This window comes from Mesorhizobium sp. M7A.F.Ca.US.005.03.1.1 (assembly GCF_003997975.1).
GTDB classification, from domain to species: Bacteria; Pseudomonadota; Alphaproteobacteria; order Rhizobiales; family Rhizobiaceae; genus Mesorhizobium; species Mesorhizobium ciceri.
This window is the reverse complement of the sequence record NZ_RZRO01000030.1, coordinates 1-54338: the sequence shown is the minus strand read 5'-3', so window position 1 is coordinate 54338 and position 54338 is coordinate 1. Positions and strand designations below refer to the sequence as shown.

Genomic DNA, 54338 nt, shown 5'->3' with positions numbered 1-54338 from the left:
ATCATCGTCCTGCCGTTGGCATGGACAAATTCGCGCGGCGCGACGGATCCGGCGCGAATCTCGTCGAGGCGAGTAGCGAGGTAGCGCTGCCATTGCTGTTCGTCGATGTCGCCATAGATGCCGCTGCGGCGGTTGAGCTCCATCAACAGGCTGAACGGAGCGCCGACGGCAACAGCGCCGTCCGGAATCCTCGAGAGGTCGCGATAGGCCTTGTTGACGATCAGCGTGTCGAGCCTGGCATCGAGAAGCACGACGCCCATATGCATGGCGTCCATCGTCCGCTCGAGGTCGGCCAGATGCTGGTCGGGCTCGCCGTCACCCGATGGTTCCCGCCCCAGATTTTTGAAGGCGCCGGCCAGAGCCGTGACGTTGCGGCCGATGCCGCGATAGCCGGCAAATCTTCCTTCGTCGTCGAACTTTGGAAAGCCTGACGTCAAAACCCAGCGACAGTCGGCGCTGCCAGCCTTGAGCTCGTAGACGAAGTCGCGAAAAGGCCGGTGCGCCTGCAGATCCTCCAGATGCGCCGCGCCACTGCGATCGCCGTTCAGGACCTGGTTGAGGAAGTCGAAGCGGAACCGGCCAAGCACGTTTGCCGGATCGATGCCGGTGGCGGCCTGGTAATTTTGCGAAAGCCAGGAGAAGCGCAGTTCGGCGTCCGTTTCCCAGACCCAGTCCGAACCGGCTTCGACGAGTCGGCGAAGCGCATCGTTCGAATCCATGCAAGAGGCGGACGATGAGGCATCGTCGCCATGCACCGTGGATCTGCGAGGCCCGCGCTTGCCGCGCGCGCCGATTGTTTCGTCCGCTTCCGCCATGCCGTCCCCACCCCGAAAACCAAGGCCGAACCCTCCTCCGCGGTTCGTCGGCGGAATCTGCCCGAGAAGCATTAAGGATCCGCTAACCTTAACGGTCGGTTGGACAGGATTGCGCGGCGCGGTCTGCTTCATTCCGCCCGGTTGTCGGCGGGGTCGAACCCGCTATATAAGCAACGGCAGGGGTATTGCTGATGCTTGGACGGATTGTGCCTTTTTTCATGGGGCTGGCGCTGCTTTTCGGCGGCGGTTGCTCGCGCAGTTATGACGGCACGGTCGTCATCCCGAGACCGCTTGATGTCCGGCGATTCTGGGATCGGCCGCCACCGAATGTCGACTATGGGCAATCCGAGGTCGAGAACGGCGCTTTTCCTGTGGCGCCGCAGCCGGACCGGCGTTTTTCCGAGCGCAAGGTCAGCCATGCCGCACCGAGACGGCACCAGACGAGGTTGCCTGCGTCCGCTTCCCTATCGGCGCCAGCGAAACCGCTGACCTGCAGGAACGTCAGCGAGCCTGGCAAGAGAGCTCGCATGGTCTGCGATTAGATCGGAGCGGGTCCCTAAAAGCGGGACCCGGTTTTCGGATGGGATGCGATCAAGACGCGATCCGCGGATAGCTTCGGTGACCTGGCCTCACAGTGAAGCAGCGCCCTTTTTCGGCTCCTTCGCACCGAGCTTGTCGAGTGCAAGACGAACCTGACGCAGATCTTCCTGCCAGCCGTCATCGTCGTCCATCGGACCCTCCGAGGCAGCCCGCTGCAGCCCACGCGCCTCGGATTCGATCTCGCGCAGTTCGGCGATTTTCTGTTCGGTGGTCAGCGAGTCATCTTCGACGATCTCCAGCACCCGCATTTCCCGGAACGTAGCCACGGCGTTTCTCCCGGCTGATGTCGATCACAACGCCGTGAGCGCCTCTCTGTTCCAGCCGGATCAGGCAACCGCATCGCAGCAGGCACGCCGCAGCCGGTGATCGCCAATTGGGGAAGCCGGCGATCATTCGGCCGGGAAAAACGCCGGGCCGACCACGCGCACCGACCGCTTGCCGGCCTCGATCGAAAGGTGCTGGGCGGCACCTGGCGCTTCGGCATCGATTCCAGGGACGGCCGCAACCGTGCCGAGATCCGGCTTCGCCGTCGGCAGCGGAATAATGGCATTGCGCATGTTGGCGGGCGTCACAGTCCTGGCTCGCAGTTCGGTGACCCGCTGGTAGTATCGCTTGACGTCGCATGCCTTGAAATTCGCATCATCGCGATATCTGAAGGCCGCCGGCAGTTCGGTATAAGGCTTGCGCGTGTCGAGCGCGACCATCTGGTCGGTTTCGAGGCTGGCATCGCTCAACGTGTAGAGGTCGACGCTGGGGTCATCGCAGATGTAACGGCATTGATCGGCCGTCTCCTTCAGATCACCGCTGGCGGCGAATTGCGACTTTGGCGCCGGGAAGAAATACCCGTCCGACAGACGCACGCAAAACAGCATCGCATTGCCGCCGAACGTGGTGCTCGCCGATTGGGTGCCGGGCGCGGCGCGCGCAGACCGTTGCTTTGCCGAAGGCGCGCAGCCAAGCGCCACGAGGCGCGCTTGCAGACCCGCCGTGTCGCGGCCTGAATTCCCGGCGGCAGCGATCCGGCGCTGCACATCCGAGCGGCTCCTGGCGAGATCGGCGCAAGCGTTGAAGAGACCACCAAGCGAACTTTTCGCCGTGCACTGGCGCTGTCTCTCGATAGTCTGGATGGCTGCAAGTTGCCGGCGCAGTTGAGCAAGCTCCGGGTTCGCCCCGTTGCTGCGGCCACCCGAAAGCAACTGGCTTCTGATCGCGCCGCAGCTGTCCGCGTAGGACGAAAGCGTCCCGAACAAAACCGCCGCCAGCGAAATCAATGCGACCATCATGGAAGGCCAGAAACGGATCATCGGACAACTCGGTCCTTTTTGCGGAGAACCCGGAATTACAGTCCATAACTTACACAAGCTTCAGCTATATGAGTAAACTCTAATTATCTCAAGAACTTCAGCTCGAATAAGCTTTTGTCTATTGTATTATGTCATCTCGTGTAAATTCGATATTACATTTTTATTTCAAGATTGAGACGAACCTCGAAGGAAAGCGCAAGCCCGACCCTCGCCGCGGACCTGCAACGAAACGGACCGCCATTATCGCCAGGCGTTCGAAACCTTTGCCCGGTCTTCCGCGTTGAAGGACCAAAGGGAGAACGCAGATGTCGATCCACTTCACCGTCTCGGACCTGACAAGAAACCTGTTTCACTCGCTGGGGCTGGATCAGCGCGCGCCAAGGCCTCTCAATCCCGAACAAAGCCTGTTGCTGGAATGCTATCTGGCCGGTCAGGTTCCAGAATCGGCCTGGAACGACTACGTCTTCGAAACGCCCGATCTTGCCCGGCATGCCGCGGCAAGGCGCAGTCACCATTGAGCCGGCGGCGGGTGCCTACTTGGGAGAGGCGAATTGCAACGTGAACACGTTGCCGGCGATGCCTTGCGCCAGTTTCGCTGAGAAGGTCAGGGGCAGACAATTCTGCAAGGCGGTCGTTGCGGCGTCGACAAAGGACTTCTTCGCCTTGGCATCGCCTTCCACCTTGATGGCTGTCGGCCTCGGTGGGCCGATCAGCGTGCCGTCCCGCTTGAAGCTGAAGCTCAAGGTGACGCTGGCGGTTCCCGCTCCCGCCGGCGGTGTCCAGCAAGCCTGGATCGCGGCCCCGACATCGTCCATCGTGTTGAGTTCAGCTGCACTTGACGCATGAACAGCGCCCGCCAGCATCACGCCCGCAACCGCAATCCGTCTCGCAACGCTTTTCATCGCCAGCCCTCACGCCTGACCACGGTCCATCTGGGACGCTCAATGGATGGTAGGGCCAACGTCGGCAATGGCAATATCTCTCGGCAAACTTGACGCCGAAAAAGCGACACCTGACTGGGCTTGCGCGGTCTGATCGCTGCTCGATCGCGCCCGGCGATAAAGCAATGCCGGGTTAAGTGTGAAACGGTTTTCCCGGAAAAGCGCATAACGCTTTTCCCTTGGGAATTGCGTCGAACAAAGCGTGCGAAAAGCAAAAGGCCGGCATTGCGCCGACCTTTCCTATCGCTGCGACGTTCTGCGCCAGTACATCCGTGGTCGCGGGCCGAAAGCGAATTGCCTGCAGTAGACAGGGCTTTGGTTAACGAACCCTTAAGCTCAGGCCTTGGCCTGGGACTTCACATGGGCGATATAACCGCGCACGTCGCCGGCCGGCTCGCTATAGGCCTTGCCGAGCTTCTTCTCGATCGCCGCCACATAGTCCTTCGCCCATGTGGGCAAGGCATAGTCGATGACGGCCAGAAATTCGAGCGTCGCCGCCAGCCGGATATCGGCGATCGACGGATGCTTGCCGCCGATGAACGGCTTGCCGTCCCTGAAGAACGAGTGGAAGACCTCCAGCGGCTCGGCGATCGCCGCCATCGCCGCCTTCTGGGCTTCGGACTTCTTGTCGGGATGGGCGTCGCTGTGGCCGACCTCGCCGGCATAGTGCGGGAAGCCGAGCGCCGGATAGGTGGCGCGCGCCACATAGGGGTAGAGCGTGCCGATCAGGTAGAACATCGCACTGTCGACCATCGCCCGCTTGGCCGGTGCCTTCGGATAGAATTTCTCCAGCCCGTGCTTGTTGGCGAGATATTGCATGATGGCGCAGCTTTCCCACAGCACGCCTCTGGGCAGGCCCTTGTCCTCGATCATCGGCGTCAAATGGGCGGGATTTCGCGCCATGAACTCCGGCGAACGGGTGTGGCCCCAGGCATCGGTCTCGGCGTGGTCGAAACCCGCCGCGCGCGCAAACACCCGCACGGTCATGTTGTTGACGCTGGGCTTCAGCATGCTGAGCTTCAGCGTCGGCTTCTTGGCCGGCTTGGCCTTGGCCCTTGGCGCGGCATTTGCCGTCGCCTTCACGGCAGGCTTGGCGGCCGCCTTGGCTTTTGGCTTTGCCGCAGCTTTCGCCGCCGGCTTGGCGGCAGCTTTGGCCGCGGATTTCCCGGCAGTCTTCGTCGCTGTCTTGGCCATCTTGTTCCTCCCTCTGGTCTGCTCAGTATGGGTTCTTCGGCGCCCGATCGTCCGACAGGGTGGCACGGGAACGCTCTACGAGCGTCTGGATCGCATCGGCGAGATGCACTTCGGCGATGTTGTAGTCGCCGCGCCCGACCCGCAGCCTGTGCGCTTCCATCAGCACATCCGCATGGGTGAAGCCCGCCGGCGGTTCGAAGCGGTAGGACGCCAACTCGATCAGCAAGCCGAGCGGATCCTCGAAATAGATCGAATCCATGAAACCGCGATCCTTGACGCCGCTGTGCTTGATGCCGCGCTCGTCAAGCCGGGAGACCGCCTGCAGGAAGGTGACGCGCGACACCGAAAAGGCGATGTGGTGAACACAGCCCGGATCGGTCGGCGTGCGCCGCTTCTCCGGCGTCCGGCTCTCGTCGGTGAAGATAGTGATCAGCCGGCCGTCGCCGGGATCGAAATAGAGGTGGCTTTCCCTCGGCTTGTCGAGATTGGGCTGTTCGAAGATGAACGGCATGCCGAGCACGCCTTCCCAGAAATCGATAGAGGTCTGGCGCCCGGCGCCGACCAGCGTGATGTGATGGACGCCCTGCGATTGCAGCTTCTGCATTGGCCTTCCTCCCCCATGGATCAACTGGCCTTACGGACAGCGCGGCGTTCTGCGCGCCGCTGGAGCCGTACCCCAGGATCCATGATGTGATGCTAATGCAAACAGCTCCGCGGCGCCAGAAGCGACGAACGCGGTGACGCAACGGATAAAGCCGACTGATGGAAAGTGCGCCGTCCGCACTTCCGATGCCCGGCATCGGAAGCACGTACGCGCTGCGCTTTGGAGGCTGAGATCGGCGAATCCGGCCGATAGCCGACCGAATTGATGTACCGACTTACGAGCCGCTGCTGTTGACCGTAGTGCCGACGGTCGTGAAGATCCCGTTGAGCGAATTGCCAACCGCCCCGGCGCCGGTGATGATCGCGAGCGCGATGAGAGCTGCGATCAAGCCATACTCGATCGCGGTCGCGCCAGACTCGTCCCAAGCGAAACGATAAGCTATTTTCTGCATTTCAACCTCCTACAGCTACTAAAGCGAAAACTAATATTCGCCGTGAGTTGCGGGGACGTTAAGGTTCTCGGTTTCGCGTCCGTTAACATTTGCCAGACGAATGAAATAAAGGCCGGGCTGGTTGGCGCCACTGGCATTTTTTAAGGCTGCGGCTACCTGTGCAGAGCGGGTTTCCCGGACGCCACAGTATCGAGGCTCCGCGACTTCAGAAACGAAATCGACGGCATCCTGCAAAGTTGTCGAAAAACTTGGTACGCCCAAGGGGAATCGAACCCCTGTTCCCGCCGTGAGAGGGCGGTGTCCTGACCGCTAGACGATGGGCGCGTTCAAGAACCGGCGATATAGGCTGAGCGCTGGGAAAAAGCAACTGGGGTTAGGCCGCTTTCCCCGGTCGAGGAAAAGCCGGCCGTCAGCCTATCGTTTCGGTTCGATCAGATCCCAGAGATTGCCATGCAGATCGGCGAAAACCGCCACCGTGCCGTAGGGCTCGAAGCGCGGTGCTTCGCGGAATTCGACGCCTTTCTCCAGCATCGCCGCGTGGTCGCGGGCAAAGTCGTCGGTTTCCAGGAACAGGAAGACACGCCCGCCGGTCTGATCGCCGATACTTTTGCTTTGCGCCTCGTCGGAAGCCTCGGCCAGCAGCAGCCTGGCGCCCTGCCCGTTGGCCGGCGCCACTGTGACCCAGCGCTTGCCGCCGCCGAGATCGACATTTTCGACGAGCAGGAAACCCAGCCTCTCGACATACCAGGCAATCGCCTCGTCATAATTGGCGACGACCAGGGCGACCGTGGCGACGCGACGATGTTCGGCGAACCCGCTCATCCCCGAGGCTTGCTCATGGGCCTGCTGCCGTTCATCGTTGCGGCTCGGTCACTTGTTGCGGATCGCAAAGCGGCCGATCAGGCGTCGCTCGGTGATGTCGTAGACGAAGATCGTCCGGCTGCCGTCGGCAAGCTCGGCGTCGATCGAGACACGGTTGCCGGACAGCGACTGGCTGACCACCTTGGCCCCGACCGGCAGCACGATGTCGCCGCTGACCGGTTCGCCGGCGGGTGTCTGGATATCCCCGGCCAGCGGCGGGTTCGCCGGCGGTGCATTGCGCGCTTTGTAGACAAGGGCGCCGATCACCACCATAAGGGCGAGGAACAGCAGGCCGAGATTGATCCCGACGAAGCGGACGAGTTTCCTGCGCACCTTTTCGACCTCGGGGTCGAGCGGCTTATCCTGGTCTTCTTCGGCGATCGGGCTGGCCATGGCAAACAGTTCCGGAACGGTTTTTCAATGAGCGCTCATAACGAAGAGGCCCCTGAATTGATAGAGGCGGTACCGACCGTGCTGGTGGCGGATGCGGACGCGGCCGGTCAGCGCCTCGACCAGTGGCTGGCGGCAAGGCTTGGTCCGGACATGTCACGCAGCCGCGTGCAGATGCTGATCAGGCAGGGCGCGGTCTGGGTCGACGGCAAGCTGATCGATGAGACCAAGCGCAAGATGGCGCCGGGCGAAAGCGTGTCGGTTACCATGCCGGAGCCGGAGCCGGCGGAGCCGCAGGGCGAGAACATCGCACTCGATGTGCTTTATGAGGACGACGAGCTGATTGTCATCAACAAGCCGGCCGGGCTTGTCGTGCATCCCGGAGCGGGCAACTGGACCGGTACGCTGGTCAACGCGCTGATCCATCATTGCGGCGACAGCCTTTCCGGCATTGGCGGCGTGCGGCGGCCAGGCATCGTTCACCGCCTCGACAAGGAGACCAGCGGCGTCATGGTGGTCGCCAAGACTGACCGCGCCCACAAGTCACTCTCCGAGGCTTTCGCCGATCACGGCCTCACCGGCGATCTCGAACGTGCCTATCTGGCGCTGGTCTGGGGCATACCGCAGAGGCCGACCGGAAGGGTCGACGCGCCTCTCGGCCGCGCCGCCGACCGCGTGCGCCGTGCCGTGGTGCCGGAAGGACGCGACGACGCCCGCCATGCGGTCACCCACTTTGCCGTGCAGGAGCGCTTCGGCGAGAGCCAACAGGAGTTCGCCACCGCCAGCATGGTCGAATGTCGGCTTGAGACCGGCCGCACCCACCAGATCCGTGTCCACATGGCGCATATCGGTCATCCGGTGATCGGCGACCCCGATTATGGCCAGGCCTTCCGCACCAAGGCCAACCGGCTGCCGGAACCGCTGAAAAGCCAGGTCAAGGTATTTCCCCGGCAAGCTTTGCATGCCTGGCTCCTTGCATTTCGCCACCCCACTACCCATTTAACGATGAGGTTCGAGGCGCCGTTACCGAGGGACATGGAGGAACTCGTCGGCGGCTTCCGCAAACTCTGAACCCGTCACCGACAAGCCATCAAAAAACCTGACTGGCATTGTTCACTTCACCGTGACACACTGTTTCGTGTTGAACAAATGCCTGTCTTTTCTGGTTTTGTTCCTGTATAAGATCCGATGTCGCGGGCGAGCCTTTTGGTGCTCGCGTCACATGCCCGCCGCGTTTCGGGGGCATCACTCCAATAGAGAGGGGGCGCTATCATGGCCCAGTCATTACCCAGTATCGTTTCCGGCGAAGGCGGCCTCAGCCGCTACCTGGAAGAAATCCGCCGCTTTCCCATGCTGCAGCCGCAGGAAGAGTACATGCTCGCCAAGCGTTATGCCGAGCATGAAGACACCTCCGCTGCGCACAAGCTCGTCACCAGCCACCTCAGGCTCGTCGCCAAGATCGCCATGGGCTATCGCGGCTATGGCCTGCCGATCGGCGAAGTGATCTCGGAAGGCAATGTCGGCCTGATGCAGGCCGTCAAGAAATTCGAACCCGAGCGCGGCTTCCGCCTCGCGACCTATGCCATGTGGTGGATCAAGGCCTCGATCCAGGAGTACATCCTGCGCTCGTGGAGCCTGGTCAAGATGGGCACGACCGCCAACCAGAAGCGCCTGTTCTTCAACCTGCGCAAGGTGAAGGGCAAGATCCAGGCGCTCGACGACGGCGACTTGAAGCCCGATCAGATCGCCGAGATCGCCACCAGGCTGAACGTTTCCGAAGCCGAAGTGGTGTCGATGAACCGCCGCCTGTCGGGCGATGCCTCGCTCAATGCCCCGATCCGGGCGAGCGAAGGTGAGTCCGGCGAGTGGCAGGACTGGCTGGTCGACGACCACGAAAGCCAGGAAGAGATGCTGATCGAGCAGGACGAGCTGGAAAACCGGCGCGGCATGCTGTCGGGCGCTCTTGCCGTGCTCAACGAGCGCGAGCGGCGCATCTTCGAGGCCCGTCGCCTCGCCGAGGAGCCGCTGACGCTGGAAGAGCTTTCGTCCGAATTCGACATCAGCCGCGAGCGCGTGCGCCAGATCGAGGTGCGCGCCTTCGAGAAGGTGCAGGATGCGGTCAAGGCCGCCGCCAAGCGCCAGACCCAGGCGCTGCGCACCATTGAGGCGCAGCCCGCAGCCTAAAGCCGGCTAAAGGCAACAAGATCTAAAGGCGGCGCCAGGAAACTGGCGCCGCTTTTTTTCTTGTGTGGTTGGCGAAAGCGGAGGCGACATCCGATCTCCCCCGCAAGGGGGAGATTGCAGCTTCGCCGGCAGCGATCTCTCAAAGCCCATCCAGCGGAAACTTCAGGTACCGCCGGCCATTCGCTTCGGGTTCGGGCAGCCTCCCGCCATTCATGTTGACCTGCAGCGCATGCAGGATCAGCCGCGGCATCGGCAGCGTCCTGTCGCGCGCCTCGCGCAGGGCGACGAACTCGGCCTCGCTGCGGGCGGCGGCAAGATGGGTGTTGGTCGCCTTCTGTATGGCGACCGTGCTTTCCCACAAGGGTTCGCGGCCGCCGGCCTGATAGTCATGACCGACGAACAGCCGCATCTCGTCCGGCAACGCCAGTATGTCCTGGATCGAGCGCCAGAGCCGCGCGGCACTGCCGCCGGGAAAGTCCGTCCTCGCTGTGCCGCTGTCGGGCATGAACAGCGTGTCGTGGACGAAGGCGGCATCGCCGATCACATAGGTGATCGACGCCAGCGTATGGCCGGGCGAGAACAGCACCTTGACCGGAAGCGTGCCGACCGTGAAGGTTTCGCCTTCACCAAACAGCCTGTCCCACTGCGAACCGTCGGCGGGAAAATCCGGCCAGTTGTAGATCGCCTTCCACAAATTCTGGACGTCGACGACCCTGTCGCCGATCGCTGTCGGCGCTCCGGTCTTCTCCCTCAGATAGTGCGCCGCCGAGAAATGATCGGCGTGCGGATGGGTGTCGAGGATCCATTCGACGCTCAGCCCCTGCTCGCTGACGAAGTCGAGCAGGATATCGGCATTCGTCGTTGCCGTAGCACCGGATTTCTCGTCGAAATCGAGGATCGGATCGATGATGGCGCAGCGTTTCGTCGCCTGGTCGGCGACGACATACTGGATGGCCCCGGTCGGCTTGTCGTAGAAGCCGCTGACCTGCGGCCTGGCCAAAGCTACGTCCAATTCTGGCTTCCCCAACTCTCGGTCGTCAGGAATGATTTTCTCTGACGACACCCGAGAGGAGCATGGTTGTCCGCTCGGGTGAGCCAGTCAAGTATCATTTCGCTCGCGGCGACAGGAAAGCCAAAAACTGTTCCGAGGAGCGGTCAGGCAGAGGGCTGCTTGGTCTTCCGCAGATACGGCAGGATGGTCTCATAAGCGCCGAAGCGGTTGATCGCGTCCTCGTTGGAGACGGCAGCGGTGATGATGACGTCCTCGCCCTGCTTCCAGTTTGCCGGCGTCGCCACCTGATGCTTGGCGGTCAGCTGCATGGAATCGACCGCACGCAGGATCTCATCGAAGTTGCGGCCCGTGGTCATCGGGTAGGTCAGCACCAGCTTGATCTTCTTGTCCGGTCCGATGACATAGACCGAGCGCACCGTGGCATTGTCGGCCGGTGTGCGGCCTTCCGACGTCTCGCCGGCACCGCCCGGCAGCATGTCGTAGAGCTTGGCGACCTTGAGGTCCTTGTCGCCGATCAGCGGGTAGTTCACCGAATGGCCGGTCGCCGTCTTGATGTCGTCCTGCCACTTGCCGTGGCTTTCGACCGGATCGACCGAAATGCCGATGATCTTGACGTTGCGCTTCTTGAATTCGCCTTCGAGCCCCGCCATCGTGCCAAGCTCGGTCGTGCAGACCGGCGTGAAATTCTTGGGATGACTGAACAGGATCGCCCATCCGTCCCCGATCCAGTCATGGAATTTGATCGTCCCTTGCGTGGTCTCGGCGGTAAAATCCGGCGCAATGTCGTTGATACGAAGGCTCATGATACATCTCCCCTGTAAACGGAACCCGTCGGCAGCGAGGAACGACAAGCGGCAACCCATGCCGCCATCGAGCTGCCCCGCCCGGGCATCGTTGCATCTTAGCGCAAAAATTGTGACTGCAAGACAATATGAAACTCTTGTCGGCGGCAGGCGAGCATTTTTATGCTGCCGAATGCTCGGCACGCGGATGAGAGCCTGTTGGGCTGGACAGGAGAGATCCTGCCTCAGCTCTTGTTGACCGCCATTGTCACAGTCAGGTCTTCCATGCGCTGTGCCAGCGCGCTGAGCGCGTTGGTCAGCACGCTATCGCTCTTGTCGGCCTTGGTCAGAGCCTCGTCGCGGGTCTTGCGCAAGGTCAGCACTTCGCTTTCCATGCCCTTGACGCGTTTCTGCAACTCCGAGAGTTCATCCATCACCATAATGCCGGCCATCACGGTCAGCCGCTGATCGCCAATCTCGCCGAACGAGTCCTTCAGGTGTGAAACATAGCGGTCGAAACGTTCGGCAAGATCGATCAGATGCTCTTCCTGGCCCTCGTCGCAGGCCATGCGATACTGCTTGCCGTCGATTGAAACCGTGACCTGTGCCATCGGGCCAGCTCCTATCTGTCCAACACGGCGCGGATGGTTTCCATGGCGGTCACCAAACGTCGCGAGACTTCCTTGTTGGCATCTTCCAGCCGTTCGGCGCGCGCTTCGGAATTGTCGAGTTCCTGCGCCAGCCGCGAGCGATCGGCGTTCATCCGCTGCACCTCGGCCTCGGCTTCGGAGTAGTCCCGTTCATGCTCGAGCTTGGCCGCGACGGCGTTTTCCAGCCCCTCGATGGCCTTGCCCAGCCTCGCGATGACTTCCTTGAGTGTGGCTTCCCCGGTCATGGCCTTCGTCCTGTGCCCTGCCCATCACCGAATCGTTCACGTTCAGAACGCGTTATCCCTGAAACATTAGGCACCGGGTGAAGGCAACGTCAACAAAGCTCTCGCGACTGTCCCCCGCTAACGCTAATGTAGGTCCGCCGCCGGCATCACAAGACCGGCAAATGTGCACCCGATTTGTTGACTAAAAGCCCGCGCCTGCTATGTGTCGCGCACCCTTTTCAAGGGCTCTCCCAAGCCCCCAAACCCCCACTTCTGGAGGAACCATGACGTCGCGTGAACAACATGACCGGATGGCCAATGCGATCCGCTTTCTCTCCATGGACGCCGTCGAGAAGGCAAATTCCGGCCATCCAGGCCTGCCAATGGGCTGCGCCGATATCGCCACGGTGCTGTTCACGAAGTTCCTGAAATATGATCCGAAGGCCCCCCATTGGCCCGACCGGGATCGCTTCATCCTGTCGGCCGGCCACGGTTCGATGCTGCTCTATTCGCTGCTGCACCTGACCGGCTACGAGGACATGACGATCGACCAGATCAAGCATTTCCGCCAGTTGGGCTCGAAGACCGCCGGCCATCCCGAATACGGCCATGCCACCGGCATAGAGACGACCACCGGCCCGCTCGGCCAGGGTCTGGCCAATTCGGTCGGCTTCGCGCTCGGCGAGCGCATCATGAACGCAGCCTTCGGCAACGACCTCGTCGACCATTACACCTACGTACTGGCCGGTGACGGCTGCCTGATGGAAGGTGTTTCCCAGGAAGCCATCGCGCTTGCCGGCCATCTCAAGCTCAACAAGCTGATCGTCTTCTGGGACAACAACAACATCTCGATCGACGGCCCGGTCTCGCTTGCCGACAACACCGACCAGGTCGCCCGCTTCCAGGCCTCGGGCTGGAACGCCAGCCACATCGACGGCACCGATCCGGAAGCCATCGCCTATGCCATCGAAGCCGCTCGTCACTCCGACAAGCCGACGATGATCGCCTGCAAGACGACCATCGGCTTCGGCGCTCCAACCAAGGCCGGCACCAACAAGGCGCACGGTTCGCCGCTCGGCGCCGACGAGATCGCCGGTGCGCGCAAATTCTTCAACTGGGACTCGCCGCCCTTCGAGATTCCGGCCGACATCCTTGACGCATGGCGCGCCGCCGGTAAAACCGGCGCCAAGCCGCGCACCGACTGGGAGGGACGTCTGGCCAAGGCCGAGCCCAAGTTGAAGGCCGAGTTCGAACGCCGCCTCGCCGGCAAGCTGCCGTCGAATTTCGACGCCGTCATCGCCGACTACAAGAAGAAGCTGTCGGCCGACAAGCCGAAGGTCGCCACCCGCAAATCCTCGGAAATGGCGCTGGAGGTCATCAACGGCGCCGTGCCGGAAACCATAAGCGGCTCCGCCGACCTGACCGGCTCCAACAACACCAAGACCAGCCAGACCAAGAACATCACGCCCGACGATTACGGCCAGCGTTATGTCCACTACGGCATTCGCGAACATGGCATGGCGGCCGCCATCAATGGCTTGACGCTGCATGGCGGCCTCATCGCCTATGGCGGTACCTTCCTGTGCTTCTCCGACTATGCCCGCCCGTCAATGCGTCTTGCTTCGCTGATGGGCATCCGCTCGATCTTCGTCATGACCCATGATTCCATCGGTCTGGGCGAAGACGGCCCGACCCACCAGCCGGTCGAGCATCTGGCGGCATTGCGCGCGATCCCCAACCACAATGTCTTCCGCCCGGCCGACGCGGTCGAAACCGCGGAATGCTGGCAGATCGCCCTGGAGTCGGAAAAGACGCCGTCGACCTTGGCGCTGACCCGCCAGAACCTGCCGACGGTGCGCACCGAATTCACGGCCAAGAACCTCAGCAGCCAGGGCGCCTATGAGCTGGCCGCCGCCAGCGGCGAGGCGGCGATAACGATCTTCGCCACCGGCTCCGAGGTCGAGATCGCACTTGGCGCGCGCGAGCTGTTGGAAAAGCACGGCCATCCGACCCGCGTCGTCTCGGTTCCCTGCTTCGAACTGTTCGACCAGCAGAGCGACGACTACCGCAAGAAGACGATCGGCAATGCGCCGATCAAGATGGCGATCGAAGCCGGCATCCGCCAGGGATGGGATCATCTGATCGGCTCAGACGGCATCTTCGTCGGCATGACCGGCTTCGGCGCGTCGGGCACGATCGAGCAACTCTATCCGCATTTCGGCATTACCGCCGAGGCCGCGGCCAAGGCGGCGGAAGCCCGCCTGCACGCCAAGTAAGATTCTGGGCCAGTTCGGCGAAACCGCGAAAACGGCTTCGCCGGGCTGGCTCAACTTAATCGATTTAAATCCACGCCAGTGCGGCTGGATTCTTTCTGCTTCCGCCGCTATGAAACTGCAGACCCCTCGTCCGCCCTCCAACTCCCAGGGAGAGAATTATGACCGTCAGAGTTGCCATCAACGGATTTGGCCGCATCGGCCGCAACATCCTGCGCGCTATCCATGAATCCGGCCGCAAGGACATCGACGTCGTCGCCGTCAACGACCTCGGCCCAGTCGAGACCAATGCGCACCTCTTGCGCTATGACAGCGTGCACGGCCGCTTCCCGCATGAAGTCTCGGTATCCGGCGACCAGATCACCGTCGGCAAGGAGACGTTCAAGGTCACCGCGATCAAGGATCCAACGCAGTTGCCGTGGAAGGAACTCGGCATCGACATCGCGCTCGAATGCACCGGCATCTTCACCGCCCGCGACAAGGCAGCGGCACACCTGACCGCCGGCGCCAAGCGCGTCATCGTTTCGGCCCCTGCCGAAGGCGCCGACCTCACCGTGGTCTACGGCATCAACCACGACCAGTTGACCAAGGATCATATCGTCATCTCGAACGCCTCGTGCACCACCAACTGCCTGGCGCCGCTGGCAGCCGTGCTGCACGAAACGGTCGGCATCGAAAAAGGCATGATGACGACGATCCACTCCTACACCGGCGACCAGCCGACCCTGGACACCATGCACAAGGATCTCTACCGCGCCCGCGCCGCTGCGCTGTCGCAGATCCCGACCTCGACCGGTGCCGCCAAGGCGATCGGCTTGGTGCTGCCCGACCTCAAGGGCAAGCTCGACGGCATCTCGATCCGCGTGCCGACCCCGAACGTCTCGGTCGTCGATTTCAAGTTCATCGCCAAGCGGTCGACCACGGCGCAGGAGATCAACGAAGCGGTGATCGCCGCCTCCAACGGCAAGCTCAAGGGCATTCTCGGCGTCACTCATCACCCGAACGTGTCGATCGACTTCAACCACGATCCGCGCTCCTCGATCATGGCGCTCGACCAGACCAAGGTGATGGACGGCAATTTCGTATCGGTGCTCTCCTGGTACGACAATGAATGGGGTTTCTCCAACCGCATGGGCGACACATCGGTCGCCTTCGGCAAGACCATCGCCTGATCACAAAGCACTCTTTTCGAGACTTGGAACGCCCGGCTTTGCCCGGGCGTTTTTCATGAGCGCAGCTTGCGCCTTCCCAAATTGTGTCCCGGGCGCCAAAACATCCGAAAATCAGCGGCATAGGCCAAAAAGCCACCCTGCCGCCTTGCACTGGTCACGTCTTCGCCCCACTCTCTCGCAAAGCAGGAGACAGACGAATTTGAGGGGCTGATTTCAGGATGGAGCATGCGATCTATCTCGTCACGCTGGTCGGCACAGCGCTTGTCGTCGCCGCCGCGTTTTCGAGCCTGATCGCCTTCCGCTTCGGCGCCCCTCTTCTGCTCCTGTTCCTCTGCATTGGCCTCGCCACCGGCACCGACGGTCTCGGCATCCAGTTCGACAATGCCCGCATCGCCTATTTTGCCGGCTCACTGGCGCTGGCCGTCATCCTGTTCGATTCCGGCTTCGGCACGCCGCTCAACGCCTTGCGGCAGGCAGCCGGCCCGGCGTTGTCGCTGGCGACCTTCGGCGTAATTCTGACCACCGGCCTGTTCGGCGCCGCCGCCCACTATCTGCTCGACCTCACCTGGCTGGAATCCTTCCTGCTCGGCGCCGCAGTCGCCTCCACCGATGCGGCCGCCGTGTTCTTCCTGCTGCGTGCCGGCGAGATCAATCTGCGCGAACGCGTGCGCTCGACGCTCGAGGTGGAATCCGGCACCAATGACCCCATCGCCATCTTCCTGACCATCACGCTGGTCGAGATCATCGCCGCTCATGCCAATCCCGAGACCAACGTCCTGGTCACCAGCCTTTTCCTCGGCTTCCTCCTCAACATGGGCCTTGGCGCTGTCGTCGGCGTGCTCGGCGGCCTCGCCATCGTGCGTCTCGTCGACCGGCTCAATCTCGACCATGGCCTGCTGCCGATCTTCGTGCTGACCTTGTCGTTGATGGTCTTTGCCGCCGCCGGCGCCATTGGCGGCTCGGGCTTCCTGGCGGTCTATATCGCCGGCCTCATCTCGGGCAATTCCGATATCCGCGCCGTCACCATCCTCAAGCGCTTCCAGGACGGCATGTCATGGCTGGCACAGATCATCATGTTCCTCATCCTCGGCCTGTTCGCGACGCCCTCGCAATTCCCGGCGATCATGGTGCCGGCGGTGCTGCTCGGCCTGTTCCTGATGTTCGTGGCGCGGCCGGTCGCCGTCTGGCTCTGCCTGATCCCGTTCCGCATGCCGCGCCCCGAAGTCGCCTTTGTCTCGTGGGTCGGCCTGCGCGGCGCGGTGTCGATCCTGCTTGCCATCACCCCGCTGCTCGGCGGGCTGGAAAATGGCCGTGTCATCTTCAACACCGCCTTCATCATCGTTCTGGTTTCGCTGGTCATCCAGGGCTGGACGGTCGGACCGCTGGCGCGCCGCCTCGGTTTGATCGTGCCGGCGCGGCTCGGACCGCTGGACAAGGTCGAGCTGGAATTGCCGGGTTCGGCCCATCACGAGCTTCTCGCCTATCGCGTCGCACCCGGCAGCCCGGTGGCGCGCGGCGAGCGCATCCCACGCTGGGCGCGACCCTCGCTGGTGCTGCGTGACGGCCGTTCGATGCGCTTCCAGGACATGGGCCGGCTCGCCGCCGGCGACCAGGTCTACATTTTCGTCCCGGATCGCTATCCGCGCCTGCTCGACAAGCTGTTCGCCAGCCGTGCCGTGGTCGATCCCGAAGATGCCGATTTCTTCGGCGCCTTCGCCGTCGATCCAGCGCGCCCCGCCGCCGAACTGGAAGCAGCCTATACGCCAGGTCTAACCGAAGTGGAGCAAAAGCTCACCGTTGGCGCGCTGGTCACGGCGCGGCTCGGCGGCCATGCCGAATATGCCGACCGCGTGCTGCTCGGCCCGATAGAACTGATCGTCCGCGACGTCGACGACAAGGGGAAGATCATAGGCCTCGGCCTGTCGTTCGAGCCGACCGCTCCGGTGGCGCGGGTGCCGGTCTTCCTCAGCGCCGGAGAAATCGGCGACCGTCTTTCCGCCTTCATCCGCAATTGGCGCAAGCCGACCGAGGCGCAGGCGGACGAGGCGCGGGCGGACGACAAACCGGCCCCGGAGCCAGCGCCGGAAAAGGCAGCAACCGAAAGCTGACAAACCCGCTATTGAGCGCTGCCATTCATCCACCCGCCAGTGCAAGATCGTGCCCACTTCAAAATTTCGGTTCGAGCGCGCCCTAAGCCTTGCATCGTCGCCGATGCGGGGTATGGTCCCCCGGTTTTTCGCGAAAGGAACCCGCATGGCCGCCTTCAAGACACTCGACGATATCGGCAACATCAGCGGCAAGCGCGTGCTGGTGCGCGTCGACCTCAACGTGCCTGTCACTGAGGGCAAAGTCACCGACGCCACCCGCATCGAACGCATCGCACCGACCATCGCCGAGCTATCGGCCAAGGGCGCCAAGGTCATCCTGCTCGCCCATTTCGGCCGACCCAAGGATGGGCCTTCGCCCGAATTCTCGCTGGAGCCGATCGCCAAAGCCACGGCAGAAGTGCTCGGCCGCCCCGTCGGTTTCGCCTCGGATTGCGTCGGCGACACGGCCGGAAGTGCTGTCGCCGCCATGAACAAGGGCGACGTGCTGCTGCTCGAAAACACTCGCTTCTACAAGGCCGAAGAAAAGAATGACCCGGCCTTCACCGAAAAACTCGCCGCCAATGGCGACATCTTCGTTAACGACGCCTTCTCGGCCGCGCACCGCGCGCATTCTTCGACCGAGGGGCTGGCGCATCTGTTGCCGGCTTTTGCCGGCCGCACCATGCAAGCCGAGCTTGAGGCGCTGGAGAAGGGCTTGGGAAAACCGGTTCGTCCGGTCGTCGCCATTGTCGGCGGCGCCAAGGTCTCGACCAAGATCGATCTGTTGATGAACCTGGTGAAGAAGGTCGACGCGCTGGTCATCGGCGGCGGCATGGCCAACACCTTCCTCGCCGCGCGCGGCACCGATGTCGGGAAATCGCTGTGCGAGCATGATCTCGCCTCAACCGCCAAGCAGATCATGATCGAGGCGGCCGAGGCCGGCTGCGCCATCATCCTGCCGGTCGACGGCGTCGTCGCCAGGGAGTTCAAGGCGGGCGCGGCCTGCGAGACCGTCGCCATCTCCGATGTGCCGGCCGACGGGATGATCCTCGATGTCGGCGCCAAAACCGTGACGACCATCGGCGAATGGATCGACCGCGCCGCGACACTGGTCTGGAACGGCCCGCTCGGCGCCTTCGAGATCGCGCCCTTCGATCATGCGACGGTGGCGGCTGCCAAGCACGCGGCGTCGCGCACCAAGGAAGGCAAGCTGGTCTCGGTTGCAGGCGGTGGCGATACGGTCGCGGCGCTCAACCACGCCGGCGTCGCCGACGACTTCACCTATGTCTCGACCGCCGGCGGCGCCTTCCTGGAGTGGATGGAAGGCAAGCCGCTGCCCGGCGTCGATGTGTTGAAGCGCTGAGGCTCCGAGGCGATCAACACTCGGAGAGCGAACAAGGCCGCCCGAGGCTTCAATCGATTCGAGCTTTCCGATGCCATTCCTTTGGCGGTAGACTTCCGTTAAGCGCGGAACAACCGTTTCAGGAGAAGCAACAATGAGCGAACGTCTCGAAGACATTGCCGCTGCGATCGTCGCCGATGGCAAGGGCCTGCTGGCCGCCGACGAAAGTTCCGGCACCATCAAGAAGCGCTTCGACGTCATCGGCGTCGAATCGACCGCCGACAGCCGCCGCGACTACCGCGAGATGATGTTCCGCACCAGAGAGGCGATGACCCGCTACATTTCCGGTGTCATCCTCTATGACGAGACGATCCGCCAGAAGGCCGCCGACGGCACGCCGCTGGTCGACATCATCAGGGCCGCCGGCGCCATCCCCGGCATCAAGGTCGATGCCGGCGCCAAGCCGCTGGCCAGGTTTCCCGGCGACACCGTCACCGAAGGCCTCGATGGCCTGCGCGAACGGCTTGCCGACTACTACAAGCTCGGCGCCCGCTTCGCCAAATGGCGCGCGGTGATCGACATCGATATGGCCAAGGGCGTCCCTTCGGCGACCTCGATCGGCTCCAACGCTCATGCGCTCGCCCGCTATGCCGCCCTCTGCCAGGAAGCCGGCATCGTGCCGATCGTCGAACCGGAGGTGCTGATGGACGGCGCCCACGACATCGACACTTGTTACGACATTTCGAAGGCAACGCTGATCAAGCTCTATGACGAGCTCCATGCGGCGCGCGTCGTGCTGGAAGGCACCATCCTGAAGCCCAACATGGTGCTGGCCGGCAGGAAATCGGGCAAGGTGAGCAGCCCCGAAGAAGTCGCCGAAAAGACCATAAAACTGTTCCGCGAGACAGTGCCGGCAGCGGTGCCGGGCATCGCCTTCCTTTCCGGCGGCCAGGAAGACGAAGAGGCGACCGCCAATCTCAACGCCATCAACGCCATCGGGCCGCACCCGTGGAAGCTGACCTTCTCCTATGGTCGCGCGCTGCAGGCCGCGCCACAGAAAGCCTGGAGCGGCAAAGCCTCGAACGTTGCCGCCGGCCAGGCCGCCTTCACCCATCGCGCCCACATGAACCATCTGGCAGCGCTCGGAAAATGGAAAGCGAGCCTGGAACAGGCTGCCTGATCACAGTCCTTTCTTCCTCCTTCGAACCCGGGCCGATGCGCCCGGGTTTTTTGTTTGTGACTTGCAGGGCTTGGGGCGGAGCCTCTCCGTCCTTATTTCCTCTCCGGCGATGTCGGATTGCGCCCATCCCCAACGTCCTTGGGATGACATTCAGGGAGAGGTTCATGCATCGCAACAAGATCGTTTCGCGCGAAGACTGGTTCCAGGCGCACAAGGCACATCTGGCGCGCGAGAAGGAACTGACGCGGTTTCGCGAGCGGATCGCCGCGGAACGGCGTGAACTGCCCTGGCTGAAGATCAGGAAAGACTATGTCTTCGAGACCGAACAAGGGCCAAACAGACTGACCGACCTGTTTGGCACTAACAGCCAGCTGATCGTCTATCACTTCATGTTCGGGCCGGGCTGCACCCATCATTGCGAGGGCTGCTCATTCCTTGCCGACCATATCGACGGCGCCAATCAGCATCTGCGGCATCACGACGTGTCGCTGGTCGTGGTTTCGCGCGCTCCACTGGCGGAACTTCTGCCTTACAAGCAGCGCATGGGCTGGAAGTTCGACTGGGTGTCGTCCTATGCCTCGGATTTCAACTTCGACATGCAGGTCTCCTTCACCGACAAGCAGATCGCCAACGGCTGCACCACCTACAATTTCGAGACCCGTCCACGGACATCGAAGGAGCTTCCCGGCACCAGCGTCTTCTACAGGGACGAGGCCGGCGACATCTTCCTGACCTTCATGTCGCGCGCCCGCGGCGGCGAGGCGCAGATCGGCGCCTACGACTATCTCGACATGACGCCGAAGGGCCGCAACGAGAACGGCCCCTATCACGGCCTGATGGATTGGGTGCGGCTGCACGATGAATATCAGGGCAAGCAGGCGGGGCAGGCGAGTTGCTGCGATTGAAGATCGTTCCCGTCGGCCAAAACATGCGCTAAGGCTGCCGCTGATCGTATAACGGTACTGCCATGCGCTTCCCGGCCCTACTCACCTGGCTCGCCTTCCCGGTCTATATCTGGCAAGGCCTCGGCGTGCGACGCCGCACCACGCGCATGCTGCCGGCGCAAGGGCCGGTCATGCACGAAATATCAGGCGCAGCACCGGCAATCTCGCTTCTGGTGCTGGGCGATTCCTCCGCCGCTTCGGTCGGCATCGACAATTCGGAAGACGGACTTGCCGCGCAACTCGCCGTACTGATTTCACAAAGCACCGGCCGCGCCGTGCGCTGGCGGGCGGCCGGCTTCAATTCGGCAACGTCCGGCCAGATCCGCGACCATGTGCTGCCCAATCTGTCGGCCGATCCGTGGACGCATATCGTGCTGGCCATCGGCACCAACGACACCAAGAATTTTCACTCCGTGCCGCGCTTCAAGAAGGAGTTCGGTGGCCTGCTCTACGGCCTGCGCGCCAAATGGCCGGAAGCGCGCGTGGTGTGGTCGCCGGTGCTGGAGTTCACGCGGGCGCCAGCCATGCCGCCGCTGCTCGGAAAGATCCTTGAGATCCGCGCCACCGACATGAACCGGATGGGCGAACGCCTTTGCCTGGAGCGCGGCGCGGTGCCGGCGTCGCGCCTGCCAATCACCAATCCGGAAGCCGGCTTTGCCTCGGACGGCTTTCACGCCTCGGAAGCAGGCTACCGGGCCTGGGCCGAGCATCTGGTCGGCCCGGTGCTTGGCAATTGAGCAGCGACGACAAGTGCCGTCCTACGTCAAATGCCCGAGCACGGCCGCCAGTGAAATCGCGGCCATGGCGAGCAGTGCCAGCTTCCAGAAATCACCGCGTCGCTTGAGGCCTGGCCAGCCAAGCGGCTTGATCAGTTGAATGACCATGAAACCGACGATGACAAGGGCGAGGAATTTCGTCATGCCGCCTTTGACCAGCAACGCGCCCGGCTGTCAAAGCACGTCGTTCATTGCCTGAGAAAGAACGGACGCCGAGATCCCGAACCGGAACGCGGCGCCCTTTGACCGGCAAACGATCTACTTCAGCGGCTTGAGGCCAGCCTCGATCGAAGCGCGCTTCGGTTCGAGGAATGGCGGCAGGGCGAGGCTTTCCCCCAGCGTTTCCAGCGGCTCGTCGGCGGTGAACCCCGGACCGTCGGTTGCGATCTCGAACAGGATGCCGTTCGGCTCGCGGAAGTAGAGCGAACGGAAATAATAGCGCTCGACCTCGCCGCTCGACGGCAGCCGGAACTCGGCCAGCCGCGCCGTCCATTGATGCAGCGTTTCCTGGTCCGGCGCCCTGAAGGCAACATGGTGAACCGCACCGGCACCTTGCCGTGCCGGCGCCAGTCCCGGCTGCACCAGGACATGCAGCTCCGCCGCCGGCCCGCCCTCGCCCATTTCGAAGACGTGAACCTGGCCCTCCGGCGAGGCATAGTCGCGCGCCTTGCGCATGTTCATCACCGTGGTCACCACCGCCTCGGTGTTGGTGATGTCGGGAACGCTGATGACGATCGGCCCGAGCCCGCGGATCTGGTGCTCGGCCGGTACCGGGCTTTGCGCCCAGGGATGGCTGCCGCCCTTGCCGCCATCGCTGACCAGGCGCAGACGCTGGCCCTCGGGATCTTCGAAGTCCAGTGACGCATAACCGCCGATGTCGCCGATCTCTCCTGTTGCCAGGCCTTCGTCGGTCAAGTGTTGCTTCCACCAGGCAAGGCTCTCCTGGCTGCCGACCCTGAGGCTGGTCCGCACGATGCTGTGCGTGCCGCGCCGCTCGCGGCCGACCGGCCAGTCGAAGAAGGTAAGGTCGGTGCCCGGTGTCGCTTCGCCGTCGGCATAGAAGAGGTGGTAGGCCGAGGTGTCGTCCTGGTTTACGGTCTTCTTGACCAGCCGCAGACCCAGCACCTTCGTATAAAAATGAAGATTGCCAGGCGCATTGGCGGTGATGGCGGTCAGATGGTGGATACCTGTCAGTTGCAAGCTCATCGTCGTCTCCCTGCTGTTGGGGAAGAATTTTCTCCCTCCATATCAGAACTGCGGTCACCCCGCTGAAGGCCTCGTATTCCGACAGTCCGTCGCCGGAAACTGAACAGCGGCGCCCAGTGCACGTCGTCGCTATGAACAATCGGAAGTCGCGAACCTGCCTTCGGCACCGTTCGATGCGGCGAAAAGCGATGCCTTGCCTGCGGTGCGCGCACCGGTCGCAACTATCGTCTCGCGCCTGACATCCTCCTGACAGACTGCTGTCAGGAGGGGTATGCGATAGTACCTCCATACAGAGAGAGGAGACTGGCCATGAACGGTTACACCATTCTGCGCGGCATGCAGCACTATGTCGGCAAGATCCGCACGATGCGCAACGAGATCCGCACCCAGCGGTTCATGAACTCGCTGCCGGCGGATATTCGCAAGGATATCGGCTGGCCGGACATGTATGCGGACCGTGGCCCTCGCGGCAATTGAAGCCAATTTTTCGACCCAGCGATTGGATGTGGGCGCGTCAACGCCCAGATAACAGGTCCGGTGCGTGAGGAATGGGAGCGAGCTTATGCCCGAACAGAAGACGATCGGTTTCCTTTTCATCGAAGGTTTTGCCGACTGGGAGTATGGGCTGCTGGCGGCCTCGGCGGTCGAATGGTTCGGCGCCCGTGCCGTGTCGCTGACGCCTGATGGCAACCCAGTGGCCGGGATCAGCGGCTTTCGGCTGACGCCTGATCGATCGGCCGGGGCGGATGAGAATGACGATCTCGACGCCATCGCCGTCATCGGCTCCGATGAGTGGGCCGGCAAGGCACCGCCCGATGTTGCCGATCTGCTCAATGCTGTTGCATCGCGCGGCGGCGTGGTCGGCGGCATCTGCGCCGGCACGCTGGCGCTAGCCCGCGCCGGCCTGTTCGAGAAGGCCAGGCATACGAGCAATGGCCGCGACTGGATCAATGGTCATGAGGCCGGCTATGCCGGCGACAGCCTCTATCAGGATGTGCCGCATGCCATGGCCGACGGCAAAATTGTTTCCGCGCCAGGCTCGGCGCCGGGCACCTTCGCGCTCGCCTTTCTGAAGACGCTCTACCCCGAAAGAGGCAGCGATCTCGCTCGGATGCGAACGCTGTTTGCCAAGGAGTATGCTGAAGCCTCCTGACAGTATGCTGTCAGGAGGGCCGTGCAATGGTGCCAGCTTAGGGCACCCGTGCATCGGCGGTCGAAAGGACGATCGATGAAGAGTTGGAACGACAGACTGAGCACACCAGGCATCAACGGCGTCAAGCCGACGCCGCGCACGATGGCCGATGTCGTCGAAGGCCAGCCTATGCTGGTGCCGACAGCGCGCCAGGTCGATGATTTCATCCGCTCGATTCCCGAAGGCGTCGAGATGGATGTGCGTGCGCTGCGTACAGCACTTGCCGTCGAGCATGGCGCCGAAGTGACATGCCCGGTCACCATAGGCTATCATCTGCGCACTGTTGCCGAAGCCGCCAACGAGGACCTCCAGCGCGGCATGACGCCGAGTGATGTGGCACCGTTCTGGCGCGTGCTCGATGCGAAAACACCGACGACGAAGAAATTGTCCTTCGGCGCGGAGTTCGTCGCCGCGCAGCGCAAGCGCGAAGGACTGAAACCATGAGGCATGCCGCCCAAAAGTGTTCTGCGGTTTTGGGATAACGGCATGCGCGAAAACACGATGCATGCCACCCAGAGGTGGACCGGTTTCGGGCGGCATGCATAGAGACAACGCCGAGGGACCATACGATGCGCCGCGCCGACAGGCTCTTCCAGATCGTGCAGCATCTGCGCGGTGGCCGATTGGTCACCGCCCAGAAGCTCGGCACATGGCTCGAAGTTTCCGAGCGAACCATCTATCGCGACATTGCCGATTTGCAGTCGACCGGAGTGCCGATCGACGGCGAGGCCGGCGTTGGCTACATGATGAGGGAGGGTTTCGACCTTCCGCCGCTGATGTTCACGCGTGACGAGATCGTCGCGCTGGTCGCCGGCGCCCGCATGGTGCGTGCCTTTGGCGGTGCCGCCATGGCGCGCGCCGCCGACGAAGCGCTGGTCAAGATCGGCGCCGTCCTGCCCGATGCCGAAAAGGACCGCATTGCCCGCACCGAGATCCACACGCCGATGTGGGTGGTCAGCGACGCTGCCCGCGAGGCGATCGACCTGATCGAGCGCGCGGTCGAAAAGCGCCAGGTGCTGACCATCGACTATTCCGACGAGGCCGGCCGCGGCACCGCCCGCGATATCCGCCCGCTCGGCCTGTGGTTCTGGGGCAAGGTGTGGACGCTGGTCGCCTGGTGCGAGATGCGCGACGATTTCCGCGCCTTTCGTATCGATCGCATCGCCTCGGTGGTCATCGCCGGCCGCATCTTCAAGCCGGAGCGCGGCAAGCAGCTTGCCGACTTCTACCGCGCTGTGGAGCGCAGCGAGGACTATGGCATGGCGCCGGACCGCGCCGCGCGCAGCTGAGACCTGGCGCAGCTACAAAAAAAGCCCGCTCGAAGCGGGCTTTTTCTTGGAATATCAGACAACCTCACTCGTCGTCGTCATTGTCCGTGTTCTTCGACTTCAAGGCAGAGAGCTTGGCGAACACGGCGTTGGCGTCGAGTTCGGCGTCCTCGTCCTTCGGCTTCTCGGGAGCCGGCACCAACCGCTCGGTCAGGGCCGCCGGCAGCAGCGTGTCGCCGACCGGCTGCGCCTGTTCGCGGCCGCGCGAGGCGCGGTTGACTTCCATGTCGAGGTCGATCTGCGAGGCGAGACCCAGCGTCACCGGGTCCATCGGCTGCAGATTGGCTGAGTTCCAGTGCTTGCGCTCGCGGATCTGTTCGATCGTCGACTTGGTGGTGCCGACGAGGCGCGAGATCTGCGCGTCCTTGAGCTCGGGATGGTTGCGCACCAGCCACAGAATTGCGTTCGGCCGGTCCTGGCGCTTCGACAGCGGCGTGTAGCGCGGACCCTTGCGCTTGGATTCGGGCACCCGCACCTTGGGGTCTGAAAGCTTCAGGCGCTGGTTCGGATCCTTCTCGGCACGGGCGATCTCGTCACGGGTCAGCTGTCCGGTCATGATCGGGTCCATGCCCTTGATGCCTTGCGCCGCTTCGCCGTCGGCGATTGCCTTGACCTCGAGCGGATGCAGCCCGCAGAACTGCGCGATCTGCTCGAAGGAAAGTGCGGTATTGTCGACCAGCCAGACGGCGGTCGCCTTGGGCATCAGCAGCGTATTGGCCATTTTTACAAATCCTTCTCGTTCGCCCGCGTTCCCGCGCGGGCGGTGGTTTAGAGCCACCAAAATGGGAAATTCGCGGTCTGTATAACCGCTCTCGGGGCGTTTCGCAACGTTTTTGGAGCAAAGACCGGAAGCCGTGGGTACTTACCGAAAACGTTCCGCGCTCTTGAACAGAACGACAAGCTGGCTTCGCTGGCGAGTTCCGGTCTTGGCAAAGATCGGTTGAGGTAGGGCACCCCGGTCAATCAGGGTTCGCCCTTGTGAAAGCGCCGAGCCAAGATGCCATGCAGGAAACTGAGGTCAACCCTGCTCGATGGCCGGTATCGGTTGGGACGGTCGTTGATCTCCCGCCCAAAACGACAAAACCCGCCGGACTGGGTCCAGCGGGCTCGGAACCGCGACAAAGTTCGTCTGGTGCGGCTCTGGCTTCCACGGCTTGGGTCCGCCGGAGCGGACCAGGACGTGGCTTTAGATAGCCCTGCGGGCGATCTTTTCGATGTCGGCGCGGTTGATGCCGAGATCGCTGAGCTGACGTGCGTTGAGACGGCTCAGTTCGCGGACGGTCTCGGTGTACATACGCCAGTTACGGAAAGCGCGGATCGGGTTCATGGTAGTCCCTCCAGAATGATGTTCGTTTCGATGGTGCTCAAATAGGCGTCATCGATGAGGACTTGAATGGCTGATTTTGCATAGCAATGATGCAAATGCTGCATTGCAGCATTAAGCTTCTGTTCATCTTGTGGGCAGCGAGGCGCTGACCTCGCGCGCTGTCAGCCTACGTCGAGCACGATCTTGCCGATATGCTCACCCTCTTCCATGCGCTCATGCGCCCGCCAGGCTTCGCTGAGCGGGAAGATCATGTCCATCACAGGGGCAACCTTGCGCGTGCCGAGCAGCGGCCACACCTGCGCTTCCAGCGCCGCCGCGATCGCCGCCTTGAACTCGACGGTTCGCGGCCTCAGCGTCGAACCTGTGTGGGTAAGCCGCTTGACCATGATCTTCGAAAAGTCCGCGCTTGCGACAGCGCCGGCCTGAACGGCGATCTGGACGATGCGGCCTTCGACCGCCGCGGCTTCGTAGTTGCGCGCCACATAGTCGCCGCCGACCATGTCGAGGATGACATTGGCGCCTTTGCCACCCGTTGCCTCCTTCACCGCGGCGACGAAATCCGCCTCGCGATAATTGATCGCCCGGTCGGCGCCGAGCTTCAGGCAGGCGTCGCATTTCTCCTTGCTGCCGGCAGTGGTGATGACATAGGCGCCGAAGGCGGAGGCAAGCTGGATTGCTGTCGTGCCGATGCCGGACGAGCCGCCATGGACGAGCAGCGTCTCGCCTTTCTTGAGGCCGCCACGCTCGAACACATTGTGCCAGACGGTGAAGTAATTCTCCGGCACCGCCGCGGCTTCGGTGTGGGTGAAGCCGGCGGGCAACGGCAGCACGCTCCCTGCATGGACCTTGACATATTCGGCATAGCCGCCGCCGGGCGTCAGCGCACAGACGCGGTCGCCAATGCGCCAGCGTGATATGTCGTCGCCAAGGGCCGCCACTTCACCCGATGCTTCGAGGCCCGGCAGGTCGGATGCGCCGGGCGGTGGCGGATAGGCGCCTTTGCGCTGCTGGACGTCGGGCCGGTTGACGCCGGCGGCATGCACCTTGATCAGGATCTCGCCGGGGCCGGGCTGCGGCACGTCGCGTGTTTCCGGCTTCAGCACCCGAGGGCCACCTGGCTCCGAGATCGCGATGGCCGTCATTCTTGCCGGAATTTTCTGTCCGCTCGCCATGAGATTTCCCGTCTTTCCTCGCCGTTATCCGACCGGCTGTTTGCATCGACGCCCCTGCCCTATGTATGCTGATTGCCAAATCAGGCAAATGGCCAATCTGGTCTTGGCGGAGGAGGAGCGACAATGGCGATCTTCGACGACGAACCCAAGAAGAAGGCGCGCCCGCACGAGATCGGGCAGGACCTGTCATTGCTTTCCGTCAGCGACTTGACTGAGCGGATCGGCATCCTGCGCGACGAAATCGCCCGCCTGGAAGCCGAACTCAAGGCCAAGGACACCACCAAATCCGCGGCCGAAGCACTGTTCCGCCGCGGATAGGCGCTCGGGCGTAAAGCCCGCCGCCGAAAAGCCCGAATGCGACTGTCTTCAGACGCAGCGTCCCCGCCAAACCTGAGCCGGATCAACCAATGTTCGCAACCTACCGACCGATCCTCTCGCTGCTTCGCGGCACCGCTTTCCTGCTCGCGGCATCTGGTTTGCATGGGCTGCTTCTGCCCCTGCGCGGTCAGTTGGAAGGCTTCTCGACCGCATCGCTCGGCCTGATGGGCACGGCCTGGGCCGGCGGCTTCGTCACCGGCTGCTTCTTCGCACCGCGCATCGTGCGCCGCGCCGGCCACGTGCGCGCCTTTGGCGCCTTTGCCGCATCCGGCGCCATCGTGGCGCTGCTCACCGGGCTGATCATCGACGAGTATGTCTGGATCCTGCTGCGCGCCTTCACCGGCTTCACCATGGCCGGCGCCTTCATGGTCATCGAAAGCTGGTTGAACGAGAAGGCCACCAACGAGAACCGTGGCACCGTCTTCGGCCTCTACATGATGGTGACTTATGCCTCGATCATGGGTGGGCAGATGATCGTCGCCGGCGGCGACGTGAAGTCCGCGTCGCTGTTCATGATCACCGGCATCCTGTTTTGCCTGTCGCTCATTCCGACGGCGGTCTCGACCGCCTCCCACCCCAAGCCGCTGCAGGATGTCTCACTTGATGTCAGGGGCCTTTATGCCAATTCGCCGGTGTCGGCGGTCGCTTGCGTGCTGATCGGCATCGCCAACGGCGCCTGGGGCACGCTTGGCGCGGTCTATGGTGCACGCATCGGCATTTCCACGGCCGAGATCGCCCTGATGATGAGTCTTGTGGTCGTTGCCGGTGCCGCCATGCAGCTTCCGGCCGGGCGCCTGTCCGACAAGACCGACCGGCGCTTCGTGCTGGCGGGGGCGGCTTTCGGCGGGGCCTTCTTCGCGCTCATGATCTTCCTGTTCGAGCCACGCTCCGGCGTCTTCGTCATCGTCTTCACCGCCGCTTATGGCGCCTTCGCCTATACGCTCTATTCCATCGCCGTGGCGCATGCCAACGACCACGCGCGCTCGGAGGATTTCGTCAAGGTATCTGGCGGGCTGTTGCTGCTCTATGGCTTCGGCACGATGATCGGACCTTTGCTTGCGGCTGCCCTGATGGGCTGGATGCGCCCGGAAGGTCTGTTCCTGGCGACCGCCTTCGCGCATCTCTGCCTGGCGGGCTACACGCTGCTGCGCATCAGCCGCCGCGCGCCGGTGCCGATCGGGGATCGTGACGCCTTCAAGACGCAGCCGGCCGACCGTTCGGTCACCCCGGAAGCATTGCGGCTTGATCCCAGAAGAAAAGCAGAAGCAGACGGTTGAGATTCGAAAGGCTTTGCCTCACTAATACAGGCATGATGTTTTCCGACGCCTTCATGGCGATTGCCGATCCCAACCGGCGCCATCTTCTGGAAGAACTTCGCCGCGGCCCGAAAACCGTCACCGAACTGGCCGCCGGCTTGCCGGTCTCGCGCCCAGCCGTGTCGCAACATCTGAAAGTGCTGCTCGATGCCGGCCTGGTCCACGCCAAGCCGGAAGGAACAAGGCGCGTCTATACGGTGAGCGGCACTGGCTTCCTCAAACTCAACATCTGGCTCGATCAGTTCTGGGAAGCCTGACCCGATCAACCGTTGTTGTAGGGGAAGAACTTGAAGTAGGGCTGCGCCTCCCCGATCACCCGAGCGAAGGCGGGGCGCTGCAGCAGGCGGTCGTGATAGCGCTTCACAGCCGGGTACCTGTCGCCCAACGGCTCGACCTTGTTGGCATAGAACAGCGCGGGGGAGGCTGCGCAATCGGCCATGGTGAAGCTGTCGCCCATCGCCCAGATCTTCGACTGCATGTCGTGTTCGATGATGGCGTAGGAATTGCGCAACCGGTCGCGAGCCTGCTCGACGCCGAACGGGTCGGTCTTGTCGCCGGGACGCAACCGGTCGCCGACAATCTTCTGCATCGGCTCCTGCACATAGAAATCATAGAAACGGTCAGCTTGGCGGACGGCCAACGCCATGTCGATCTCGGCGGGAACGAGGTCGACCGGCCCCGGATAGTGCGCGGCCAGATATTCGACGAGGATGCTCGATTCCAGCACCGTACGGCCACGCGCATCGTCGCGCAGCGCCGGCATCTTGCCGGCCGGCGAGATCTTCAGGCAGGCCGCGCGCGATTCAGCATCGCCAAGGTCGACGATGACAGGCGTGAACGGCGTGGCGTTCTCGTACAGCGCGATCAACGGCTTCCAGCAGAAGGAGGCCAGCGGATGGAAATGAAGTGTCAGGGACATTTTTTGCTCGTCTGTTTCCTGGATTGTCGGTGGCCGCTACCATGCGGCACGCCTGTTGCGGTTAGCCTTGTCCGTCAAACCAGCCTATGCTGCTTCAACCGGCTTGGACATGCGCGATGATCGCTGCGGACATCTCGGCCCAGTCGTCCGGATGCAGCTCGTGGCCGCCACCTTCGATGCGAATGAGTCTTGCGCCGGTGACCGTCTCGGCCAGCGCCTCGCCGTGTTCGACCGGAAAGATCGGATCCGCCGTGCCGTGAATGACCAGCAGCGGCGCCGCGATCTCGTGCAGGCGGCCCTTCCAGGCGGCGCCGCCCTTGAGCATGAAATGGTTGGTCGCGCTCAGGAAGCCGCCGGAGCGGTCGTAATCCTGCTCGACAAAGGCCCGTATCCCCGCCGCATCGAATGAATGCGTGGTGCTGGCGATCGCCCGCGCATCCCTGACGATGAAATCGACCACTTGACCACGGTCCGACCAATCGACTTTGGCGCCCTCGGCCGAGTGTTCCATGTAGGCTTCGGTCGTCCCGGGAAGGCCGGATGTGTCGATTCCCACCGGCGAACTGCTGATCACAGTCAGAGATACGACACGCGAGGGATGTTTCAACGCCACAAGCTGCGCGATCATGCCGCCCATCGACATCCCGACGACATGCGCCTTGCCGATGCCGTGGTCGTCCAGAACATGCATTGCATCGTCGGCCATATCATCGAACGTGTAGGGCGGCTCTCCCGGTTTGGATTTCGTCGAACGGCCGGTATCGCGATTGTCGTAGCGGATCACGAACAGGCCGGCACCGGCCAGTTTCCGGCAGAACGCCTCCGGCCACCACAGCATCGAGGCCATCGCTCCCATGATCAGCAACAGCGGCGGGTTCGCCGGATCGCCAAAGACTTCGGATATAATCTCAGGGCGTTCGGTGGTCCTCATCACGCAGTCTCCTCTCTGCAAAACTGATTGCATTTTGCAATCGGTTGCACGATAATAAAACTGATACGATAATGCAACCGGTTTTGGAGAAAAATCTCATGAGCATGGATCGCCGGTCCGGGTGCCCGATCAATCTGTCGCTGGAAGTCTTCGGCGACCGCTGGAGCCTGATCATCCTTCGCGACATGATCTTCGGCGGCAGGCGCCATTTTCGCGAGCTGCTCAACGGATCGATGGAAGGCATCGCCTCAAACATCCTCGCCGACCGGCTGAAGCGCCTGATGGAGCTGGGCATGCTGACCAAGGCCAACGATCCCTCGCACAAGCAGAAGGCGATTTACAGCCTGACCGAGATGGCGATCACGCTGGTTCCGATCCTGGCCCATCTCGGCGCCTGGGGCCGCGTCTGGCTGCCGGTCAGCGACGAATTGTCGATCCGCGCCGAACTGCTGGAAAAGGGCGGACAGCCTATGTGGGACAAATTCATGGACGAGTTGCGGCACGAGCATCTCGGCATGCCGCTCGATACAATGTCTGGCCTTTCTGTCCGCGCGACCTTGCAGGCCGCCTACGAGGCGGTGGTTGCCAGCAAGGCCCTCGCCGCCAGCCCGGCCGCGTAACCAACTTATTTTCCCGTTTTGGGGCCGGCTCTGCTAGAAGAAGCGGAAAATCACAATTCACGGGATTGGATAAGGTCTTGGTTGAGAACTCTCGGGATGCTGCCCGCGCACGCGCCGACCTGCGCTTCAAGAAGCAGGAAGAGGCGGCAACCGTCCGCCAGAAGGCGATGGCCGAATACGCCGCCGAGAGCGATGCTCGCCAGGCCAAGACCAACAAGCTGCGGGCACTGCGTCTCGCCAAGGAAGCGGAAGACCTCGCCAACGCGCCGGCGGAACCCGCCAAGAAACCGGCCCGCGCCAAGAAGAAGTAGCCCAGCCACGTCTGGAGCCATACAAGCGGCAACGCTTATCCGGAAGAGCGGGCGAAGGCTGCTTTCCATCCTGCCTTTTCACGCGAAGCAATTTCAACCGGAACGGGGATGTTATCTCGCCCGCCGACGATCGATGATCGACGCGTTTCAAACAGGAGACCGCCATGACCGCACTGCCGCTCGAAAAAGCCAGGCAAATCATCGAAACCGCCTTTGCCAAGGGCTCCGATCTCAAGCTCAAGCCGCTCGGCGTCTCGGTGCTCGACGCCGGCGGGCATCTGGTCGCCTTCCAGCGCCAGGACGGCGCCTCGTTCCTGCGTCCGCAAATGTCGGCCGGCAAGGCCTATGGTGCGCTCGCCATCGGCATGGGCTCGCGCAAAGTCGAGGCCTTCGCCAAGGAGCGCCCGCATCTCGTCGCCGGCATCTCGGACGTCTCGGGCGGGCGCGTGCTGCCGGTCGTCGGCGGCGTGCTGATCCGCGACAAGGCCGGTGCCATCATCGGCGCCGTCGGCATTTCAGGCGACACGTCGGACAATGACGAAGCCGCGGCAATCGCCGGCATCGAGGCCGCCGGTTTCACCGCCGATCCGGGGTGAGGTCGGGAACTTCGTCATCCACGGGCGGAGCAGGAGCGAGGCTCCGTCGCGCAGACCCGAGGATCCATTCCGTAACATCAGCCGTAGAGTGCAGCGGAGCAGAAACTTCCGCCTTCCGCGCCGGGGACCTAATTCAAATTGATGTCCCGGCTGGCCGACCGCATCGACACCGCGAATCCGGCCAGCACGTCGAACAGCGCGATGACCATCAGGGTGAAGAAAACGGAATGGGCCGCACCCTTCACCAGCAGGAACTCGACCAGGAAGGCCACGAAGACCAGCGTCGACAGAAGATGGTCCATGATCGAGGCGTTGGTGGTGCGCACCGACTTCGCCATTTCGAGGAACAGGAAGATCAGCCCGATCAGCACCATCAGGTCGCCAAGCGTCATCGAGAACACGCCACCCGACATCATGCTGAATGAGAAGACCTCGCTTGCCCACGGATCGTCACCGCTGCCGAATATTCCCAGCAGTCCGAGATTGTAGAGCACGAAAGGCACGATCAGCAGCGGAATGGCACCGAACATCTGGCGTCTCCATGTGGGGGCAATCCTTTGTAGAATGCGCCACAGGCACGCCGTCAAGATGTTTCGATGGCAGCGTTGAACACGGTCGAAGACCGCACGCAACAACAATGTCAGCCGGTTGCCTGCAACGATTGCCGCCCACGCGTCGAGATGCGCGCTACCCGCCCCCCAAACGCAAAAGAACCGGCCACTGGCCGGTCCTTTTGGAATTCAAACCTTTGGAAGGTTGGTCTCAGCTTTCCTTGGGCGTCAACACCTGGCGACCGCGATACATGCCGGTCTTCAGGTCGATATGGTGCGGACGGCGCATTTCGCCGGAATTCTTGTCCTCGACATAGGTCGGGGCCTTGAGGGCGTCGGCCGAGCGGCGCATGCCGCGCTTGGACGGAGAGGTTTTACGTTTCGGAACGGCCATGGATATGCTCCACTACATGGTCAAAAGCCCCGCCCGCCCTCGTGAAAGGGCCATGTCGGGGCCTAAATCTGAGAAAGTCGGGTGCCTATACACGCCCTGTACCGTTTTGGCCAGCACTGGCGCGAATTTTTTTGGATCGGCTAGCGGAGACAACCGACATAGGCGCCCGAGCGGCCGGCTCGCCGCTCGATCAGATTGGCAAGCCGCCTCAGGCCAGGCCCGGGCTTGGCCGGATTGCGGGCGATCGGATTTGGCAAAGAGACCGCAAGCAGGGCGGCCTGCCGTCGCGACAGCTGTTTTGCCGAGACGCCGAAATGGTGCTGTGCCGCGGCCTCGATGCCGTAGATGCCCGGCCCCCACTCGGCGATGTTGAGATAGATTTCCATGATGCGCCGTTTCGACATCACCGCATCGAAATAGACGGCCAGCGGCAATTCGACCACCTTGCGCACCGAGCCCAGCGGCCGCGACCAGAGATACAGGTTCTTGACCGTCTGCATGGTGATGGTCGAGGCGCCGCGCGTCGCTTCGCCGGCCAGCGCATCGTCGACGACGCCTCTCAGCTCGCCGAGATCGACGCCACGATGAAAGCAGAACTGCCCGTCCTCCGACATGATGACGGAATTGGCCAGCACCGGCGACACGTCATCGATCGACACCCAGCGGCGGTCGTAACCGGAGAAGGTCGCCAGGTCCTTCAGCATCAGCGTCGAGACAGGATGCACGAAGAACGGCAGGTACAGAAACGTCAGCACGACCGGAATCAAAGCCAGCACCGCGGCCACGACGATGCCGCGCCGGACCCAGCGCTTGAGACCACGGCGGTTTACGCCCCGCGATCTCGTCGCCATGTCCAGCTTTTCGGTTTCATGATCGACGATCGGTTCCGCCAAGCCGCCCAACCCGTGCCAGAGAGCTCGTTTTGAAACGCGCTCCTGTGAGTCATGTGACGGTGTTTTCGAGAACCGGAGCGGAGCGTACATTAGAGTACGCAAGCACCGGAAGCGCAGAAAACGCCCTCAGATGACCGCAGGAGTAGAGTTTCCGAACGGGCTCATACTGCTCCGGCATAATGGCGCTTGCCTTCTTGCGCAACGTCTGAGTGTCGGCTACCGGTCCCGGCCATGACGAATGACGACCAAATGGCGTTCGAAATGGCGCTGATCAGGCGGGCAGCCGCCGTCGAGGTGCTGCTGCGGCGACTGCTCGACGACCGCGCGCTTTCGGGCGAGATCGCCCGGCCGGACCGGCTGATGGCGGCGATGCGCCATGGCGTGCTGAACGGCGGCAAGCGCCTGCGGCCCTTCCTGGTCATGGAAAGTGCCGCCCTTTTTTCCGCCGACGGCGAGGCGGCACTGCGTGTCGCCGCCGCACTTGAATGCGTGCATTGCTATTCGCTGATCCACGACGATCTGCCCGCCATGGACGACGACGACCTGCGTCGCGGCCAGCCGACCGTGCACAAGGCCTTCGACGAGGCAACCGCGATCCTGGCCGGCGACGCCCTGCTGACGCTGGCCTTCGACATCATTGCCGGCGAGTCGACTGCGCTGCCGGCGGAGCGGCGGGCAGCCCTGGTGCTGGCGCTTGCCCGCGCCGCCGGAGCAGGCGGCATGGTCGGCGGCCAGAAGCTCGATCTCGAAGCCGAACAGACGCCGCCGGACGAGGCCGGCATCATCCGGCTGCAGGCGATGAAGACCGGCGCGCTGATCCGTTTCGCCTGCGAGGCAGGCGCCCTCATCGCCGGCGCCCCGGCCGATGACCGCGAGCGGCTGGCCGAATTCGGCTCGGCGATCGGTCTTGCCTTCCAGCTTGCCGACGACCTGCTCGATTTGACCGCCGACGCCAGCCAGATGGGCAAGGCGACCGGCAAGGACGCCGCCGCCGGCAAGGCGACGCTGGTGGCCTTGCATGGTGCGAATTGGGCACGTGGCCAGCTTCACGGCCTCGTCCAACAGGCGCATGCGCTGCTTGAGCCCTATGGTGACGATGCCCAGTTGCTGAAAGAAGCGGCGACATTCGTGGCGGCGCGTAACAGCTAAGGTTGGTGCCAGCCGGAACATCGAGCTGATTGCACGCACGTCCCCGCCGGCCGGTTCTGAAATAGAACTTGAGCGGAAGCCTGCCGAGGCAGAGGATTGACATCCGCACGGCAAGCACGCGGTGCGGATAAGAGTTGGAGGATGCCATGTCGACCACCGACAAGCTGTTCAGCGGTTCCATTCCCGAGATCTACGACCGGGCGATGGTGCCGCTGATCTTCGAGCCATATGCGCGGGATCTGGCGGAGCGGGTGTCGAAGCTCGGGCCGCAATCGGTGCTCGAAGTGGCGGCGGGCACCGGTGTGGTGACACGTGCGCTCGCAGCAAAGCTGCCGGCGCAAGCGCGCATCGTGGTCACCGACCTCAACCAGCCCATGCTCGACCACGCACGCACGCGGATGGTGGACGATCCTCGCATCACCTGGCAGCAGGCCGATGCTCAGGCGCTGCCCTTCGAGGACGCACAGTTCGACGCCGTGGCCTGCCAGTTTGGCGCGATGTTCTTCCCCGATCGGGTGGGCGCCTACGGGCAAGTTCGGCGCGTGATGCGGCTGGGCGGACACTTCCTGTTCAACGTCTGGGGTGCCATCGAAGAGAACGAGTTTGCCGATGAGGTGACGCGTGCGCTCGGCCATTTTTTCCCGGCCGATCCGCCTCGCTTCATGGCAAGGACACCGCATGGCTATCACGATGCGGACGTCATCCGCGCCGACCTGCATGCCGCCGGCTTCCGTAACATCACCATAGAGCCGCTGGATGCCGTCAGCGCCGCTTCCTCGCCATATGAGGCGGCCACGGCCTATTGCCAGGGCACGCCCCTGCGGGCCGAGATCGAGGCGCGCGGTGGCTCGCTGGAGGAGGTGACGCGATACGTGGCGAATGCCCTTGGGAAACGGTTCGGGGAAGGCCCGGTAAGTGGCCGCATCCGCGCCCTCGTCGTGGAAGCGGCCTAGGCGCGCTGTCCATCCGGCGGCTCGCACGGCTCGCCTGCCCGCACGAACGAAATTTTAATGTAAATGAAGCGTAATCCCGGCCATTAAAATGGTGCGTATGTGTTGGGGTTGCGCATGCCTGAATATTCGTCCTTCATCCGGTCGGTCCGGATCCGCTATATTTCAGGGTTGCTGATCTTCGCGCTGGCTTCCGCCGGCATCGTGATTGCACTTGATCGCGTCAATTCCTTTCGCCGCGACATCGATGCGCTGAGCAGCAATCTCGTCATCTTCACCCGAGACCTGCGCAACGCGACCAACTTTGCCGAGACGACCGGCACCGCCTGGCGGGCGGAGACACGCGATGCCCTGACCACATCGGCGCGCGGCCATTCGGAGCGCCTGACCGGCGAGATCGAGACGCTGACCGCCCAGCTTGCGGCGATCAAGCCGCGGCTGTCGATCAAGACCGTCGACGAACTCCAATCCGCTTCAGTTAACGGCGATCTGTTCTGGTCGCCGCGCGACATGGTGCGCAATTTCAACCTGATGTCGGTGGCGCAGAAGGTCGATGAGTGGAGCTATCGCGAAATCCGCAACCAGAATGACCTGTTCGCCCAACCCATGCTGGTTCGCGTCCGCACCGCCATGGATGATGAGCGCCATCTGGCCGATGCCTCCAGCGACAGGCTGTTGTTGTGGGCCAGCGGCATCCTGTTCGCGGCCCTTGCCATCGTCGCCTTCTGGATCTTCCGCCCGATGGAAGTGGCGATCCGCCGCGCCTTTGCCGAATCCGCCGAATCCCTGTTCAAGGCCGAGGCCGCCGACCGCGCCAAATCGGAATTCCTGGCCAATATGAGCCACGAAATCCGCACGCCGATGAACGGTGTGCTCGGTATGGCCGAACTGCTGGCCAAGACCGATCTGACCCCACGCCAAAAGACCTTCACCGACGTTATCGTGAAGTCCGGCAACGCGCTGCTCACCATCATCAACGACATCCTCGATTTCTCCAAGATCAATGCTGGCCAGCTCACCCTCGACCCTGCTCCCTTCCGCCTTTCCGAGGCGGTCGAGGACGTGGCGACGCTGGTCTCGGCTCGCGTCGCCGAAAAGAACCTCGAACTGATCGTGCGCGTCGATCCGCGCCTGCCGGCCCATGTCGTCGGCGACGCCGGCCGGTTCCGGCAGATCATCACCAACCTGCTCGGCAACGCAGTGAAGTTCACCGAGAAGGGTCACGTGCTGATCGACGTCGGCGGCGAGATCGTCAACGACGTGGTCCAGCTCAAGATCCGCGTCGAGGACACCGGCATCGGCATACCGGCCGAGAAACTGCAGAACGTGTTCGAAAAATTTGCGCAGGTCGACGGCTCGTCCACCCGCCGTCATGAAGGCACGGGGCTGGGGCTCGCCATTGCCGCCCGCCTCGTCGACCTGATGGCAGGCAAGATCGGCGTCGAGAGCGAGATCGGCCGCGGCTCGGTGTTCTGGTTCGCGGTGCCGCTGCCCGCGCATCAGGCCGCGGCGCGAGACGAGATCGTGCCGGTCGACGTTACCGGCGCGCGCGTGCTGGTCATCGATGACAATCCGGTCAACCGCGAAATCCTGCTCGAGCAGCTCAGAAGCTGGAGCTTCGACTGTGCCGCCGCCGAAAGCGGCGCCGTCGGCCTGGCCTTCCTCGATCGCGCCTTTCAGTTGGGCGCCGCCGTCGACTGCATCATCCTCGACTACCAGATGCCCGGCATGAACGGCGCCGACGTCGCCAGGGCAATTGCTTCCGACAGCCGGCTGTCCTCCATCCCGGTGGTGTTGCTGACCTCGGTCGACCAGGTCGATTTCGGCAAGATGATCATCGACTTCGGCATTGCCGCGCATCTGACCAAGCCGGCGCGCTCCGCGGTCCTGCTCGGCACCGTTATCTCGGTCGTGCAGAAGGCCCGTTCGCAGGTCGGCAAGGCGCAGTTTGTCCGCGAACCGATCGTCCAGGCTCCCCCGGCAGCGCCGCCCGCCTTTACCGTCATCCGCGGCCCGGCGCTGCCAGTCGCGGCAGCACCGGAATCGACAACCACGCCGAACGGACCGATCGACATCCTGATTGCCGAGGACAACGACGTGAACCAGCTGGTCTTCGGCCAGATCCTCAATGGCTTGGGCTTGAGCTACCGCATCGCCGGCAACGGCCGCACGGCGGTCGAGATGTACCGGGCGCTGCGCCCCAAGCTGATCCTGATGGACGTCTCGATGCCGGAGATGAATGGCTACGAAGCGACCCGCGCGATCCGGGCCATGGAGACCTCGACGGGCACCCACATTCCGATCATCGGCGTCACCGCGCATGCGCTGAAGGGCGATCGCGACAAGTGCATCGAATCGGGCATGGACGACTATCTGCCGAAGCCCGTTTCGCCCGACCGACTGGGCACCAAGATCGGCACCTGGCTCAGCGAGACCGTGGTGGCCAAGACGGCGTAAAAGCCGGCCCTATTGGTCAGGCCGGATCAGCGCAACCGGCCGATCGGGATGATTTCCGGCGAGGTCACACCATAAGGTGTGCCCTGCCAGTCACCCAGCCACTGCTCGACCAACAGGCCAGTCTCGTCCAGCATCCCCGCAAGATCTTCCTTCTTGGGGAACGCGATCTTGGATTCGGCGCCCAGAACAGGTCTACCGCCCGGAATGTCATAGAAGGTCGAGTAGGTGACGATGCCGGTAGCGGCATCGTGTTCGGCATCATACCAGGCTTTGACCGTGCCGAGGCCGGGATGCGTAACTGCCCGTTCGGAGCGCTGCGGTGTCCATTCCAGCCATTCCTCCTCGGCGGGATTTCGTGTGTCGAAAATGAAGAGCCCGCCGGGAGCGAGATGCTCGGCGATGGTGCCCAGCACCGCCATCTGATCCTCGCCTGTCAGGAAAACCTGGAACGCATGCCCGGTGAGCAGGACCAGGTCGAAACGCCGCCCGAGCCGAACAGTTCGCGCGTCGGCCTCGACCCAGTCGACCCTGTCGCCGCCGGCCCTGCGCCGCGCCACGTCGAGCATCGCCGATGCCGGATCAACGCCAGTGACATTATGCCCCTCGGCAAGTTCGGCAGCCAGTTGGCCAGTGCCACAGCCGAGATCGAGGACCGAGCCGCGATTTACGGCAAGACCGATACAGTAATCAAAATCGGCACGGCCGCTTTGATTCTCGATATCATAGAACTGGACGAAGTCGGGATCGCTGTAGATAGGGTCGGTCATAGTCGCTGCCCATACTCCAAATTTCCAGCTGCAGCCCATCAATGCATCAGGCGGCTGCGTCGAGGCGATAGCGGCGCATCCAGTCGAGGCTCGTGTCGTCGGAGAGCTTTGCAACGCCGGGCCTCACGTCATCGGCATTCGGCGCTTGAACGCCCAAGACTTCGCAGATGCCTAGCAATGTCGCCGCCGGATTGCTCGAAAGGCGCTCGTAGCCAACCCGAAGCGGGGTTATGCCTTGCTCAGCGAACCAGATGTTCCATGCCGCATCATAGGTCTCGAGTACCTCGACCTCACGCCTGATCCGCTCGAAATCATATTGGGGCTCTTTCGGCGGTGCGACCCTTTCGATCTCGGTGCCGTCGGGAGCGATATGCCAAAGACCGGTCTGCTCTGCCTTGATCAGGGAGACAGCCTGCGCAAGCTTGTCTTCCCGCGAGAGGTGTATGTAGAGAACATTGCCGAATGCTCTTTCGAACCGTGCTCTGTCGGATGGCAGTTTTGGGAAAATCCGGTCGAGGATCGCCGAAAGCTCATCCAGATTTTCGCGCATCAAGCGGAGGCCGAAGAGGCCGGTCCCACCCTTGCCGGCGGCGATCGCGGCATCGAGATACGCGGCATCGAATTCGAGCTCGCTCATCGCGGCGCGATCGGGCAACTTCCACTCTTCGGCCCACTCCACCACGTCCTGGCGCCGATAGAATGAGTGCGGATCACCGGCCGTCTTCGTGGACGCCAGAAGCTTGCACAGCAAAGTGCTCCCCGTCCTCGGCGTACCGCAGATAATGTATCCATCGAACATGTTGTGCCCACGCGGCTTGTCAAAGGCAGGGGCTGTCGCTCCTGGTAACATGGCCGCCGCCATAGCTGAAATCCTTGCTGGATGCGACGCCACGGCTGTCGCTTTTTAAATGCCTCTCTCAGACAAAATACCCTGCCGGCAGGGGTCAAATTACCGGTTGCGCACCACCACGCATGCCCCACCGATGCTTTGCAATTTCTGGCAGATGACGTTTGCATCGGCGCGGTGGTCGACACCGATCCTGACCGCATAGATACCCCGCCGGCCGATCGGCGTGCGCACCCGGCTGACCACTGGATCGTGCCCATTGAGCAGGGCCGGGAACCGGCTCCTTACCCTGAGCCACTGGTTGATCGCGGCACTGCGGCGGAAATTGCCGGCCACCTGGATGCCCCACGGCTTTACGTTGATCGAGGCCATCGCCACGGTCCGCGACATGATCACCGGCAGTTTTCGGCAAGCGACGGCAAAATCCGCCTTAGCGTCGAGCGGTTCGACCCTTCCGGCATAGGCTCGGTCGGTGAACTTGTCGGCTGGTTCGCCCATGATGTCGAAGACATAGCTTTCGGTTTCCATCGGCAGGAAACCGCCGGAACTGAGCCAGCGCGACACCCGGCTCTCGCCGGCATTGTAGGCGGCGGCCGCCAGGCCGAGATTGCCGTAGCCGGTTTTCATTTCGGCGAGATATTTCGCCGAAGCCGGGATCGCCTGATTGATGTCGAAGGAATTGGCAAGCCCGCGCATCTTGGCGGTTCCCGGCATGAACTGGGCAATGCCTTCGGCGCCGACGGGACTGACGGCGTTGGGATCGAAACGGCTCTCCTTCCAGATCAGCCGGGCGAAGAAATCCCTGGGCAAACCATTCTGGTCGGCATGCGCCTGGATCAGGTTGCAGACCTTGTCGATAAGCCGTTGCTTGGCGGATTGCGGCGGATCGGCCTGAGCCAGTGTCGACCAGACTAGCCCACACAGCAGGACCAGCGTCGCCCACAGGAAACGCCGCATTTGACCTACTCTGCCGCGGCCTTGCCGCCGCGACCGAACCGCTGTTCGATATAGTCGGCGACCATTTTCTCGAAATCCGCCGCGATCGACGGTCCGCGCAGCGTCGCCGCCTTCTTGCCGTCGACGAAGACAGGCGCCGTCGGCGTCTCGCCGGTGCCGGGCAGCGAAATGCCGATATCGGCATGCTTGGACTCGCCCGGGCCGTTGACGATGCAACCCATCACCGCGACCTTGAGGTTCTCGACGCCGGGATATTTGTCGCGCCACACCGGCATGTTCTTCCTGAGATCTGCCTGGATGTTCTGAGCGAGCTCCTGGAACACGGTCGAGGTCGTGCGGCCGCAGCCGGGACACGCGGCGACGATCGGCACGAACTGCCTGAACCCCATCGTCTGCAGCAATTCCTGCGAAACCTGCACCTCGCGCGTGCGGTCGCCATTCGGCTCCGGCGTCAGCGAGATGCGGATGGTGTCGCCGATGCCTTGCTGCAGCAGGATGCCCATGGCGGCCGACGAAGCGACGATGCCTTTCGAGCCCATGCCGGCTTCGGTCAGGCCGAGATGCAGCGCATGGTTGGAGCGGGTGGCGAGCTCGGCATAGACGGCAATCAGGTCCTGCACGCCGCTGACCTTGGCCGACAGGATGATTTTCTCGCGGCCAAGGCCGATCTCTTCCGCCATCTCGGCCGAGAGAATGGCCGACTGCACGATCGCCTCGCGCATCACCTCTTGCGCCGTCAGCGGAAAACCCTTGTCCTGGTTGTCGTCCATCAGCCGGGTCAAAAGCTCCTGGTCGAGCGAGCCCCAGTTGACACCGATGCGCACCGGCTTGTCATGCCTGATCGCCATCTCGACGATGTCGGCGAACTGCCGGTCCTTCTTGTCCTTGAAGCCGACATTGCCGGGGTTGATCCGATATTTGGCCAGCGCCTCGGCGCAGGCCGGGTGATCGGCCAAGAGCTTGTGGCCGATATAGTGGAAGTCGCCGACCAGCGGCACGTTGATGCCAAGCCGCTGAAGCCGCTCATGAATGCGCGGTACGGCGGCGGCACTCTCGTCGCGATCGACGGTGATGCGCACGATCTCGGAGCCGGCCCGGTGCAGTGCTGCGACCTGCGCGACGGTCTGGTCGATATCGGCCGTGTCGGTGTTGGTCATCGATTGGACGACAACGGGCGCGCCGCCGCCGACGACCACGCCGCCCACATCGACGCCGACCGAGGTGCGGCGGGGGAAAGGAGAGGAAAAATATCCGGTCATGCCGGCAGCCTTTTGTCTCTGGAGCATCTTGTGTCCTGCATGGGCGCACAACGACGCCCCGGGCCGATGCGCTGAGGTCCGGGCATGAGGTGGAGGAGCAAAGATGGCTTGTCAATGGCGACAGGTCGCCACTGGCCGGAATCGGCACGCCGCCAACGACCAAAAACAATCGAGGATCTGGCGAAACGGGCGACGGCCGAAGCGGATATTAAGCCGGTGCAAGTCCAGCTTCGGCTGACAGACCGGTGCTGGGAAATCAAACCCCTCCACGCCGGCGGCGGGGAGCCGCCGGGAAAAGAGGCCGCGGATACCGGGCGGCTATGTCAGGAGGGCATCAATGCGTGGTCGGTTTTCCTCTTAGTTTTTCAATCTCGTCCTTGAGTGCCAGCTTGCGTCGCTTAAGATTCACGATTTCGAGGTCGTCGACCGATGGATGATTCATCGCGTCATCGATTTCACGTTCGATGTCGCCGTGTTTCCGCTGCAACTCATCAAGATGGGATGCAAGAGACATGATTGGTTCTCCCTTTCATGGTTTTCCTCGATTGCAACCGTCACGGCGCGTCCACCGCAGGTTCGCTTCTGTGACGGCACGGTGACAGTGTGTCACCTTCCGCGGGCGATGTCGAATGATCCGTGGTAGCATTCCACGACACTGTGAAATGTGATATGGGCTGCACGCCGGTGACAAAACACCCGGCCCCGCCCAATCAGGCCCAGCTTTGGGCGCCGCAGACGTGCAGACGGTAGAGAATGTCCGATCAGGAACAGGCCGATATTCGCCTCGAATTTTCCCGCCTGAAGCAGGAACACGCCGATTTCGATGCAGCCATCAACGCGATGATCGCCATGGCCTGCGATCCGCTGCAGATCCAGCGCATGAAGAAGAAGAAGCTGTTCCTCAAGGACCGGCTGATGGCGCTGGAAGACAAGATCATTCCCGACATCATTGCTTGAACGATGTGAAGTGCTGACGCTGATCGAGCGCCAGGCAGCGGCGATCTGCATCTCCCTGCGCGGTCGTGTGACGGTGCCTTTGGCCGGTCAATCGTTGGGCTCTTTTTCGCCGGTGCACTAGCCGCGACGGCGCGTCCTGCCGGGCGATCTCGCACATGGAGCACCTCGAACTCGACGGCTTCGTCGCACGCTCTCGGTCAGTGATCCCACCGTTCTGACGGATTGTCCGGCGACGCCGCTGGGAAACCTGCGCCTTCGCGCGGCTCAGCCCCGGCCGTCGACACAGATCACCGCCCGCCCCTCAAAACAATAACTTTACAAATATTTGTATTTATGTGAAGTCATGACGATTGAAGGATCGACCATGACAGCCACTCGTTTCGCCACGCGCCTAAATTCCTTTGCCTCGCGGCCGCAGGCCGAATGGCCTGATCTTACCGGCAAGCCGTCGCTGCTGCAGATGGCGGCGCGCGCCGCCAAGGTCGGCGGGCTTACCGATCTCGACCTCAACTTTCCCGACCATGTCACTGAAAAGCCTGCGGAAATCGCCCTCAAACTGAGCGATCTCGGGCTTTCTATCAATGGCTTTGCCATGCGCTACTACTCCAACCCCGCCTTCAAGCTCGGCGCCTTCACCAATCCGGATCCGGCGGTGCGCCGCGAGGCCATCGACCTGACCAAAGCCGGCATCGATGCCGTGCGTGAGGCCGGCGCCAGCCTGATGACGCTGTGGCTCGGCCAGGATGGCTTCGACTACGCCTTCCAGGCCGACTATGTGACGCTTTGGCAACACGAAATCGAGGGGATTCGTGAAGTAGCCGCGCATGATCCCGACTGTCAGATCAGCCTTGAGTACAAACCGAACGAACCACGCTCCTACAGCCTGATGCCGGATGCGGCGACGACCTTGCTGGCGATCCGCGATGTCGGCCTGCCCAATCTGGGCGTCACCCTCGATTTCGCCCATGTGCTCTATGCTGACGAACAGCCGGCCTTTGCCGCGGCCCTGGTGGCGCGCCACAGCAAGCTGCTCGGCGTGCATCTGAACGACGGCTACGCCAAGCGCGACGACGGCCTGATGGTCGGCGCGGTGCACACGCTGCAGACCATCGAGCTGCTCAGGCAGATTCGCCGCGACGGTTACGCCGGCGCCATCTATTTCGACACGTTCCCCGACATGACCGGGCTCGATCCGGTGCGCGAGTGCGAAGTCAACATCGCCACCGTCAAGCGCATGCTGCGCGTCGTCGACCGGCTGGAGCAGGACAATCGCCTGTCCGCCGCCATGGACAGCCAGGATGCGGTGACGTCGCAGGCCATCATCCAGGAAATCATGCTCGGGCCGGATAGCTGAGGCATCCGCACCATTATCGTTTTCAACAAGGGAGGAATACAATGAAACTTCTGCTTGCCACTGCTACCGCCGCACTGATGGCGCTGTCGATCGGCTCTGCCTTTTCGGCCGACCTCGCGCCGCTCAATTCCGACACGGAAAAGGACCGCATCGACTGGTCGCAGGTCGAGGCCAAATTCGGCGCGTTCCCCAAGCTGCCCGAAGGCACCAAGGCAGGCGCCGTCTCCAAGACGCTGACCAATGAATACTGGCGCTCGCTGGGCGAGGGCTACACGGCATTCGGCGCCAAGGTCGGCGTTCCCGTCGTCTATCAGGCAGCGCAAAGCGAGGGCGACCAGCTCGGCCAGCTCACCATTGCCGAAGGCCTGGTGACCCAGGGCTACAACGTGCTGCTCGTCTCGCCGCAAACGGATGCCAATCTGCAGCCGATCATGGAGCAAGCCAAGGCCGCCAACGTGCCGGTGGTCAACGTCAATGACGCCGTCATCCCGCAGGCCGAACATTATGTCGGCAATGTCCAGCGCGACAATGGCGTGCGCGTCGCCAAATGGTTCATCAAGAACCGTCCGGATGGCGGCAAGGTCGCCATCGTCGAAGGCCAGGCTGGCGTCTATGCCGCCGTGCAGCGCACCGACGGCTTCAAGTCGACCATCACCGAGGCAGGCAAGTTCGAGGTCGTCGCCAGCGTTCCCGGCAACTGGGACCGCCAGACCTCCTATGATGCGGCCACCAACATCCTGCAGCAGCACCCCGACCTGATCGGCTTTTATGCCAACAATGACGGCATGGCGCTCGGCATCGTCGAGGCAGTCAAGGCCGCCGGCCTGCAGGACAAGGTTGCGGTCTTCGGCACCGACGGCATTTCCGACGCCTATGCCTCCATACGGGCCGGCGAACTGACCGGCACGGTCGACAGTTTCCCGGTGCTGACCGGCGAAGTGGCGTTGGAAACTGCTCTGCGTCTCGTCGCGGGACAGAAGCTGCCCCGCGTCGTCGCCACGCCCCAGGCACTGATCACCAAGGACAATGCCGACCGCTATTCCGGCGCCGGCGCGCGCAAGGCACTGCTCGAGGACGCGGCTGCGGGCCAGTAAGGCCAATCGGCGAGTGCCGGCCAGAGCAATTCGCTCCCGCCGGCACCGTTGCCCGGAGATAGAACCCAATGTCACCCCGGCTGCAATTCCAGGGCATTTCCAAGCTGTTTCCGGCCGTGCGGGCGCTTGACGGCGTGTCGTTCTCGGTAGGTGCCGGTGAAATCCACGGCCTGCTCGGGGAAAATGGCGCCGGCAAGTCGACGCTGCTGCGCATCCTGTCTGGCGTCCACACGCCGACAGCGGGAAGCGTCCTCATCGACGGCAAGCCGGTTACACTCGCCAACCCGGTCGCCGCACGCGCTGCGGGCGTCGCCATGATCCATCAGGAATTGCAGCAGGTACCACGCCTTAGCGTCGCCCAGAACATGTTCTTAGGCCATCCGCTGACGCGCGGCGCCATCTTCGTCGCTCGGCGCGAACAGGAGCGCCGTGCTGCGGAGGCTCTTGCGGCCATCGATCCCTCCATCGATCCGGCTGCACCCCTCGGTACCCTGAAGGTGGCGCAGCGGCAGATTGTCGAGATCGCCCGCGCGCTGCTCGATCGCGCCCGCATCGTTGCCATGGACGAGCCGACATCGAGCCTGACGCCGAGCGAATTCGAACGGCTGGCGCAAGTCATCACCGGCCTCGCCCGCGACGGCGTCGCCGTCGTCTATGTCTCGCACAAGCTGGACGAGGTGTTCGGCATCTGCCGGCGCGCCACCATCATGCGCGATGGCGTCGTCGTCGATTCCGTCGATCTGAACGACCTGTCGGAGAAAGCGGTCGTGGCGATGATGGTCGGCCGCGAACTGGCGCAGGAGCAGCATAATTCCCATGCCACGAACAAGGTCATGCTGAGCGCGCGTGGCCTCTCCTCGGCGACGAAGGTGCGCAACGTGTCGTTCGATCTGCATCGCGGCGAGGTGCTGGGCATTGCCGGCCTGGTCGGTTCCGGCCGCACTGAACTGCTGCGGCTCTTGGCCGGCGCCGATCGCGCCACGGCCGGGACGATTGCAATCGACGGCAAGGCGGCACGGTTCTTCAGCCCGCGTGACGCGATTGCCGCCGGCGTCGGACTGGTGCCGGAGGAGCGCAAACGCGAAGGCATCGTGCCGCTGCGCTCGATCACCAGCAATATGGCGCTGGCCTCGATGGCCGTGTTCGCGCCGCGCGGCCTCATCGATCACGCCAGGTTGAAACAGGTGGCGGCCGAGAAGATGAGCCGCGTCAATCTGCGCCCATTCCTGCTCGACCGGCCGATCCGCCTGTTCAGCGGCGGCAACCAGCAGAAGGCGATCATCGGCCGCTGGCTGGCGGCGGGAACACGCATCCTCTTGTTCGACGAGCCGACGCGCGGCATCGATGTCGGCGCCAAGGCGGAGATCTATCATCTGATCGAGGAACTCGCCGCCGAGGGCCATGCGGTGGTCGTCGTCTCCTCCGAACTGCCCGAGGTGATCCGGCTTGCCGACCGCGTGTTGGTCATGCGCGACGGCACCATCGCCGCCGAACTCGATAGGGCAAATCTCTCAGAACAGGCGATCGCGGCGCACGCCATCCCGCAAACGCAAACGCCGGCCGCACAGCCGGCAAGGCAGTAGGTGACGGATATGTCGGATGCCACTCTGGTGCGGTCCCAGGCCGAATTCCTGCGCGGTGTTTCCATGCGCGACGCCGGCACGCTGATCGGGCTTGTCGTGATCCTGGCCGTGTTCGGCGCGCTGGTGCCCGGCTTTTTCGCCGAGCGCAACCTGATCAACATCCTGCAGCAGTCGAGCATCAATGCCTGTCTGGCGCTGGGCATGACGCTGGTCATCATCTCCGGCGGCATCGACCTGTCGGTCGGGCCGACGGCAGCACTCTCGGCCGTCATCTCGGCCTCTATGATGGTCGCCGGCGTGCCGTTTCCGCTGGCCATCGCCGCCGGCTTCGCCATTGGTCTTGCCTGCGGCCTCGTCAACGGCGTGCTCGTCGCCCATGTTGGGCTGCAGCCCTTCATCGTCACGTTGGGAACGCTCAGCACCTATCGGGCACTGGCGCTGATCTACACCGGCGGCAATCCGGTCCTCGGCCTGCCCCCAGGCTTTCGCGCCGTCTTCAACGGTTCGCTGTTCGGACTGCCTCTGGCGGTCGTCATCGTCGCCTGCGTGGCTGTCGTCGCCTGGGTCGTTTTGAAGAAGACGCCCTTCGGCGAATATCTGCTCGCCGTCGGCGGCAACGAGGAGGCGGCCTACATCGCCGGCGTGCCGATTGCCCGCACCAAGATCGCCGCCTACATGATCTCAGGCCTGCTGGCGGCGCTTGCCGCGCAGATCCTGATCGGCCGGTTGGGCGCCGCCGAACCCATCCTCGGCAATCTCTGGGAGCTCGACGCCATCGCGGCTGCCGCCATCGGCGGCGCCTCGCTGATGGGCGGCAAGGGCAGCGTCGTCGGCACCATCCTGGGCGCCGTCATCCTCGGCGCCATGCGCAATGGTTTGACGCTGATGAACGTCCAGTCCTTCTATCAGCTTCTGGCAACTGGTCTTATAATCCTCGCCGCGATGCTTATCGATCGCGTGACGAGGGGGCGTGGATGACCTTGAGCGGGCTGGACCTGAAAGCGGTAGGACCGCGCATCCGCATGATGATGCCGCATCTCACTCCGCTGGAGGCGAAGGTGGTGGAAACCGTCTTCGGCCGGCGCGGCTTCGACGAGAGCATTCCGCTGAAGCAGATCGCCGAGGAATCCGGCGTGTCCGAGGCGATGGTGGTCAAGATCGCCAAGAAGCTCGGCTTTTCCGGCTATCGCGACTTCCGCACCGCCGTCTATGAGTACAGTCGCCTGCCGACCGCCGAGATGCACCAGGAACTGTCATCCGACGACAGTTCGGCCGAGATCGTGCAAAAAGTGTTCCGCACCTCCATCCAGGCGCTGGAGGAGACGCTGGCGATCCTCGACATCGAGGATTTCGACCGCGCCGCCGAGCTGCTCTTCCGTGCCAAGAACCGGGATTTCTATGGCGTCGGCGGCTCGGCGCAGATCGCGCGCGACGTTTCGCACAAATTCCTGCGCATCGGCATCCGCGCATCCGTCTACGACGATTCGCACATGATGCTGATGTCGGCCTCGCTGCTCGGCGGCGACGACATCGCCGTCGGCTTCTCGCATTCGGGCAACACGTCGGCCGTTATCGACGCCATTCAGTTGGCCCGCAAGAACGGTGCCCGCACGCTGGCCATCACCAATTACGACAACTCGCCCCTGGCCGCCGTCGCCGATATCGTTCTGTGCTCGACCGCGCAGGGTTCGCCGCTGATGGGCGAGAACGCAGCGGCCCGCATTGCCCAGCTCAACATTCTCGACGCGTTGTTCGTCGCGGTGGCGCAGCGCGACTATCAGGCGGCGGAGCGAAATCTCGGCCGCACTATGTCGGCGGTGACATCGAAACGAAAAGACCGGGGCTCATGACGACAACGCCGCTGGTGACCGTGTTCGGCAGCCTGCATTACGACATTATGGTCGACGCGCCCGACCGCCCGCGCAAGGGCGAGACGGTGACCGGCCATGCCTGGCACCCCAAATGCGGTGGCAAGGGCGGCAACCAGGCCGTCTCGGCGGCGCGAGCCGGTGTGTATGCGGCGATGATCGGCGCCGTCGGCGACGATGATTTCGGGCGGGCGTTGCTGGCCAATCTCGATCGCGCCAAGGTCGACCGCCGCTTCGTGCGGGTGGCCGCTGGCGCCGGCTCCGGCATGAGCGTGGCGATCTTCGACCAAGGCGGCGACTATGGCGCGGTGATCGTCTCGGGCAGCAATCTGGCACTGGGCCATGCCGACAGTGCCTCTGCTTCCGATGTGGTGGGACAGACGGCGGTGCTCCTGCTGCAGAACGAAGTGCCGGAAGCCGCCAACATTGCCGCCGCACGCGCAGTCAAGGCACGGGGCGGCCGCGTCGTGCTCAACGCGGCCCCCGCGCGCAAACTCTCCGAGGAGTTGATCGCCCTGGTCGACATATTGGTGGTCAACGCCATCGAGGCGGAATTCCTGGCTGGCACGGCAGTGGTCGAGACACTCGACGGGGCCGCGCAAGCCGCACGGCTATTGGCCGATCTCTATCCCGTGGCGATCGTCACGGCGGGCGGCGAAGGCGTCGCCTGTTGCGACCGGAGCGGCGAGGCCTTTGCGCTGTCCGCCATCCCGGTCAAGGTCGCCAGCACGCATGGCGCCGGCGATGAATTCGTTGGCGCGCTGGCCGCGGGACTTGCCCGTGGGCAGACCATGCGGGCGGCCATCACCGCCGCCAACGCGGCTTCGGCCTTGCTGGTCTCGACGCCAGAGGCCGAGCGCGACGGCATCTGACCGGCTGGTTTCCGTCTTGCCAGACCGCAGCAGCGGCCGCCTATCCTTGCGGCCTCGCGCGAATTCCGCTAAGGCGCGCCTTTGTCGCCGGGGAACACGGACTTGGACGATCAACGCGCCGACGTCGCCATCATCATGGGCAGCCAGTCCGACTGGGCGACGATGCGCCATGCCGCCGAAACGCTGGAAGCACTTGGCATCCCGCACAAGCGGCTCATCATCTCCGCGCATCGTACACCGGACCGGCTCTATGATTTCGCCAAGGGCGCCAAGGCGGCCGGTTACCAGGTGATCATCGCCGGCGCCGGCGGTGCAGCACACCTGCCCGGCATGACGGCGGCGATGACGCCATTGCCGGTGTTCGGCGTGCCGGTGGAATCGAAAGCGCTTTCCGGGCAGGATTCGCTGCTGTCCATCGTCCAGATGCCAGCCGGCATTCCCGTTGGAACGCTGGCCATAGGCAAGGCTGGGGCCGCCAACGCAGCCCTTTTGGCCGCCGCCGTGCTGGCCCTGAACGATGACAGCCTTGCCGTCCGTCTGGATGCCTGGCGCGCCGCGCAGACTGCCAAGGTCGCGGCTGAACCGACGGATACGCCGTGAGCCTGCCCGCCGGATCGACCATCGGTATCATTGGCGGCGGCCAGCTCGGCCGCATGCTGGCTGTTGCTGCCGCCCGTCTCGGCTACCGCACCGTGGTGCTGGAGCCGCAAGCGGATTGCCCGGCCGCACAGGTCGCCAACCGGCAGATAACAGCCGCCTATGACGACCCGGCCGCCCTTGCCGACCTGGCAGCGTCAAGTTCCGTCATCACCTACGAGTTCGAGAACGTCCCGGTCGCAGCGGCCAGCGCGCTGGCGGCCAAGGTTCCGGTCTATCCGCCGGCGCGTGCGTTGGAAGTGGCGCAGGACCGGGTGGACGAAAAAACATTCCTCAACGGCATCGGCATTGCCACCGCCGATTTCCACACCGTCGACAATGATGACGAGCTGGCGGCGGCGCTGAAAGCATTCGACGGCAGCGGCATCCTGAAGACCCGGCGCATGGGATATGACGGCAAGGGCCAGCGCGTCTTCCGCAACATGGAAGCCGGCGGTTTTGCCGGCACATGCGAGGCGATGGGCAATGTGCCGCTGATTCTGGAGTCCTTCGTGCCGTTCGAGCGCGAGATATCGGTGATCGCGGCGCGTGGGCTGGACGGTGCGGTTGTCGCCTACGATCCAGCCGAGAATATCCATCGCAACGGCATTCTCCACACATCGACCTTGCCGGCCGCCATTATGCCGGAGACGGCGCAAGCAGCCCGAACGGCCGCATCGAAGATCCTTGCGGCGCTCGACTATGTCGGTGTCATCGGCGTCGAGTTCTTCGTGCTGGCCGATGGCTCGCTGCTGGCCAACGAGATCGCGCCGCGCGTGCACAATTCCGGCCATTGGACGGAAGCCGCCTGTGTCGTTTCGCAGTTCGAGCAGCATATCCGCGCCATCGCCGGCCTGCCGCTCGGCGGCCCGGACCGCCATTCCGACTGCGTGATGGAAAACCTGATCGGCGACGATGTGCTGCGCGTCCCGGAGCTTCTCGCCGAGCCCGATCTGATGCTGCATCTCTACGGCAAGACCGAAGCGCGGCCCGGCCGCAAGATGGGTCATTTCACTCGGATCAGACGTCGCGCCTCATAAGGTTGCCTACTGCGCGTCGTCGCTCTCGTCCTGCCCTGTATTGGCGCAACTCCCATCGCCTTCCTCGCAATTGGCCGCGGCAGCGAGCTGCTTGACGCGGTCATTGGTCAATCTGGGTCAGGCATTGCGAAACTTCCATCGAATGGATCGATCCGCCTTCGCTGGCGGCGGTGGAATGCGCGCACTCGGCATCGCGAAAAGTGATCCAGGCGCGTTGCGCCACCTGCAGCAATCTCTTGCCGTTGGCATCGTCCGAGCTGGTGAGGTTCTGATAGGCCGTGTTGAGCCTGGCGTCGGCCGCCTGGTAATCCTCGCCGGCACAGATGTTCATCATTTGCTGGCTGTCGTCGCTGCGGTCGCATTCCTGCGCGCGCGCAACCGAAGCTGCCGCCAGCAGGACAAGGCAGGCGGCCAGGAACATCCGGCGCATAGTCGTCTCCAAATCATTTCACGGCGACCGCATCATCCCAGCCGGCCCAGGGCCGCGCAATGCCGCAAGGCAGACATGGCGGATAATTGATGACAGGGATGATTCACAGCCGCTATGGAGCACGCTTGCGGTTGACAGGGACAAGGCTCCTCGTTTATGAGCCACCCACAGTTCAAAGGCGCGTCTTCTGGCGCGCCTTAAAATTTCGACCCAACCGGGTCCACACCGACAGGCAAGACCATGAAGATCAAGAATTCGCTCAAGGCGCTGAAGGCGCGTCACCGCGACAACCAGCTGGTTCGCCGCAAGGGCCGCATCTACATCATCAACAAGACCGCCCCGCGCTACAAGGCACGTCAGGGCTGAGTTTTCGGGCAGGAGGCTGTCGCCTCCGCCCATTTGATGCTTGTCGCCGTCTGCCGGCCTTTTCACGCCAAATTCAGTTTGACGTTCTCTCGCCCGGGACTAGAGTCCGGCGATGCGGATTCCTTTTGCATTTTTGACATCTCTGCTTGTTTCCGGCGTCATTTATGGCCCGGCATGGGCGGATGGTGCTGTCGCGCCGCCGTCCACTCAGGATGCGCCGCCCGCCCCAACGACGAAACAAGCCCGCCTCGATCAGCTGTTCAGCGACTTGAAACGCGAACGCAACGAAAAGGCGGCGGAGCGCATCGCCGGCAACATCTGGAGCGAGTGGTCGCAATCCGGCAGCGCCTCGATCGACCTGATGATGCAATGGTCGCAAAAAGCCGTCGAGGGCCAGAAGTTCGACGTCGCGCTCGATTTCCTCGACCAGGTGGTGACTTTGCAGCCTACTTATGCCGAGGGCTGGAACCGGCGCGCCACCGTCCATTTCATGATGAAGAACTACGGCAAGTCGATGTCCGACATCGACCATACGCTGCAGCTCGAGCCGCGCCATTTCGGTGCGCTGTCCGGCCTGGCGCAGATCATGGCGTTGACCGGCCACAAGCAATCGGCGCTCGAGGCCTGGCAAAAGGTGCTGGCCATCTATCCGATGATGCGCAGCGCCCAGGACCAGGTCGGCACGATTTCGGAGGAACTTGCCGGTGAAGGCATTTGATTGCTCTAGGGGAGTAAGGGAATAGGGCAGTAAGACAGTAGGGGCAGATCGCACCTGCGGAACACACACCCTACTCCCCTACTCCCCTACTCCCCTACTCCCCTACTCCCCTAC

Annotated in this window: 63 protein-coding genes, 1 tRNA gene and 1 pseudogene (1 of these 65 running past the window's edge); 35 read left to right on the top strand and 30 right to left on the bottom strand. The window is 63.1% G+C overall.

Annotated features, from left to right (window positions below; genetic code table 11):
* Positions 1–815 carry the beginning of a PAS domain-containing protein gene (locus EN990_RS15160; RefSeq protein WP_164753820.1) on the bottom strand. 3751 nt of this gene lie to the left of the window's left edge, so the window shows 815 of its 4566 coding nt (coding positions 1–815); its start codon is at positions 813–815; its stop codon lies off the left edge, out of view.
* Between the two features lie 191 nt (positions 816–1006).
* On the opposite strand from EN990_RS15160, the gene EN990_RS15155 reads away from it, so the two are divergent.
* The gene (locus EN990_RS15155; protein WP_013529266.1) at positions 1007–1357 is read left to right on the top strand and encodes a hypothetical protein; all 351 of its coding nucleotides are present in this window, start codon (positions 1007–1009) and stop codon (positions 1355–1357) included.
* Positions 1358–1444: 87 nt separating this feature from the next.
* Here the strand turns inward: EN990_RS15155 and EN990_RS15150 are convergent, their stop codons facing one another.
* Both EN990_RS15150 and EN990_RS15145 read right to left on the bottom strand, forming a co-directional pair.
* Positions 1445–1681, bottom strand: coding sequence for a hypothetical protein (locus EN990_RS15150; RefSeq protein ID WP_013529265.1), 237 nt, complete (start codon positions 1679–1681; stop codon positions 1445–1447).
* Positions 1682–1804: 123 nt separating this feature from the next.
* Positions 1805–2719 carry a DUF2865 domain-containing protein gene (locus tag EN990_RS15145; RefSeq protein ID WP_024503001.1) on the bottom strand — a complete coding sequence of 305 codons (915 nt, stop codon included), beginning with the start codon at positions 2717–2719 and terminating at the stop codon, positions 1805–1807.
* A 305-nt stretch (positions 2720–3024) separates the two neighbouring features.
* Between EN990_RS15145 and EN990_RS15140 the strand changes: the two genes are divergently transcribed.
* Complete coding sequence (locus tag EN990_RS15140) at positions 3025–3237, top strand: hypothetical protein (RefSeq protein WP_013529263.1); 213 nt, start codon at positions 3025–3027, stop codon at positions 3235–3237.
* A gap of 15 nt (positions 3238–3252) precedes the next feature.
* Here EN990_RS15140 and EN990_RS15135 read toward each other — a convergent pair whose 3' ends face one another.
* From EN990_RS15135 to EN990_RS15105, 7 genes are all read right to left on the bottom strand, one after another.
* The gene (locus tag EN990_RS15135) at positions 3253–3582 is read right to left on the bottom strand and encodes a hypothetical protein (protein WP_224620216.1); all 330 of its coding nucleotides are present in this window, start codon (positions 3580–3582) and stop codon (positions 3253–3255) included.
* Between the two features lie 414 nt (positions 3583–3996).
* Positions 3997–4854: a glutathione S-transferase family protein gene (locus EN990_RS15130; RefSeq protein ID WP_127369309.1), complete on the bottom strand. Its 858-nt coding sequence runs from the start codon at positions 4852–4854 to the stop codon at positions 3997–3999.
* Between the two features lie 22 nt (positions 4855–4876).
* Positions 4877–5458, bottom strand: coding sequence for a VOC family protein (locus EN990_RS15125; protein WP_013529260.1), 582 nt, complete (start codon positions 5456–5458; stop codon positions 4877–4879).
* 274 nt (positions 5459–5732) lie between these two features.
* Positions 5733–5909 carry a Flp family type IVb pilin gene (locus tag EN990_RS15120; protein ID WP_063169152.1) on the bottom strand — a complete coding sequence of 59 codons (177 nt, stop codon included), beginning with the start codon at positions 5907–5909 and terminating at the stop codon, positions 5733–5735.
* 249 nt (positions 5910–6158) lie between these two features.
* Positions 6159–6233: transfer RNA gene (locus EN990_RS15115), tRNA-Glu, on the bottom strand.
* A gap of 90 nt (positions 6234–6323) precedes the next feature.
* A complete protein-coding gene (locus tag EN990_RS15110; RefSeq protein ID WP_063169153.1) occupies positions 6324–6731 on the bottom strand; it encodes a VOC family protein in 408 nt (135 codons plus the stop codon).
* Positions 6732–6779: 48 nt separating this feature from the next.
* Positions 6780–7163 (bottom strand): fimbrial protein, encoded by a 384-nt coding sequence (locus tag EN990_RS15105; RefSeq protein WP_013529257.1) that lies wholly within the window; start codon positions 7161–7163, stop codon positions 6780–6782.
* A gap of 27 nt (positions 7164–7190) precedes the next feature.
* Between EN990_RS15105 and EN990_RS15100 the strand changes: the two genes are divergently transcribed.
* Together EN990_RS15100 and rpoH are read left to right on the top strand one after the other, a co-directional pair.
* Complete coding sequence (locus tag EN990_RS15100; RefSeq protein ID WP_127369310.1) at positions 7191–8231, top strand: RluA family pseudouridine synthase; 1041 nt, start codon at positions 7191–7193, stop codon at positions 8229–8231.
* 201 nt (positions 8232–8432) lie between these two features.
* Positions 8433–9344, top strand: coding sequence for an RNA polymerase sigma factor RpoH (gene rpoH / locus EN990_RS15095; RefSeq protein WP_013529255.1), 912 nt, complete (start codon positions 8433–8435; stop codon positions 9342–9344).
* Positions 9345–9483: 139 nt separating this feature from the next.
* On the opposite strand, the gene EN990_RS15090 is transcribed toward rpoH, so the two are convergent.
* The 4 genes from EN990_RS15090 to EN990_RS15075 form a co-directional block, all read right to left on the bottom strand.
* Entirely contained in the window at positions 9484–10356 is an 873-nt protein-coding gene (locus EN990_RS15090; RefSeq protein WP_064993255.1) for an MBL fold metallo-hydrolase, read from the bottom strand.
* Positions 10357–10499: 143 nt separating this feature from the next.
* Positions 10500–11159 carry a peroxiredoxin gene (locus EN990_RS15085; RefSeq protein WP_063173204.1) on the bottom strand — a complete coding sequence of 220 codons (660 nt, stop codon included), beginning with the start codon at positions 11157–11159 and terminating at the stop codon, positions 10500–10502.
* Positions 11160–11383: 224 nt separating this feature from the next.
* On the bottom strand, positions 11384–11749 hold the full coding sequence (locus EN990_RS15080; protein ID WP_013529252.1) for a cell division protein ZapA: 366 nt from the start codon (positions 11747–11749) through the stop codon (positions 11384–11386).
* 11 nt (positions 11750–11760) lie between these two features.
* Positions 11761–12033 (bottom strand): DUF4164 domain-containing protein, encoded by a 273-nt coding sequence (locus tag EN990_RS15075; protein WP_013529251.1) that lies wholly within the window; start codon positions 12031–12033, stop codon positions 11761–11763.
* 263 nt (positions 12034–12296) lie between these two features.
* On the opposite strand from EN990_RS15075, the gene tkt reads away from it, so the two are divergent.
* The 7 genes from tkt to EN990_RS15040 all read left to right on the top strand — a co-directional run bounded on the left by tkt (position 12297) and on the right by EN990_RS15040 (position 21747).
* Positions 12297–14288: a transketolase gene (gene tkt, locus EN990_RS15070; RefSeq protein ID WP_127366194.1), complete on the top strand. Its 1992-nt coding sequence runs from the start codon at positions 12297–12299 to the stop codon at positions 14286–14288.
* A gap of 158 nt (positions 14289–14446) precedes the next feature.
* Positions 14447–15457: a type I glyceraldehyde-3-phosphate dehydrogenase gene (gene gap / locus EN990_RS15065; protein ID WP_127368747.1), complete on the top strand. Its 1011-nt coding sequence runs from the start codon at positions 14447–14449 to the stop codon at positions 15455–15457.
* Between the two features lie 218 nt (positions 15458–15675).
* Positions 15676–17565, top strand: a complete 1890-nt coding sequence (locus EN990_RS15060) for a potassium/proton antiporter (protein ID WP_127368746.1) — start codon at positions 15676–15678, stop codon at positions 17563–17565.
* Between the two features lie 145 nt (positions 17566–17710).
* A complete protein-coding gene (locus tag EN990_RS15055; RefSeq protein WP_013529247.1) occupies positions 17711–18907 on the top strand; it encodes a phosphoglycerate kinase in 1197 nt (398 codons plus the stop codon).
* Positions 18908–19040: 133 nt separating this feature from the next.
* Positions 19041–20066, top strand: coding sequence for a class I fructose-bisphosphate aldolase (locus tag EN990_RS15050; RefSeq protein WP_127385310.1), 1026 nt, complete (start codon positions 19041–19043; stop codon positions 20064–20066).
* A gap of 164 nt (positions 20067–20230) precedes the next feature.
* Positions 20231–20971: a thioredoxin family protein gene (locus EN990_RS15045; protein WP_127370124.1), complete on the top strand. Its 741-nt coding sequence runs from the start codon at positions 20231–20233 to the stop codon at positions 20969–20971.
* Between the two features lie 62 nt (positions 20972–21033).
* Positions 21034–21747 carry an SGNH/GDSL hydrolase family protein gene (locus EN990_RS15040; protein WP_127370125.1) on the top strand — a complete coding sequence of 238 codons (714 nt, stop codon included), beginning with the start codon at positions 21034–21036 and terminating at the stop codon, positions 21745–21747.
* A gap of 21 nt (positions 21748–21768) precedes the next feature.
* On the opposite strand, the gene EN990_RS15035 is transcribed toward EN990_RS15040, so the two are convergent.
* Both EN990_RS15035 and EN990_RS15030 read right to left on the bottom strand, forming a co-directional pair.
* Positions 21769–21930, bottom strand: coding sequence for a hypothetical protein (locus EN990_RS15035; RefSeq protein WP_023810961.1), 162 nt, complete (start codon positions 21928–21930; stop codon positions 21769–21771).
* 114 nt (positions 21931–22044) lie between these two features.
* The gene (locus EN990_RS15030) at positions 22045–22992 is read right to left on the bottom strand and encodes a ring-cleaving dioxygenase (protein WP_024502993.1); all 948 of its coding nucleotides are present in this window, start codon (positions 22990–22992) and stop codon (positions 22045–22047) included.
* 309 nt (positions 22993–23301) lie between these two features.
* On the opposite strand from EN990_RS15030, the gene EN990_RS15025 reads away from it, so the two are divergent.
* The 4 genes from EN990_RS15025 to EN990_RS15010 all read left to right on the top strand — a co-directional run bounded on the left by EN990_RS15025 (position 23302) and on the right by EN990_RS15010 (position 25473).
* A complete protein-coding gene (locus tag EN990_RS15025; protein ID WP_013529241.1) occupies positions 23302–23469 on the top strand; it encodes a hypothetical protein in 168 nt (55 codons plus the stop codon).
* An 85-nt stretch (positions 23470–23554) separates the two neighbouring features.
* A complete protein-coding gene (locus EN990_RS15020; RefSeq protein ID WP_064993261.1) occupies positions 23555–24145 on the top strand; it encodes a DJ-1/PfpI family protein in 591 nt (196 codons plus the stop codon).
* 75 nt (positions 24146–24220) lie between these two features.
* Positions 24221–24628: a hypothetical protein gene (locus tag EN990_RS15015; RefSeq protein ID WP_063169160.1), complete on the top strand. Its 408-nt coding sequence runs from the start codon at positions 24221–24223 to the stop codon at positions 24626–24628.
* A 125-nt stretch (positions 24629–24753) separates the two neighbouring features.
* Positions 24754–25473, top strand: a complete 720-nt coding sequence (locus EN990_RS15010) for a YafY family protein (RefSeq protein WP_013529238.1) — start codon at positions 24754–24756, stop codon at positions 25471–25473.
* 64 nt (positions 25474–25537) lie between these two features.
* Here the strand turns inward: EN990_RS15010 and EN990_RS15005 are convergent, their stop codons facing one another.
* From EN990_RS15005 to EN990_RS14995, 3 genes are all read right to left on the bottom strand, one after another.
* A complete protein-coding gene (locus tag EN990_RS15005) occupies positions 25538–26233 on the bottom strand; it encodes a DUF1013 domain-containing protein (RefSeq protein WP_013529237.1) in 696 nt (231 codons plus the stop codon).
* A 465-nt stretch (positions 26234–26698) separates the two neighbouring features.
* Complete coding sequence (locus EN990_RS15000) at positions 26699–26839, bottom strand: DUF1127 domain-containing protein (RefSeq protein ID WP_127369267.1); 141 nt, start codon at positions 26837–26839, stop codon at positions 26699–26701.
* Between the two features lie 161 nt (positions 26840–27000).
* Entirely contained in the window at positions 27001–28011 is a 1011-nt protein-coding gene (locus EN990_RS14995; RefSeq protein WP_013529235.1) for an NAD(P)H-quinone oxidoreductase, read from the bottom strand.
* Positions 28012–28134: 123 nt separating this feature from the next.
* Between EN990_RS14995 and EN990_RS14990 the strand changes: the two genes are divergently transcribed.
* The 3 genes from EN990_RS14990 to EN990_RS14980 all read left to right on the top strand — a co-directional run bounded on the left by EN990_RS14990 (position 28135) and on the right by EN990_RS14980 (position 29962).
* The gene (locus tag EN990_RS14990) at positions 28135–28329 is read left to right on the top strand and encodes a DUF1192 domain-containing protein (RefSeq protein WP_023810953.1); all 195 of its coding nucleotides are present in this window, start codon (positions 28135–28137) and stop codon (positions 28327–28329) included.
* A gap of 89 nt (positions 28330–28418) precedes the next feature.
* Entirely contained in the window at positions 28419–29666 is a 1248-nt protein-coding gene (locus EN990_RS14985) for an MFS transporter (protein WP_024502978.1), read from the top strand.
* Between the two features lie 32 nt (positions 29667–29698).
* Positions 29699–29962 (top strand): metalloregulator ArsR/SmtB family transcription factor, encoded by a 264-nt coding sequence (locus EN990_RS14980; protein WP_013529232.1) that lies wholly within the window; start codon positions 29699–29701, stop codon positions 29960–29962.
* 5 nt (positions 29963–29967) lie between these two features.
* On the opposite strand, the gene EN990_RS14975 is transcribed toward EN990_RS14980, so the two are convergent.
* Together EN990_RS14975 and EN990_RS14970 are read right to left on the bottom strand one after the other, a co-directional pair.
* Positions 29968–30624 carry a glutathione S-transferase family protein gene (locus EN990_RS14975; RefSeq protein ID WP_127369266.1) on the bottom strand — a complete coding sequence of 219 codons (657 nt, stop codon included), beginning with the start codon at positions 30622–30624 and terminating at the stop codon, positions 29968–29970.
* Between the two features lie 94 nt (positions 30625–30718).
* A complete protein-coding gene (locus EN990_RS14970) occupies positions 30719–31555 on the bottom strand; it encodes an alpha/beta hydrolase (protein ID WP_024502976.1) in 837 nt (278 codons plus the stop codon).
* Positions 31556–31653: 98 nt separating this feature from the next.
* Here EN990_RS14970 and EN990_RS14965 point away from each other — a divergent pair, with 98 nt between their 5' ends.
* From EN990_RS14965 to EN990_RS14955, 3 genes are all read left to right on the top strand, one after another.
* Complete coding sequence (locus tag EN990_RS14965; protein ID WP_127385308.1) at positions 31654–32175, top strand: helix-turn-helix domain-containing protein; 522 nt, start codon at positions 31654–31656, stop codon at positions 32173–32175.
* A gap of 77 nt (positions 32176–32252) precedes the next feature.
* Complete coding sequence (locus tag EN990_RS14960; RefSeq protein WP_013529228.1) at positions 32253–32486, top strand: hypothetical protein; 234 nt, start codon at positions 32253–32255, stop codon at positions 32484–32486.
* Between the two features lie 164 nt (positions 32487–32650).
* Positions 32651–33082, top strand: a complete 432-nt coding sequence (locus EN990_RS14955; protein ID WP_013529227.1) for a heme-binding protein — start codon at positions 32651–32653, stop codon at positions 33080–33082.
* A gap of 128 nt (positions 33083–33210) precedes the next feature.
* Here EN990_RS14955 and EN990_RS14950 read toward each other — a convergent pair whose 3' ends face one another.
* The 3 genes from EN990_RS14950 to EN990_RS14940 all read right to left on the bottom strand — a co-directional run bounded on the left by EN990_RS14950 (position 33211) and on the right by EN990_RS14940 (position 34929).
* Entirely contained in the window at positions 33211–33612 is a 402-nt protein-coding gene (locus EN990_RS14950; RefSeq protein ID WP_013529226.1) for a hypothetical protein, read from the bottom strand.
* Positions 33613–33844: 232 nt separating this feature from the next.
* Positions 33845–34027, bottom strand: a complete 183-nt coding sequence (gene rpmF, locus EN990_RS14945; protein ID WP_008834724.1) for a 50S ribosomal protein L32 — start codon at positions 34025–34027, stop codon at positions 33845–33847.
* Positions 34028–34167: 140 nt separating this feature from the next.
* Positions 34168–34929 carry a transglycosylase domain-containing protein gene (locus tag EN990_RS14940; protein ID WP_013529225.1) on the bottom strand — a complete coding sequence of 254 codons (762 nt, stop codon included), beginning with the start codon at positions 34927–34929 and terminating at the stop codon, positions 34168–34170.
* Between the two features lie 222 nt (positions 34930–35151).
* Between EN990_RS14940 and EN990_RS14935 the strand changes: the two genes are divergently transcribed.
* From EN990_RS14935 to EN990_RS14925, 3 genes are all read left to right on the top strand, one after another.
* Entirely contained in the window at positions 35152–36069 is a 918-nt protein-coding gene (locus tag EN990_RS14935; RefSeq protein WP_024502973.1) for a polyprenyl synthetase family protein, read from the top strand.
* A gap of 146 nt (positions 36070–36215) precedes the next feature.
* A complete protein-coding gene (locus tag EN990_RS14930) occupies positions 36216–37022 on the top strand; it encodes a methyltransferase domain-containing protein (RefSeq protein ID WP_013529223.1) in 807 nt (268 codons plus the stop codon).
* A gap of 114 nt (positions 37023–37136) precedes the next feature.
* Entirely contained in the window at positions 37137–39476 is a 2340-nt protein-coding gene (locus EN990_RS14925) for a response regulator (protein WP_127368894.1), read from the top strand.
* 26 nt (positions 39477–39502) lie between these two features.
* On the opposite strand, the gene EN990_RS14920 is transcribed toward EN990_RS14925, so the two are convergent.
* From EN990_RS14920 to EN990_RS14900, 5 genes are all read right to left on the bottom strand, one after another.
* Positions 39503–40243, bottom strand: coding sequence for a class I SAM-dependent methyltransferase (locus tag EN990_RS14920; RefSeq protein WP_063173214.1), 741 nt, complete (start codon positions 40241–40243; stop codon positions 39503–39505).
* A 46-nt stretch (positions 40244–40289) separates the two neighbouring features.
* Positions 40290–41105: a Stf0 family sulfotransferase gene (locus tag EN990_RS14915; RefSeq protein ID WP_127368893.1), complete on the bottom strand. Its 816-nt coding sequence runs from the start codon at positions 41103–41105 to the stop codon at positions 40290–40292.
* 87 nt (positions 41106–41192) lie between these two features.
* Positions 41193–42047 carry a lytic transglycosylase domain-containing protein gene (locus tag EN990_RS14910; RefSeq protein ID WP_127368892.1) on the bottom strand — a complete coding sequence of 285 codons (855 nt, stop codon included), beginning with the start codon at positions 42045–42047 and terminating at the stop codon, positions 41193–41195.
* Between the two features lie 5 nt (positions 42048–42052).
* Positions 42053–43306 (bottom strand): flavodoxin-dependent (E)-4-hydroxy-3-methylbut-2-enyl-diphosphate synthase, encoded by a 1254-nt coding sequence (ispG, locus tag EN990_RS14905; protein WP_024502967.1) that lies wholly within the window; start codon positions 43304–43306, stop codon positions 42053–42055.
* 334 nt (positions 43307–43640) lie between these two features.
* Positions 43641–43820 carry a YdcH family protein gene (locus EN990_RS14900; protein ID WP_013529217.1) on the bottom strand — a complete coding sequence of 60 codons (180 nt, stop codon included), beginning with the start codon at positions 43818–43820 and terminating at the stop codon, positions 43641–43643.
* A gap of 239 nt (positions 43821–44059) precedes the next feature.
* Here EN990_RS14900 and EN990_RS14895 point away from each other — a divergent pair, with 239 nt between their 5' ends.
* The 9 genes from EN990_RS14895 to EN990_RS14855 all read left to right on the top strand — a co-directional run bounded on the left by EN990_RS14895 (position 44060) and on the right by EN990_RS14855 (position 52710).
* Positions 44060–44263, top strand: coding sequence for a DUF465 domain-containing protein (locus EN990_RS14895; protein ID WP_013529216.1), 204 nt, complete (start codon positions 44060–44062; stop codon positions 44261–44263).
* A 364-nt stretch (positions 44264–44627) separates the two neighbouring features.
* On the top strand, positions 44628–45617 hold the full coding sequence (locus EN990_RS14890; RefSeq protein ID WP_127369939.1) for a TIM barrel protein: 990 nt from the start codon (positions 44628–44630) through the stop codon (positions 45615–45617).
* A gap of 41 nt (positions 45618–45658) precedes the next feature.
* Entirely contained in the window at positions 45659–46711 is a 1053-nt protein-coding gene (locus EN990_RS14885) for a substrate-binding domain-containing protein (protein ID WP_024502965.1), read from the top strand.
* A gap of 68 nt (positions 46712–46779) precedes the next feature.
* Positions 46780–48294 carry a sugar ABC transporter ATP-binding protein gene (locus EN990_RS14880; RefSeq protein WP_027162481.1) on the top strand — a complete coding sequence of 505 codons (1515 nt, stop codon included), beginning with the start codon at positions 46780–46782 and terminating at the stop codon, positions 48292–48294.
* Positions 48295–48303: 9 nt separating this feature from the next.
* A complete protein-coding gene (locus EN990_RS14875) occupies positions 48304–49272 on the top strand; it encodes an ABC transporter permease (protein WP_032899090.1) in 969 nt (322 codons plus the stop codon).
* A complete protein-coding gene (locus EN990_RS14870) occupies positions 49269–50144 on the top strand; it encodes a MurR/RpiR family transcriptional regulator (protein ID WP_013529211.1) in 876 nt (291 codons plus the stop codon). Before EN990_RS14875 ends, EN990_RS14870 begins: the two co-directional genes overlap by 4 nt.
* Complete coding sequence (locus EN990_RS14865) at positions 50141–51034, top strand: ribokinase (RefSeq protein WP_013529210.1); 894 nt, start codon at positions 50141–50143, stop codon at positions 51032–51034. The genes EN990_RS14870 and EN990_RS14865 overlap by 4 nt, the downstream gene beginning before the upstream one ends.
* A 102-nt stretch (positions 51035–51136) precedes the next feature.
* A complete protein-coding gene (purE, locus tag EN990_RS14860) occupies positions 51137–51634 on the top strand; it encodes a 5-(carboxyamino)imidazole ribonucleotide mutase (protein ID WP_063169171.1) in 498 nt (165 codons plus the stop codon).
* Positions 51631–52710 (top strand): 5-(carboxyamino)imidazole ribonucleotide synthase, encoded by a 1080-nt coding sequence (locus tag EN990_RS14855; RefSeq protein WP_127370002.1) that lies wholly within the window; start codon positions 51631–51633, stop codon positions 52708–52710. Before purE ends, EN990_RS14855 begins: the two co-directional genes overlap by 4 nt.
* 6 nt (positions 52711–52716) lie before the next feature.
* Here EN990_RS14855 and EN990_RS14850 read toward each other — a convergent pair.
* Positions 52717–53140: pseudogene (locus tag EN990_RS14850) on the bottom strand (lysozyme inhibitor LprI family protein).
* Positions 53141–53380: 240 nt separating this feature from the next.
* On the opposite strand from EN990_RS14850, the gene ykgO reads away from it, so the two are divergent.
* Both ykgO and EN990_RS14840 read left to right on the top strand, forming a co-directional pair.
* Positions 53381–53506: a type B 50S ribosomal protein L36 gene (ykgO, locus tag EN990_RS14845; protein ID WP_006203764.1), complete on the top strand. Its 126-nt coding sequence runs from the start codon at positions 53381–53383 to the stop codon at positions 53504–53506.
* A gap of 112 nt (positions 53507–53618) precedes the next feature.
* The gene (locus EN990_RS14840; RefSeq protein ID WP_063169173.1) at positions 53619–54224 is read left to right on the top strand and encodes a hypothetical protein; all 606 of its coding nucleotides are present in this window, start codon (positions 53619–53621) and stop codon (positions 54222–54224) included.
* The last annotated feature ends 114 nt before the right edge of the window (positions 54225–54338 follow it).

Bases quoted from the DNA above. Each gene is read 5' to 3' on its own strand.
- ispG (WP_024502967.1), bottom strand. From the start codon at position 43,306: ATGACCGGATATTTTTCCTCTCCTTTCCCCCGCCGCACCTCGGTCGGC.
- EN990_RS15020 (WP_064993261.1), top strand. From the start codon at position 23,555: ATGCCCGAACAGAAGACGATCGGTTTCCTTTTCATCGAAGGTTTTGCC.
- EN990_RS14925 (WP_127368894.1), top strand. From the start codon at position 37,137: ATGCCTGAATATTCGTCCTTCATCCGGTCGGTCCGGATCCGCTATATT.
- EN990_RS14865 (WP_013529210.1), top strand. From the start codon at position 50,141: ATGACGACAACGCCGCTGGTGACCGTGTTCGGCAGCCTGCATTACGAC.
- EN990_RS14885 (WP_024502965.1), top strand. From the start codon at position 45,659: ATGAAACTTCTGCTTGCCACTGCTACCGCCGCACTGATGGCGCTGTCG.
- rpmF (WP_008834724.1), bottom strand. From the start codon at position 34,027: ATGGCCGTTCCGAAACGTAAAACCTCTCCGTCCAAGCGCGGCATGCGC.
- EN990_RS15085 (WP_063173204.1), bottom strand. From the start codon at position 11,159: ATGAGCCTTCGTATCAACGACATTGCGCCGGATTTTACCGCCGAGACC.
- EN990_RS15100 (WP_127369310.1), top strand. From the start codon at position 7,191: ATGAGCGCTCATAACGAAGAGGCCCCTGAATTGATAGAGGCGGTACCG.
- EN990_RS15080 (WP_013529252.1), bottom strand. From the start codon at position 11,749: ATGGCACAGGTCACGGTTTCAATCGACGGCAAGCAGTATCGCATGGCC.
- EN990_RS15035 (WP_023810961.1), bottom strand. From the start codon at position 21,930: ATGACGAAATTCCTCGCCCTTGTCATCGTCGGTTTCATGGTCATTCAA.
- EN990_RS14875 (WP_032899090.1), top strand. From the start codon at position 48,304: ATGTCGGATGCCACTCTGGTGCGGTCCCAGGCCGAATTCCTGCGCGGT.
- EN990_RS15015 (WP_063169160.1), top strand. From the start codon at position 24,221: ATGAAGAGTTGGAACGACAGACTGAGCACACCAGGCATCAACGGCGTC.
- EN990_RS15040 (WP_127370125.1), top strand. From the start codon at position 21,034: ATGCGCTTCCCGGCCCTACTCACCTGGCTCGCCTTCCCGGTCTATATC.
- EN990_RS14980 (WP_013529232.1), top strand. From the start codon at position 29,699: ATGATGTTTTCCGACGCCTTCATGGCGATTGCCGATCCCAACCGGCGC.
- EN990_RS14995 (WP_013529235.1), bottom strand. From the start codon at position 28,011: ATGGCGAGCGGACAGAAAATTCCGGCAAGAATGACGGCCATCGCGATC.
- EN990_RS15050 (WP_127385310.1), top strand. From the start codon at position 19,041: ATGAGCGAACGTCTCGAAGACATTGCCGCTGCGATCGTCGCCGATGGC.
- EN990_RS14920 (WP_063173214.1), bottom strand. From the start codon at position 40,243: ATGACCGACCCTATCTACAGCGATCCCGACTTCGTCCAGTTCTATGAT.
- EN990_RS15005 (WP_013529237.1), bottom strand. From the start codon at position 26,233: ATGGCCAATACGCTGCTGATGCCCAAGGCGACCGCCGTCTGGCTGGTC.
- EN990_RS14900 (WP_013529217.1), bottom strand. From the start codon at position 43,820: ATGTCTCTTGCATCCCATCTTGATGAGTTGCAGCGGAAACACGGCGAC.
- EN990_RS14930 (WP_013529223.1), top strand. From the start codon at position 36,216: ATGTCGACCACCGACAAGCTGTTCAGCGGTTCCATTCCCGAGATCTAC.
- rpoH (WP_013529255.1), top strand. From the start codon at position 8,433: ATGGCCCAGTCATTACCCAGTATCGTTTCCGGCGAAGGCGGCCTCAGC.
- tkt (WP_127366194.1), top strand. From the start codon at position 12,297: ATGACGTCGCGTGAACAACATGACCGGATGGCCAATGCGATCCGCTTT.
- EN990_RS15060 (WP_127368746.1), top strand. From the start codon at position 15,676: ATGGAGCATGCGATCTATCTCGTCACGCTGGTCGGCACAGCGCTTGTC.
- EN990_RS14880 (WP_027162481.1), top strand. From the start codon at position 46,780: ATGTCACCCCGGCTGCAATTCCAGGGCATTTCCAAGCTGTTTCCGGCC.
- EN990_RS14910 (WP_127368892.1), bottom strand. From the start codon at position 42,047: ATGCGGCGTTTCCTGTGGGCGACGCTGGTCCTGCTGTGTGGGCTAGTC.
- EN990_RS15135 (WP_224620216.1), bottom strand. From the start codon at position 3,582: ATGCTGGCGGGCGCTGTTCATGCGTCAAGTGCAGCTGAACTCAACACG.
- EN990_RS15140 (WP_013529263.1), top strand. From the start codon at position 3,025: ATGTCGATCCACTTCACCGTCTCGGACCTGACAAGAAACCTGTTTCAC.
- EN990_RS15010 (WP_013529238.1), top strand. From the start codon at position 24,754: ATGCGCCGCGCCGACAGGCTCTTCCAGATCGTGCAGCATCTGCGCGGT.
- EN990_RS14965 (WP_127385308.1), top strand. From the start codon at position 31,654: ATGAGCATGGATCGCCGGTCCGGGTGCCCGATCAATCTGTCGCTGGAA.
- ykgO (WP_006203764.1), top strand. From the start codon at position 53,381: ATGAAGATCAAGAATTCGCTCAAGGCGCTGAAGGCGCGTCACCGCGAC.
- EN990_RS15025 (WP_013529241.1), top strand. From the start codon at position 23,302: ATGAACGGTTACACCATTCTGCGCGGCATGCAGCACTATGTCGGCAAG.
- EN990_RS15000 (WP_127369267.1), bottom strand. From the start codon at position 26,839: ATGAACCCGATCCGCGCTTTCCGTAACTGGCGTATGTACACCGAGACC.
- EN990_RS15125 (WP_013529260.1), bottom strand. From the start codon at position 5,458: ATGCAGAAGCTGCAATCGCAGGGCGTCCATCACATCACGCTGGTCGGC.
- EN990_RS15030 (WP_024502993.1), bottom strand. From the start codon at position 22,992: ATGAGCTTGCAACTGACAGGTATCCACCATCTGACCGCCATCACCGCC.
- EN990_RS14935 (WP_024502973.1), top strand. From the start codon at position 35,152: ATGACGAATGACGACCAAATGGCGTTCGAAATGGCGCTGATCAGGCGG.
- EN990_RS15110 (WP_063169153.1), bottom strand. From the start codon at position 6,731: ATGAGCGGGTTCGCCGAACATCGTCGCGTCGCCACGGTCGCCCTGGTC.
- EN990_RS14990 (WP_023810953.1), top strand. From the start codon at position 28,135: ATGGCGATCTTCGACGACGAACCCAAGAAGAAGGCGCGCCCGCACGAG.
- EN990_RS14985 (WP_024502978.1), top strand. From the start codon at position 28,419: ATGTTCGCAACCTACCGACCGATCCTCTCGCTGCTTCGCGGCACCGCT.
- EN990_RS15055 (WP_013529247.1), top strand. From the start codon at position 17,711: ATGGCCGCCTTCAAGACACTCGACGATATCGGCAACATCAGCGGCAAG.
- EN990_RS14970 (WP_024502976.1), bottom strand. From the start codon at position 31,555: ATGAGGACCACCGAACGCCCTGAGATTATATCCGAAGTCTTTGGCGAT.
- EN990_RS15130 (WP_127369309.1), bottom strand. From the start codon at position 4,854: ATGGCCAAGACAGCGACGAAGACTGCCGGGAAATCCGCGGCCAAAGCT.
- EN990_RS14895 (WP_013529216.1), top strand. From the start codon at position 44,060: ATGTCCGATCAGGAACAGGCCGATATTCGCCTCGAATTTTCCCGCCTG.
- EN990_RS15145 (WP_024503001.1), bottom strand. From the start codon at position 2,719: ATGATCCGTTTCTGGCCTTCCATGATGGTCGCATTGATTTCGCTGGCG.
- EN990_RS15155 (WP_013529266.1), top strand. From the start codon at position 1,007: ATGCTTGGACGGATTGTGCCTTTTTTCATGGGGCTGGCGCTGCTTTTC.
- EN990_RS14870 (WP_013529211.1), top strand. From the start codon at position 49,269: ATGACCTTGAGCGGGCTGGACCTGAAAGCGGTAGGACCGCGCATCCGC.
- EN990_RS14840 (WP_063169173.1), top strand. From the start codon at position 53,619: ATGCGGATTCCTTTTGCATTTTTGACATCTCTGCTTGTTTCCGGCGTC.
- gap (WP_127368747.1), top strand. From the start codon at position 14,447: ATGACCGTCAGAGTTGCCATCAACGGATTTGGCCGCATCGGCCGCAAC.
- EN990_RS14915 (WP_127368893.1), bottom strand. From the start codon at position 41,105: ATGGCGGCGGCCATGTTACCAGGAGCGACAGCCCCTGCCTTTGACAAG.
- EN990_RS14890 (WP_127369939.1), top strand. From the start codon at position 44,628: ATGACAGCCACTCGTTTCGCCACGCGCCTAAATTCCTTTGCCTCGCGG.
- EN990_RS15105 (WP_013529257.1), bottom strand. From the start codon at position 7,163: ATGGCCAGCCCGATCGCCGAAGAAGACCAGGATAAGCCGCTCGACCCC.
- EN990_RS15120 (WP_063169152.1), bottom strand. From the start codon at position 5,909: ATGCAGAAAATAGCTTATCGTTTCGCTTGGGACGAGTCTGGCGCGACC.
- EN990_RS14955 (WP_013529227.1), top strand. From the start codon at position 32,651: ATGACCGCACTGCCGCTCGAAAAAGCCAGGCAAATCATCGAAACCGCC.
- EN990_RS14975 (WP_127369266.1), bottom strand. From the start codon at position 30,624: ATGTCCCTGACACTTCATTTCCATCCGCTGGCCTCCTTCTGCTGGAAG.
- EN990_RS14950 (WP_013529226.1), bottom strand. From the start codon at position 33,612: ATGTTCGGTGCCATTCCGCTGCTGATCGTGCCTTTCGTGCTCTACAAT.
- EN990_RS15075 (WP_013529251.1), bottom strand. From the start codon at position 12,033: ATGACCGGGGAAGCCACACTCAAGGAAGTCATCGCGAGGCTGGGCAAG.
- EN990_RS15045 (WP_127370124.1), top strand. From the start codon at position 20,231: ATGCATCGCAACAAGATCGTTTCGCGCGAAGACTGGTTCCAGGCGCAC.